The sequence below is a fragment of the Rhodopirellula sp. MGV genome (assembly GCF_002251265.1).
GTDB lineage: Bacteria > Planctomycetota > Planctomycetia > Pirellulales > Pirellulaceae > Stieleria > Stieleria baltica_A.
On record NZ_NPDI01000038.1, the window covers coordinates 1 to 57,671 of the forward strand.

The 57,671-nt window shown below is 55.2% G+C and carries 50 protein-coding genes; 27 read left to right on the top strand and 23 right to left on the bottom strand.

Annotation, left to right across the window (positions count from 1 at the left end):
• Window positions 1-257: 257 nt before the first annotated feature.
• The 8 genes from CGZ80_RS12670 (at window position 258) to CGZ80_RS12705 (ending at window position 8,689) form a co-directional block, all read left to right on the top strand.
• On the top strand, window positions 258-620 hold the full coding sequence (locus tag CGZ80_RS12670; RefSeq protein WP_094414917.1) for a cupin domain-containing protein: 363 nt from the start codon (window positions 258-260) through the stop codon (window positions 618-620).
• A 139-nt stretch (window positions 621-759) separates the two neighbouring features.
• On the top strand, window positions 760-3,000 hold the full coding sequence (locus CGZ80_RS12675; RefSeq protein ID WP_094414919.1) for a PQQ-binding-like beta-propeller repeat protein: 2,241 nt from the start codon (window positions 760-762) through the stop codon (window positions 2,998-3,000).
• Window positions 3,001-3,158: 158 nt separating this feature from the next.
• Complete coding sequence (locus CGZ80_RS12680) at window positions 3,159-5,369, top strand: PQQ-binding-like beta-propeller repeat protein (RefSeq protein ID WP_094414921.1); 2,211 nt, start codon at window positions 3,159-3,161, stop codon at window positions 5,367-5,369.
• Window positions 5,366-5,740, top strand: a complete 375-nt coding sequence (locus CGZ80_RS12685; RefSeq protein WP_094414923.1) for a response regulator — start codon at window positions 5,366-5,368, stop codon at window positions 5,738-5,740. Before CGZ80_RS12680 ends, CGZ80_RS12685 begins: the two co-directional genes overlap by 4 nt.
• Window positions 5,737-6,150 carry an aspartate 1-decarboxylase gene (gene panD / locus CGZ80_RS12690; RefSeq protein WP_094414925.1) on the top strand — a complete coding sequence of 138 codons (414 nt, stop codon included), beginning with the start codon at window positions 5,737-5,739 and terminating at the stop codon, window positions 6,148-6,150. The genes CGZ80_RS12685 and panD overlap by 4 nt, the downstream gene beginning before the upstream one ends.
• Window positions 6,151-6,155: 5 nt before the next feature.
• Window positions 6,156-6,677: a DMT family transporter gene (locus CGZ80_RS12695; RefSeq protein WP_233148394.1), complete on the top strand. Its 522-nt coding sequence runs from the start codon at window positions 6,156-6,158 to the stop codon at window positions 6,675-6,677.
• Between the two features lie 15 nt (window positions 6,678-6,692).
• Window positions 6,693-7,274, top strand: coding sequence for an RNA polymerase sigma factor (locus CGZ80_RS12700; protein ID WP_094414927.1), 582 nt, complete (start codon window positions 6,693-6,695; stop codon window positions 7,272-7,274).
• Window positions 7,275-7,282: 8 nt separating this feature from the next.
• A complete protein-coding gene (locus tag CGZ80_RS12705) occupies window positions 7,283-8,689 on the top strand; it encodes a hypothetical protein (RefSeq protein WP_094414929.1) in 1,407 nt (468 codons plus the stop codon).
• Here the strand turns inward: CGZ80_RS12705 and CGZ80_RS12710 are convergent.
• From CGZ80_RS12710 to CGZ80_RS12735, 7 genes are all read right to left on the bottom strand, one after another.
• Complete coding sequence (locus CGZ80_RS12710) at window positions 8,668-10,080, bottom strand: DUF1559 domain-containing protein (RefSeq protein ID WP_094414931.1); 1,413 nt, start codon at window positions 10,078-10,080, stop codon at window positions 8,668-8,670. The genes CGZ80_RS12705 and CGZ80_RS12710 overlap by 22 nt on opposite strands.
• A 34-nt stretch (window positions 10,081-10,114) precedes the next feature.
• Window positions 10,115-12,292, bottom strand: coding sequence for a DUF1559 domain-containing protein (locus tag CGZ80_RS12715; protein ID WP_094414933.1), 2,178 nt, complete (start codon window positions 12,290-12,292; stop codon window positions 10,115-10,117).
• Window positions 12,293-12,497: 205 nt separating this feature from the next.
• Window positions 12,498-13,943, bottom strand: a complete 1,446-nt coding sequence (locus tag CGZ80_RS12720) for a nicotinate-nucleotide adenylyltransferase (protein ID WP_094414935.1) — start codon at window positions 13,941-13,943, stop codon at window positions 12,498-12,500.
• Window positions 13,943-14,092 carry a hypothetical protein gene (locus CGZ80_RS27960; protein WP_158222680.1) on the bottom strand — a complete coding sequence of 50 codons (150 nt, stop codon included), beginning with the start codon at window positions 14,090-14,092 and terminating at the stop codon, window positions 13,943-13,945. The genes CGZ80_RS12720 and CGZ80_RS27960 overlap by 1 nt, the downstream gene beginning before the upstream one ends.
• A 108-nt stretch (window positions 14,093-14,200) precedes the next feature.
• Window positions 14,201-16,081: a DUF1559 domain-containing protein gene (locus CGZ80_RS29110; protein ID WP_103296264.1), complete on the bottom strand. Its 1,881-nt coding sequence runs from the start codon at window positions 16,079-16,081 to the stop codon at window positions 14,201-14,203.
• A 78-nt stretch (window positions 16,082-16,159) separates the two neighbouring features.
• Window positions 16,160-17,563 (bottom strand): dihydrolipoyl dehydrogenase family protein, encoded by a 1,404-nt coding sequence (locus tag CGZ80_RS12730; RefSeq protein WP_094414937.1) that lies wholly within the window; start codon window positions 17,561-17,563, stop codon window positions 16,160-16,162.
• A 159-nt stretch (window positions 17,564-17,722) separates the two neighbouring features.
• A complete protein-coding gene (locus CGZ80_RS12735) occupies window positions 17,723-18,577 on the bottom strand; it encodes an alpha/beta hydrolase (protein ID WP_094414939.1) in 855 nt (284 codons plus the stop codon).
• A 275-nt stretch (window positions 18,578-18,852) separates the two neighbouring features.
• Between CGZ80_RS12735 and CGZ80_RS12745 the strand changes: the two genes are divergently transcribed.
• Window positions 18,853-19,512 carry an MIP/aquaporin family protein gene (locus tag CGZ80_RS12745; protein ID WP_094414943.1) on the top strand — a complete coding sequence of 220 codons (660 nt, stop codon included), beginning with the start codon at window positions 18,853-18,855 and terminating at the stop codon, window positions 19,510-19,512.
• 71 nt (window positions 19,513-19,583) lie between these two features.
• Here the strand turns inward: CGZ80_RS12745 and CGZ80_RS12750 are convergent, their stop codons facing one another.
• From CGZ80_RS12750 to CGZ80_RS12765, 4 genes are all read right to left on the bottom strand, one after another.
• The gene (locus tag CGZ80_RS12750) at window positions 19,584-19,853 is read right to left on the bottom strand and encodes a twin-arginine translocase TatA/TatE family subunit (RefSeq protein WP_094414944.1); all 270 of its coding nucleotides are present in this window, start codon (window positions 19,851-19,853) and stop codon (window positions 19,584-19,586) included.
• Between the two features lie 2 nt (window positions 19,854-19,855).
• Window positions 19,856-20,083, bottom strand: a complete 228-nt coding sequence (locus CGZ80_RS12755) for a twin-arginine translocase TatA/TatE family subunit (RefSeq protein WP_094415256.1) — start codon at window positions 20,081-20,083, stop codon at window positions 19,856-19,858.
• Between the two features lie 300 nt (window positions 20,084-20,383).
• Window positions 20,384-24,043 carry a serine/threonine protein kinase gene (locus tag CGZ80_RS12760; RefSeq protein WP_094414946.1) on the bottom strand — a complete coding sequence of 1,220 codons (3,660 nt, stop codon included), beginning with the start codon at window positions 24,041-24,043 and terminating at the stop codon, window positions 20,384-20,386.
• A gap of 84 nt (window positions 24,044-24,127) precedes the next feature.
• A complete protein-coding gene (locus CGZ80_RS12765) occupies window positions 24,128-24,742 on the bottom strand; it encodes an RNA polymerase sigma factor (protein WP_094414947.1) in 615 nt (204 codons plus the stop codon).
• Between the two features lie 267 nt (window positions 24,743-25,009).
• Between CGZ80_RS12765 and CGZ80_RS12770 the strand changes: the two genes are divergently transcribed.
• Entirely contained in the window at window positions 25,010-26,029 is a 1,020-nt protein-coding gene (locus CGZ80_RS12770) for a hypothetical protein (RefSeq protein ID WP_198953679.1), read from the top strand.
• 9 nt (window positions 26,030-26,038) lie between these two features.
• On the opposite strand, the gene CGZ80_RS12775 is transcribed toward CGZ80_RS12770, so the two are convergent.
• Window positions 26,039-26,809 (bottom strand): hypothetical protein, encoded by a 771-nt coding sequence (locus CGZ80_RS12775; protein WP_094414949.1) that lies wholly within the window; start codon window positions 26,807-26,809, stop codon window positions 26,039-26,041.
• 79 nt (window positions 26,810-26,888) lie between these two features.
• Window positions 26,889-28,187 carry a DUF1559 domain-containing protein gene (locus CGZ80_RS12780; protein WP_094414951.1) on the bottom strand — a complete coding sequence of 433 codons (1,299 nt, stop codon included), beginning with the start codon at window positions 28,185-28,187 and terminating at the stop codon, window positions 26,889-26,891.
• Window positions 28,188-28,424: 237 nt separating this feature from the next.
• Between CGZ80_RS12780 and CGZ80_RS12785 the strand changes: the two genes are divergently transcribed.
• The 11 genes from CGZ80_RS12785 (at window position 28,425) to CGZ80_RS12835 (ending at window position 38,694) form a co-directional block, all read left to right on the top strand.
• Window positions 28,425-29,582 (top strand): GspE/PulE family protein, encoded by a 1,158-nt coding sequence (locus tag CGZ80_RS12785; protein ID WP_094414953.1) that lies wholly within the window; start codon window positions 28,425-28,427, stop codon window positions 29,580-29,582.
• Window positions 29,572-30,633 carry a type II secretion system F family protein gene (locus CGZ80_RS12790; RefSeq protein ID WP_094414955.1) on the top strand — a complete coding sequence of 354 codons (1,062 nt, stop codon included), beginning with the start codon at window positions 29,572-29,574 and terminating at the stop codon, window positions 30,631-30,633. Before CGZ80_RS12785 ends, CGZ80_RS12790 begins: the two co-directional genes overlap by 11 nt.
• Complete coding sequence (locus tag CGZ80_RS12795) at window positions 30,630-31,445, top strand: hypothetical protein (RefSeq protein WP_094414957.1); 816 nt, start codon at window positions 30,630-30,632, stop codon at window positions 31,443-31,445. The genes CGZ80_RS12790 and CGZ80_RS12795 overlap by 4 nt, the downstream gene beginning before the upstream one ends.
• Entirely contained in the window at window positions 31,445-32,737 is a 1,293-nt protein-coding gene (locus CGZ80_RS12800) for a type II secretion system F family protein (protein ID WP_094414959.1), read from the top strand. The genes CGZ80_RS12795 and CGZ80_RS12800 overlap by 1 nt, the downstream gene beginning before the upstream one ends.
• Entirely contained in the window at window positions 32,734-33,150 is a 417-nt protein-coding gene (locus tag CGZ80_RS12805; protein WP_094414961.1) for a hypothetical protein, read from the top strand. Before CGZ80_RS12800 ends, CGZ80_RS12805 begins: the two co-directional genes overlap by 4 nt.
• Window positions 33,147-33,641 carry a type II secretion system protein J gene (locus tag CGZ80_RS12810; RefSeq protein WP_094414963.1) on the top strand — a complete coding sequence of 165 codons (495 nt, stop codon included), beginning with the start codon at window positions 33,147-33,149 and terminating at the stop codon, window positions 33,639-33,641. Before CGZ80_RS12805 ends, CGZ80_RS12810 begins: the two co-directional genes overlap by 4 nt.
• Window positions 33,638-33,991: a hypothetical protein gene (locus CGZ80_RS12815; RefSeq protein WP_094414965.1), complete on the top strand. Its 354-nt coding sequence runs from the start codon at window positions 33,638-33,640 to the stop codon at window positions 33,989-33,991. Before CGZ80_RS12810 ends, CGZ80_RS12815 begins: the two co-directional genes overlap by 4 nt.
• Before the next feature lie 74 nt (window positions 33,992-34,065).
• Window positions 34,066-34,908 (top strand): DUF1559 domain-containing protein, encoded by an 843-nt coding sequence (locus CGZ80_RS12820; RefSeq protein WP_094414967.1) that lies wholly within the window; start codon window positions 34,066-34,068, stop codon window positions 34,906-34,908.
• The gene (locus CGZ80_RS12825; RefSeq protein WP_094414969.1) at window positions 34,905-35,765 is read left to right on the top strand and encodes a hypothetical protein; all 861 of its coding nucleotides are present in this window, start codon (window positions 34,905-34,907) and stop codon (window positions 35,763-35,765) included. The genes CGZ80_RS12820 and CGZ80_RS12825 overlap by 4 nt, the downstream gene beginning before the upstream one ends.
• Before the next feature lie 25 nt (window positions 35,766-35,790).
• Window positions 35,791-36,810, top strand: coding sequence for a hypothetical protein (locus CGZ80_RS12830; protein WP_143543902.1), 1,020 nt, complete (start codon window positions 35,791-35,793; stop codon window positions 36,808-36,810).
• 534 nt (window positions 36,811-37,344) lie between these two features.
• On the top strand, window positions 37,345-38,694 hold the full coding sequence (locus tag CGZ80_RS12835; protein WP_094414973.1) for a basic secretory protein-like protein: 1,350 nt from the start codon (window positions 37,345-37,347) through the stop codon (window positions 38,692-38,694).
• 25 nt (window positions 38,695-38,719) lie between these two features.
• On the opposite strand, the gene CGZ80_RS12840 is transcribed toward CGZ80_RS12835, so the two are convergent.
• Window positions 38,720-39,511: an endonuclease/exonuclease/phosphatase family protein gene (locus CGZ80_RS12840; protein ID WP_094415258.1), complete on the bottom strand. Its 792-nt coding sequence runs from the start codon at window positions 39,509-39,511 to the stop codon at window positions 38,720-38,722.
• Between the two features lie 280 nt (window positions 39,512-39,791).
• Between CGZ80_RS12840 and CGZ80_RS12845 the strand changes: the two genes are divergently transcribed.
• Window positions 39,792-40,025, top strand: a complete 234-nt coding sequence (locus tag CGZ80_RS12845; protein WP_094414975.1) for a hypothetical protein — start codon at window positions 39,792-39,794, stop codon at window positions 40,023-40,025.
• A 67-nt stretch (window positions 40,026-40,092) separates the two neighbouring features.
• On the opposite strand, the gene CGZ80_RS12850 is transcribed toward CGZ80_RS12845, so the two are convergent.
• The 3 genes from CGZ80_RS12850 to CGZ80_RS12860 are packed head-to-tail and all read right to left on the bottom strand — an operon-like array spanning window position 40,093 to window position 43,312.
• Window positions 40,093-41,331: a Glu/Leu/Phe/Val family dehydrogenase gene (locus CGZ80_RS12850; protein ID WP_094414977.1), complete on the bottom strand. Its 1,239-nt coding sequence runs from the start codon at window positions 41,329-41,331 to the stop codon at window positions 40,093-40,095.
• A 24-nt stretch (window positions 41,332-41,355) separates the two neighbouring features.
• Window positions 41,356-42,309 (bottom strand): zinc dependent phospholipase C family protein, encoded by a 954-nt coding sequence (locus tag CGZ80_RS12855; protein ID WP_094414979.1) that lies wholly within the window; start codon window positions 42,307-42,309, stop codon window positions 41,356-41,358.
• Window positions 42,310-42,349: 40 nt separating this feature from the next.
• Window positions 42,350-43,312 (bottom strand): mechanosensitive ion channel family protein, encoded by a 963-nt coding sequence (locus CGZ80_RS12860; protein ID WP_233148395.1) that lies wholly within the window; start codon window positions 43,310-43,312, stop codon window positions 42,350-42,352.
• Window positions 43,313-43,628: 316 nt separating this feature from the next.
• Here CGZ80_RS12860 and CGZ80_RS12865 point away from each other — a divergent pair, with 316 nt between their 5' ends.
• Window positions 43,629-44,162, top strand: a complete 534-nt coding sequence (locus CGZ80_RS12865) for a DinB family protein (protein WP_233148396.1) — start codon at window positions 43,629-43,631, stop codon at window positions 44,160-44,162.
• Between the two features lie 80 nt (window positions 44,163-44,242).
• Here the strand turns inward: CGZ80_RS12865 and CGZ80_RS12870 are convergent, their stop codons facing one another.
• Entirely contained in the window at window positions 44,243-44,842 is a 600-nt protein-coding gene (locus tag CGZ80_RS12870; protein WP_094414983.1) for a TetR/AcrR family transcriptional regulator, read from the bottom strand.
• Window positions 44,843-45,082: 240 nt separating this feature from the next.
• On the opposite strand from CGZ80_RS12870, the gene CGZ80_RS12875 reads away from it, so the two are divergent.
• Together CGZ80_RS12875 and CGZ80_RS12880 are read left to right on the top strand one after the other, a co-directional pair.
• Complete coding sequence (locus tag CGZ80_RS12875) at window positions 45,083-46,924, top strand: efflux RND transporter periplasmic adaptor subunit (RefSeq protein ID WP_094414985.1); 1,842 nt, start codon at window positions 45,083-45,085, stop codon at window positions 46,922-46,924.
• Window positions 46,921-50,244 (top strand): efflux RND transporter permease subunit, encoded by a 3,324-nt coding sequence (locus CGZ80_RS12880; RefSeq protein WP_094414987.1) that lies wholly within the window; start codon window positions 46,921-46,923, stop codon window positions 50,242-50,244. Before CGZ80_RS12875 ends, CGZ80_RS12880 begins: the two co-directional genes overlap by 4 nt.
• A gap of 38 nt (window positions 50,245-50,282) precedes the next feature.
• On the opposite strand, the gene CGZ80_RS12885 is transcribed toward CGZ80_RS12880, so the two are convergent.
• Genes CGZ80_RS12885 through CGZ80_RS12890 form a run of 3 tightly spaced genes read right to left on the bottom strand, consistent with a single transcriptional unit; the run spans window position 50,283 to window position 52,515 of the window.
• Window positions 50,283-51,203, bottom strand: coding sequence for an alpha/beta hydrolase (locus CGZ80_RS12885; protein WP_094414989.1), 921 nt, complete (start codon window positions 51,201-51,203; stop codon window positions 50,283-50,285).
• 35 nt (window positions 51,204-51,238) lie between these two features.
• Window positions 51,239-51,409 (bottom strand): hypothetical protein, encoded by a 171-nt coding sequence (locus CGZ80_RS28265; protein WP_198953680.1) that lies wholly within the window; start codon window positions 51,407-51,409, stop codon window positions 51,239-51,241.
• Between the two features lie 11 nt (window positions 51,410-51,420).
• Window positions 51,421-52,515, bottom strand: a complete 1,095-nt coding sequence (locus CGZ80_RS12890; protein ID WP_198953681.1) for a pyridoxal phosphate-dependent aminotransferase — start codon at window positions 52,513-52,515, stop codon at window positions 51,421-51,423.
• A 120-nt stretch (window positions 52,516-52,635) separates the two neighbouring features.
• On the opposite strand from CGZ80_RS12890, the gene CGZ80_RS12895 reads away from it, so the two are divergent.
• Both CGZ80_RS12895 and CGZ80_RS12900 read left to right on the top strand, forming a co-directional pair.
• Entirely contained in the window at window positions 52,636-53,016 is a 381-nt protein-coding gene (locus CGZ80_RS12895) for a translation initiation factor (RefSeq protein WP_094414991.1), read from the top strand.
• A 130-nt stretch (window positions 53,017-53,146) separates the two neighbouring features.
• The gene (locus CGZ80_RS12900) at window positions 53,147-54,046 is read left to right on the top strand and encodes a DUF6655 family protein (RefSeq protein WP_158222681.1); all 900 of its coding nucleotides are present in this window, start codon (window positions 53,147-53,149) and stop codon (window positions 54,044-54,046) included.
• A 6-nt stretch (window positions 54,047-54,052) separates the two neighbouring features.
• Here CGZ80_RS12900 and CGZ80_RS12905 read toward each other — a convergent pair whose 3' ends face one another.
• Window positions 54,053-55,402, bottom strand: coding sequence for a hypothetical protein (locus CGZ80_RS12905; protein WP_143543903.1), 1,350 nt, complete (start codon window positions 55,400-55,402; stop codon window positions 54,053-54,055).
• 113 nt (window positions 55,403-55,515) lie between these two features.
• Complete coding sequence (locus tag CGZ80_RS12910) at window positions 55,516-57,657, bottom strand: prolyl oligopeptidase family serine peptidase (RefSeq protein ID WP_094414997.1); 2,142 nt, start codon at window positions 57,655-57,657, stop codon at window positions 55,516-55,518.
• Window positions 57,658-57,671: the final 14 nt, after the last annotated feature.

Here is a 57,671-nt window from a genome sequence, read left to right on the forward strand (position 1 = left end):
CAGTGTTAGGCAGCATTTTCGATTGCTTGGAAAGCTTTGCCGGATAGGCAAAAACTCGTAACCCTGGAAGAGCTTCGTGATGCAGGGGTTGCTCGCGTAGAACAATTGCCACGAACGGTATAAACTATTGCCGACGGCGAAGTTCGGTTCCAAAGAGGCAGGTAATCACCCCCACCTCTTCGTTCCCAGCCAACTGGCAAAAGCCGTGTGGGTTGACCGTCGTTGGCCCCAACAGACAGGACCCCAGCGGACAGGCCATGATCTCAGACGACAGGCTCGAACCCCAAGTACTGGATCTGACCGAATTGCCAGGAGTCGAGTGCCCGTGTGGGATCGCCCGCCGGGCGTTCAGCGACCGCGAGGACGTCCCAGCCACTGTTCATTGGACTCAAATCAAGTGCGACGCAATGACGCACTACCATCGCGAACACATGGAGGTTTACGTGGTGCTGAGCTGCGCAAAGGATGCCGCCATTGAACTGAATGGACAGATGCACCCCGTACGCCCAAAAACGTCGGTCTTGATTCCGCCTGGAACACGCCATCGAGCGGTTGGCGAAATGGATGTACTGATCATTTGCTTCCCCAAGTTCGATCCGAGCGACGAGCACTTTGACTGAAACAACCACGCGGGGATCGACTTAGCGAATGACAATCCACTCGACTCCCAGCTAAAATGCTTAAGCGGACCAAATCACGTGTTCGTGATGATCCGTCCCGCCCTTTCCCTCTCCCCAGTCTTTCTGTCCGATAGAATCAATGAATTTGACACTGCGAGATCGCTGGCTTTGGTCGTTAGCGAGTTTACTGCTGATGCCATCGCTGCTGTTTGGCCAAACCGCCGACTGGCCCTATTGGCGTGGCCCAAACATGGACGGCACCGCAAAAGTCACCGGGTTGCCCGAAGATTGGGATCCTGATGGCGGTGAAGGCAGCAATGTGATCTGGAAACGCGATGACTTGGGCGGTCCCTGTACCCCGATCGCGATGAATGGCTTCCTCTACAGCATCCAGCGATACCTCCCAGGCACGGAGCGCGAAGGCGAACGCGTCGTTTGCTTGGACGCCGAAACCGGCGAAACCGTTTGGGAAAACAACTACAACGTCTGGCTCAGTGACGTTCCCGCCGAGCGTGTTGGCTGGTCCAGCGTCGTCGGCGACCAGGAAACCGGCAACGTGTACGTGCTCGGTGCCTGCGATATTTTCATGTGCATCGATGGCAACTCCGGCGAAACGCTGTGGAAGGTGCCGCTGCACGAGCAATTCGGCATGCTCAGCACCTACGGCGGCCGGACGAACTTTCCGATCGTTTACGAAGACTTGGTGATCATCAGCGGGATCATCATCAACTGGGGGGATTACGCCAAACCAAACCACCGTCTTTTGGCGATGGACAAACGCACCGGCGAATTCGTCTGGTTCAGCGGCACACGTGATCTGCCCTACGACACGACATACTCGGCACCCAGCTTGGTCACCGTTAACGGCCAGCGTCAGCTGATTTTGGGCTGCGGCGACGGATCGGTCTGGGGATTCCAGCCTCGCACGGGCAAACCACTTTGGAATCACCAATTGTCGCTCCGCGGCCTGTTCGCGACCCCATTGGTGGTTGGCGATATGGTTTTCTGCAGCCACAGCGAAGAAAACGCGGATGACGCCAGCGTGATGGGTGCCGTTGCCGGTTTGAAAATCTCTGGCAAAGGCGAGAACACCCAGGTTTCCCAGATGTGGAAACACCTGGAAGTCGTCTCCGGATACAGCGAACCGGTTTACGTCGATGGACGCATCTATTGGGTCGATGACCGCTGCAAAATGTGGGTCTTCGACGCCGAAACTGGCGAGCCGATTGTCGAACGTAAAGCGTTTGCCGGCAGCCGCCAACGCTCGGCACTGCTCTACGCCGACGGAAAGATCTACGTGACGACCGAAAATGGTCGCTGGGCAATCGTCGAACCTACCGAAGACGGTTTCGAAGTGCTCAGCAAAGGCCGCATCCGTGACACCGGCTTCGGTGCTTCACCGATCGTCGCCGATGGAAAGCTTTACATCCAAAGCACCAGTGCGATGTACTGCGTCGGCACCGGCGAAGGAAAACAGGAACAACAAACACTTGCTGGGAACTTGGAACCGGAAACTCCGGTCGAAGAGGACACCGAAATCGCTCAAGTCCAGGTCGTTCCTTGTGAAGCCGTTGTTCAGCCCGGCGAATCGATCGAATACACCGTCAACGTGTTCAACGCAAACGGTCAAAAACTGGAAACACCTGCCGGAGTGACTTTCACAGTTGCTGGCAAAGCGGCCACGGTCGACGGCAACAAGCTGACCGCCAGCCAAGACGCTTCCCACACCGGCATCGACGTCGTCGCGGAAGTCAACGGCATCAAAGGCAACGCGCGGGTCCGCATCGTGCCACCGCTCCCTTGGAAATTCACGTTCGATGGCCTGACCGATCCGCCGCTATCGTGGGTGGGTGCTCGCTATCGTCACGTGATTCGCGACATCGACGGCTCGCCAGCTTTAACCAAGGTCACGACGATTCCCAAAGGTGCGCGTAGCCGTGCCTGGATGGGCCCCAGCGATCTGTCCGAGTACACGATTTCGGCGGACGTCCGTGGCAAACGCATGAGCGCCCAATTGCCAGACATTGGTCTGACCGCTCACGGATATGTTTTGGACCTGATGGGCCAAAGCCAGCAATTGCAGATCCGTACATGGTCGGCACAACTGCGGATGGCGGAAACAATCGACTTCCCCTGGGAAGAAGACAAATGGTATCGAATGAAATTCCGCGTCGACCTGGAAAGCGAAGGCCCCGCAACGGTTGCCGTTTTGCGTGGCAAGGTATGGCCGCGGGATCAGGATGAACCCAAGGAGTGGACGATCACCGCTCGCGACGAATCGCCAAACTTGGCCTCCAGCCCTGGTCTGTACGGCAACGCGAAAGTCGCCGAACTGTACCTCGACAACATCGAAGTCGTCGCCAACGAAAGCGACGAGTAATCCGACCTACCCAAGATGATGAGACGCGGTGCTTTAGCCGGCACCGCATTTGTGGCGTTGCGGGTTTGTCCTCCACACGATCAAACCGATCGTGACAGCAAACGGCCAACGCTCCCACCTCCCCTCAAAAATTCGGTCCATCGACCCCCAATATCGCAATGCGAAAAAACGAACTTTCAGCGTTCTCGATGATCGTCGCGGCCTTCGTGCTCGGCAGCATCACGGCTGCGGCGACCAGCGGTTGCAAACCGCCAACCGCCGTCCCACGCGCCGCTTCTGATAACGCCACGTCCGACAACGCGACCGCGCAAAGCGATGTTGCCGCGTCCGAAAACGTTACCGGCGACAACATCACCACGGTCTCGGCCACCGCATCGGAAACCCCAATCGCCGCAGCGACCGAGCCTGCCGCTAGCGAGCCAGAAGCGACCATCGCTGCGAAGCCTGCTGATGAAAGCGCAAAGCCCGCTGAAGACACCGCGACCACTTTGGTTAGCGAAGCCAGCTCGCCCGAAGACGTCCTCTCCTCCGGTGGCGACTGGCCACAATGGGGCGGCTCACGATTCAAAAACAACACTCCCGGCGTGACCGGTTTGCCACAGGAATGGAACATCGGCAAGTTCGACCGCCGCAGTGGCGAATGGGACAAATCGAAAGCCGAAAACATCGCATGGTACGCCAACTTGGGCAGCCAAACGTACGGCAACCCTGTCGTTGCTGACGGTCAAGTTTACGTCGGGACCAACAACGGTGCCGGCCACCTGAAACGCTACCCGCCGCAAGTCGACCTCGGTTGCTTGTTAGCCTTTTCGGAAAAAGACGGCTCGTTCCTGTGGCAACACAGCAGCGAAAAGCTGATCACCGGCCGCGTCCACGACTGGCCGCTGCAAGGTATTTGCTGTGCACCGTTGGTCGAAGGCAAACGTCTTTGGTTCGTCACCAACCGCGGCGAAGTCCGTTGCTTGGACACCGAAGGCTACTATGACGGCGAAGACGACGGCCCTGTGACCGCCGAGACCGCTCGTATCACGGACATCGCGTTGGCATCCGACGCCGGCAAAGCTGCGATGGCCGGACTGGGCGAAGGCACGCTTTCCGACAGCGTTCTAGAAGCACTTGAAAACGCCGGTGAAACTTCCGAAGGCGATGTCACTGTCGAAACCGTTACCGCCGGATCGGCTTGGACCGCCACCGGTAACTTCAATGGCGTTGACCGCACCCTTTCGATCAAGAAAGCTGGCCCCAACGTCAGCATCTTCAAGAAGCTCGGCATCCACGATAAACGTGACGCGGACACCATCTGGATCTTCAACATGATGGACCAGCTGAACACCAGCCAGCACAACATGTGCTCATGCAGCGTCACTTCGTATGGCGATTACCTGTTCGTCAACACCAGCAACGGTCTGGACGAGTCGCACATCAACCTGCCTTCACCGGACGCACCAACGTTTATCTGCCTGAACAAGAACACGGGCGAACTGCTGTGGCAAGATTCTTCGCCAGGCACCAACATCTTGCACGGTCAATGGTCCAGCCCAGCCGTTGCGGTTTTGGGCGGCGTGCCGCAAGTTCTGTTCGCCGGTGGCGACGGATGGCTGTACAGCTTCAAAGCTGACGGCGGCCAAGACGGCAAAGGCGAGTTGCTATGGAAGTTCGATGCCAACCCAAAAGAATCCAAATGGGTTCTCGGTGGCGAAGGAACTCGGAACAACATCATCGCGACGCCTGTGATCTACAACGACTTGGTCTATGTTGCTGTCGGCCAAGACCCCGAACACGGTGAAGGTGAAGGTCACTTCTGGTGCATCGACCCGACCAAACGCGGAAACGTTTCGCCACAGTTGGCGATGAAGGTCGAAGGCGAAGGCCGTGTCGAGATTCCTCACAAGCGAATCCAAGCGGTCGAAGCCGAGAAGGGTGAAATCGCTGTCGACAACCCGAACTCTGCTGCCTTGTGGCACTACTCGATGTCCGACATCAACGAAGACGGTGAAATTGATTTCGAGGAAGAGATGCACCGCACGATCGGCACCGCCGCGATCAAAGACGATTTGATCTACGTGACGGACTTCTCCGGCCTGCTGCACTGCTTGGACGCTCGCGGCGAAAACGGACAAGCGAAGGTGTACTTCACATACGACATGCTGGCCCAAAGCTGGGGCAGCCCCCTGATCGCTGACGGACATGTGTACGTAGGTGACGAAGATGGCGATGTCGCTGTGTTCCAATTTGGATCGCAGTACAACGAGCCGATGGACGAGATCAACATGGGTAGTAGTGTTTACAGCACGCCGATTGCTGCCAACGGACGGATCTACATCAGCACGAAGGACAAGCTGTTCGCCATCGAAGCGGAAGAGAAATGACGAAGACGGTTGTCGACTGCGGGAACTGCGGTCCAGACTTTCATTCGATTCGTCAGTTTATGACGTCTAACTTTGACGCGGTCGTCATCCAAACCCATGGTGCGGATGACACGCTCAAAGTAATGCGTAGCCGTCATGTTGACTTGGTGACCGTAAACCGGAAACTCGATCGGGACTATACCGACGGGATCGACGTGGTGAAAATCATCAAGGCTGACGACGAAGTCGGCCATACACCCGTCATGTTGGTCACCAACTATGAAGAACACCAACAGGCAGCCGTCGCTGCCGGCGGTGTTCACGGTTTCGGAAAACTCTCCTTGCGTGACCCCGAAACTGTTGAACTGCTCCAGCCCTATTTGGGATCATGAATAGTCCGTTCCGAAAAATGCTGTCCGCCAAAATCCATCGTGCGACCATCACCGGCGCCGATCTGGAGTACGAAGGCAGCATCACGATCCCGCCTGATTTGTTGGAAGCTTCTGGGATTGTTCCCTATGAAGCGGTCTGCGTCTGGAATGTCACCCGCGGAAGCCGTTTGGAAACCTACGCCATCACGGGCGAAGCGAATTCACGCGACATCTGTGCCAACGGTGCCGCCGCGCACCTGATTCAACCGGGTGACAAGGTAATCATCGCCAGTTACGCGTTTGTTCCTGAAGACCAGGTCAACGAACACCGTCCTCGATTGGTGTTCGTCAACGACCAAAACGAAATCGCCCACTTGGGACCAGAGGTTCCAGGGCCGCAGCGTCGTCTGACGCAGCCCTGCAGCTCGTAAGTGTTTTGAATCACCCCTCAAGCATCCTGTTGATTGCGGTCGCGGTCGGTTTATTCGCCGGTGGCTTGCTCGGTGCTCAGCCGAGCGTCAACGGAATGCTGGGGAAAAGCGTTGCCCACCCGCTACAAGCTTCGTTGATTTCGTTCGCTTGTGGCACAACGATCTTGTTCGTGATCACGCTGTTGTTCGGCGGCGGATTCCCACCGCGATTTTTGATTTCACCCCGTGAGCTTCCTTGGTGGATCTGGACGGGTGGGGCAATTGGCGTCGTGCTGGTCTCGACTTCTTTGATTCTTGTGCCTCGTGTCGGGTCGTTGCCATGGTTTGCCGCCGTGATGACCGGGCAGACGGTCGCGGCATTGTTTCTCGATCACTTCGGACTGCTGGGTAATCCACGTTCACCGGTGTCGATCTTGCGGCTCGTCGGCACATTCTTTTTGGTTTTGGGCGTTTTGGTCATCGTCGGTGCCAAGCGAATGGAACAAAATCAAATCGCAACCGGTGTCGAAACCAAAACTGAACCATGATGGTACGTTGGTGTGATGGCTGACCACGAACCCGAGCCGAACGATCCCACGGACACCTCTGAAAGTGCGCCGGCATCCCTTGATGACGTTTGGAAGACCTTCGGTAATCAGCTTCGCCGCCGCGCACGGACACGTCTACGTCAGTACGGTTTGACCGGACAGACCGAATCGATGGACATCTGCAACGAAGTCATGGTCGATCTGGCCCGTCGAAGCGACGCGGACCAACTGACCGCCGAAGACATCTTGAGCTACATCTTGCGAGCGATCGACAACGAAGTCGTCGATACCTTTCGAACGCTCGCCCGCCATTGTCGCGACTTCCGTCGCAACGAAACAACGCCTGTCGAAGAGATCAAATTACGCACCGAGCAGACTTCGCCAAGCCAAGTTGCGCTGCGTCGAGAGGTTGCCGACCGAGTTCGAACCATCTTGGGTGAACAGGACGCGATCGCAGTCGACATGATGCTTGAGAACCGCGACTGGAATGAGATCGGCGAGCGACTGGGGATCAAATCCGATACCGCACGCATGCGTGTCCGTCGTGCGTTGCAAAAAGTTCGCGACGAAATCGGCATTCGAGAATTGGACGGTTAATCGATCTGATGGCGGCGCAAGATCATGATTCGTCCGTCGACCCTTTCGAAGACAGCCATGTCTCGATCGACGAGTTGGGCACGTGGCTGAAACGACTTCGTGCCGAAAGCCCCTCCGCACCTTTGAAGGAACTACTTGAGGACTGCGAACTCGGACGCGACATCTTGATTGACCTCGCGGCGTTGGACTTGATGCTCAGTTGGCGCCGCGGACACCGTACGCCAACCGAAGCGTACCTCGAACAGTTCCCGGTGTTGGCACAGTCCGAATCCAGCGTCTTGGATTTGATTGATGCCGAGATGTGCATCCGCCGCGAATTGAAAGAAGTCGTTGACGTTGCGGCGTTCACAGAGCGGTTTCCAAACTTTGCTGCACCCATACGGCAACTCGCTTACTTGGACGGTTCTGGCGTTAAAGGTCAGATCGAACAATCGGTCCCCCGACCGGTAGGCCCATCGTCCGAACCGGCAATGGGTTCCGCTTCGGTAATCAATGAATCCGATCGCCGACCACCGGAGAAAATCGAATCGAGTGGCTTTGAACTCGAACGAGACCTCACGATTGCCGGCGTCGGTCCGGTGACGGGTTTGTCGCCCCTTTCAGAGCTCGATCAACCACGTGAAGATTCGATCGACGTCCCGATCCCAATCCGACCGCCGGAATGGATGATCGGTGGAAAATGTATCGCGTCAACAATCGGGTCTTTCGGTCGAAGTTGGCTGGTCAAAGGTCGTGACGCGCAGCGGGGAGACTTCATTGCGATGAAAGTCATCCCGATCCCAACGACGCTGACGTCGCTGCAAAAAACTCGCATCATGGACCTGTGCGAACAAGTCAGCAACGTCACGCACCCTTGTTGGGTTGCACCACGCATCGCGGCGATGAACCGGACCCACCTTGCTGTTGTACGTCCCTGGGTCTTCGGCACTTTGTTGTCAGATCTGGTTAACGAGCGTCAAAACGCACCGGACGAGCGATTATCGATTTCCATCCGTCTGGCATTCACCCTTGCCGCTGCTCACCGTAGTGGTGCGACGCATGGCGCCGTTCAAATATCGAACGTCATCATCGGACATGATCGCGAAGTGCGATTGCTCGATGCCGCATCGGGCCGCGATGGCTGGCAACGTTTACTTGCCGATTGGGATCGCGAACTCTCAAAATCGTTTCCGTCTCGTGTCGCCTTCGACACGCATAAGCTGATGCAGATGATGGTTGACGAGCTAGTCCGCTCGGAGCGAACTCGATGGATCGATCCACTTTGTGCTGATTTGGAAACCTCCGATATCCAGGCCTGTGCGATTTTAGGTGAGCGTCTTCAAGCGATGCTCGACCATCCGCCACAGGAAAAGAAGCCATGGTGGAAACGTTCCAAAGGCCAACGTGATTCGCATCAGTCTTCGGGTGGACTTTGATCGGTTGCCTTCGCTTTCACTCGCAAGTCCGCCTCGACCGCGCGCAGTATGTCCAGCGGTATCAGTGAGTTCAGCGGGACCTCATGAATCACACCTGAGGGATGTCGTAAACGAACCGTCGTGTTGTCCCGGATCTCCAGCAGATCGGCAAGCAACTGATCGTTCGTCTGGTTATCTGTCCAAATCGAGGCGTTAACTGCTGGGTCAACATCTGAATCAAAAACCGATGCAGGCCTAACCACTGGTGTGTCTGGCAAGCCGTTGGGTACCGACTCGGACGCGGCTCGACTTCCGATCGCGCCCCATAACCCGTACGGGCTTTCGGAATTTGGCAAGCAGTACTTCTCACCCGACGCGACACCAGGACGTTCCAGATCGCCGGTATCGATTTCGTTGGCGATAAACAACGTCGCACCGTCAGCCAGTCCAACGTGAACTCCGCCTGGATGCAGACTGGCTGCTGATACGATCGGATCGATGGCACCAAACTGCGACGTACACGATGGCGAATTTGGCGGTAGAACCGTTTGGAATCCCGTCAACAAAGGCCACCCATCACTCCAACGCGCCCCGCGTCCGAATTTCCAAAACTGTTTTTCATCGCTCTCGGCCGCCTCTAAACAAAGTGACGGCTGATGGCTTAGTCCCGAAACGTCGCGAATGACTTCGCTTTGGCCTTCGATGCGCCGCAGACTGGCTACCGTTTCCGAATACATCACGGTGTTGGAGAGTCCGTCCGTGCAATCGGTTAACCGGATTGCTTTGCCGGTCATGAACATGCCACGGCTTGCCGCAGCACGTCGCTCGCCCAAATCGCGAAGCAACGCGTCTGACACGTCGAGTACTTCGCCTTGCATTGTCGTTGCGTCACCGAAGCTGGCCACATAGCTGGTCACGGTCAAACTTCGCTGCGCAACCTTCAATGAATGAATGACTGCCGGTTCGCCGTAGACCAAACCTGCCGAAGCCGGACAGAGATAAACTTCCGGAGCCATCGACCAGGGCAAATACGAGTTAGGACTATAGGTCGGCGTCGGCCCCATCGCCGGAAACGTCCGTCCGTCGCCTGCTTCGAACGGGTTGGTAATCATTTCCCATAGGTTGGTCTTTCCCAAAAAAGGCAAGAGACCAACCAACGGTCCTAACCGACCTTGGTTGCTTTTCGACGGATCGGTGCCCGACCACGTGCCACCGGTACCGGGCGGCAACTGTTTAAAGTTGTTGGAATAGTTGTGAAGCGCCAACGCAATCTCGCGCAGGTTTCCGACGCAGTGTCCGGAACGTGCCGCCATACGTCGGCTGAGCAAATGCTTCGGCAACAAAGCGAACAACACCAATCCACAAACCACCAGAATCAAAACGTTGGTCAGTCGATTGGAATCGTGGTTCATAGTTCGATCACGTTCACGATCGCGGAATGGTCTCTCAATCTGACTCGGTGAAGTACCATGCGCCGTCGAGGTACTTCATGGACAAGTCCGCGGGATGTCCTTGAGACAATGTCTTCAAGTGAAGGGAAACCCCATCATCATCCAGCGCTGTTTTGATCTTGCCCTGGTCGATTGATCGAATCGCATCGTCGAGGACTTGAATGAAATCACCGCGTCGTTGGGAGACCCGTTCGGCGAGATCGCGCAGTCGTTCAGCCGATGTCAACTTGGGATGATAAAACCGTTTTAGATAGTGATCAAAGTGTTTGTTCTCAAGCAACTTGAGAGCTTCAACCAATTGCGGACGAAGCCGTGATTGCGCCAACTGTTGGTCGGCCAAACGAGCTTGCTCTAACGCTCGCTTCATCGATTCGGTACGAGACGCAACGATTTGATAAGCGTCTTGGGATGTAAAGTCAGCAAGTGAGCGTTCAATTGTTTCGCCTGTCGCGAGTTTCATTACCACGTTTCCACGGTCATCGCATGAAACCAAGGATGCGATCAACGGTTCGGCAGAATCTGCCAAAGACCACTTCCGCAGTGGGTTCTCAATCGCGATCGCATCGGGTTTGGTGGCCTCGATCGGTTTCACTTCAGAAGACACCGCAGCGTTTGGCTCGGCGGCTTCCTCCACGACAGACATCAATGGATCGGGTACTGCGTCTGGTTCCGTCGGGACGGCGCGAGTGACGTTTGACTCGATCGGTGTCGGCTTCATTGACGACGGAGTCTCGCTCGTCTGAGACAACTCCGGTTCCACTGGTACGTTCGGTTTCACCGCCATGGGTGCTTCGAGTGCGATCGAATTGGGAACCGGTTTGACGGCAATGACGTCAGCGGCTTGCATCGGCGCCTGCTTTAGCGGCGCGGTCGATGGCGTTTCGATTGCCGAGTCGTCGCGCTGCGGTGCTGTGTTTCCTAGGTCAGCGTTCTCAGCGGCGGCCATTTTCGGTTCTGGCGTGCGCATCTCGCTGGGCATAGGGCTTGGCGTTTGCGTTTGCTTTTTGTCATCCGGTTCGGGGTTCACATCGATTCGGAGACCGGTGCTACGTGGGACCTCGCTAAGTTCAATGATTTCGCGTCGCGAGATCTCTTCGCGCATGTTGCGAGTTCCCAGAGCTCCCCAAACGCCATAGGGGCTTGGGCGTCCTGGTGGGGCAAGCCGTTGCCCATCGACTGAAACGCCAGCGGGACCAACACTGGGACTGGCTGATTCGCCAGCGTCAACACTCGCGGACATAAACGCCACGTGTCCGTCAACGAATGCGACATAGACACCGTCGGGGTGATAACTTGATGCGGACATGACCGCGCTCAGTTCGCCGGAGAGCGACGTTGCCGATGGTGAACCTGGTGGCAAAATCGTCTGAAAGCCACTTGAGCGGAGAAGCCCATCGCACCACACCGACTCCCGACCGCCGGACCAACATTGGTTCGCCGAGTATTGCTTGAGCGCCAGCGAAGGGTTCGCTGCCAATCCGGCAACATCCTTGGCGACTTGCGTACCGCTGATTTTCGCTTCAGAAAACAACAACGTGTTGCTGGTCCCATCGACCACGTCACGCATCCGAATCACCCGCTCCCGCGCAAAGACGCCGCGGTGCGTTGCCAGCGTGGCGGTGATTTGTTTGAAGTCCGATTTCGCGTAGCCGCATAAATCGCCCGCCAAGTGGACTGCATCACCATAGTTCATCACATAGTTGGCGGCCTGGAGCTGTTGGCTGCCGCTACGATCTGCCGGACAAACCAGCATCGCCGGCCGCATCGACCAGGGGGTGTAGATTTGCGGATCAAATCTCGGCACCGGTCCCATCGGCGGGAACGTCTCCGAATTCGATCGTGAACTGGTTGCCTGGAAAGGCTCCGTGATCAGATCCCAAGTCTTTTGCTGGTCATAAAATGGCAGCAACGTGACGAATGCACTCAGTCGCAAATCGTTTCCGGCTGCCGGACGAGCCGCACCCTGATCGGTGCCACCCGCTCCAGAGGGGAACTGGCGATAGACCTGGTGATAGGCATGGGCGGCGATGGTCAGTTCCCGCAGCTTGTCACTACATTGTTCCCGCCGCGCCGCCGAACGACGCCGCTGCAGCTGCATCGACAGTACTGACGACAACGTCAGCGCGACGACGACTAGCACAATGCAGTCGAACCCATTGAATCGGTACTTCACCAACAGCCCCCAAGAGCAAAACGGAACAGAACGAATCCTTTGTTTGATCCAAGTCGCCGCAGTCTAGCAAAGGTGGGGGAACGACGAAAATGTCGACCTGGGCGACTTCGAAGCGTTATTTTCGAAGTGGATCTCTGTTTCACGCTGTTGGCGTTTCACGCGGGGCAAAGACCGCCTAGCGTGTCATGTTGGCGATTCGTAGTGATCAGTACTCGGCGGTTTCGAATTCTGGGTTGTGATCGAAGTACCGTTTGCGTTTGATCACCGCGGCGACTTTCTCGGGGACCATCGTTTCCCAGCTCATGTCGCCCGTTTTGATCTTTTTCAAGACTTCACGGGAACGGATTTTCAAGCACTCTGGGTCGAAGTTTTCGACGTCTTGGATACAACCACGGTCATACAGGTAACCGAACAGTTGTTTCAAAGTCGGTTCGACTTGCATGTTCTGGCAAGTCATCAGCTCGCCAGTCTTTGAATCCATCATCGGATAGCAATACACCTTCAAGTCGTTCTTGAACAAACGGCCAAAGGATTCCAGAATCCCGCCATCGAGACTCTTGTAATACTGCTCGTCAAAGAGTTCCTGAACGCTGCCGGCACCCATCGTGATTGCGATGCTCTCGTTGGTCAGCGAGGACAGGTACGCGGCCAAACGGAAGTAGCGGAAGTAATCCGAAATCAAAACGGGCATCCCACATTCGGACATCACATCGGCACGTGCCAAGAAGTCGTTCAGATTGATTTCGCCTTCGGCTTTCAAATTGTTCATGGTCAACTCCATGACCTGAGCAACCTCTTTGCCAACGACGCTGGGCAGTTTTGAAAACTTGTCATGGGCACAGCGCAGCATGTCCAAGTTGACATTGCATACCGGGCGGAAGCTTCCGCGTTCGACCAAGATCGCTTTGCGGTAGAAAAATTCGGACGGTTGAAGCACCGTTCCGTCGGCGGCAAACATCGCCGCACCACTAAGCCCCAACTCGACCAATCGCAAACTCATCAAGCGATTGTCGATGTGCCGGAAAGCGATTCCGGAAAACTCGATCATGTCGATTTCGATCCGTGACGTCGACAACCCATCCAAAAGCGACGCAAGCAACAAGTCTGGCTCGTGGTGCAATGCGAAAGCACCATGAATCAGGTTTACACCGACGATACCCAGTGCTTCTTGTTGAAGTGCGGCTTCGTCATCAAGCATCCGTACGTGCAAAATGATCTGGCTGTCGTCATCTTGCGGGTGGGCTTGGAATTTGATCCCGATCCATCCGTGACAAGCATTGGTACCGTGGAAGTTGCGTGCCGAAACGGTGTCCGCAAATGTAAAGAACGTGGTCGTGTCGCCGCGCTGATCTTTTAAACGATCGATATTCAGTTTGTGTTCATAGTCCAACATCGCCTCCAATCGCTCGCGACAGACATATCGCGAAGCCCGCCCGTAGATCGCGTCGCTGACTTTCATGTCATACGCGGACATACTTTTGGCAATCGTCCCAGCCGCACCGCCGACACGAAAGAACCAACGAACGACTTCCTGACCCGCACCGATTTCAGCAAAGGTTCCGTAGCGGCGGGGGTCCAAGTTGACCTCCAATGCCTTTTGGTGAGTGTCTAAAATTTCCCGATGATTCGAATTGAGTGTGTTGCGGATCATTAAACAGACGCCTCTTCCGGTGCTGATTCCGTTGCTTGGTTGTGACTTAGAACGACAAGTCGACGGAACCCTGCGACACGTTTCCGGTCAATCAACTCGGCACCCAAGCGACTGACGTCAAAAGCTGGCGAATAAGGTAAAACGGTCATCGAAAGTGGCAGAAACCTCGTTCGAATCAGCTTCAGAAACCCTCACAATCACATCGACCGGATCGACCGTTCCGGCTGCAGACAAAATGTGACGATGTGCCGCGGCGGCTAGTAATCCCATGCTTCGAGTGATTCGGCACCCTGGCGAGTACCCAACGCTCCCCACACTCCGTAGGAGCTTTTGCTTCCAGGCTCTCTGTCACCTTCACCTCCGTAAATCACAGTGCCCTGGGTGAGGTTCCCACAATCAATCGTGTCGGTGATGAAACACACCGCACCGTCACCGAGTAACACGTGCGTTCCACCGTGATGGAAGCTCGAGGGGGGAAGCAGTCCAATGCCACCATCCTCATCAATACCGATTCCACTACTCGCTAGGCTCGTCTCGCGGTTGGGCGGCAAGATGGTATTGAAGCCGGTGTACAGTGCCGCGCCATCCGCCCACCGAAATCCACGTCGCTTGTCTGCCGGAAGGGTCACGGCGCTAGAGCGTTCTTTTGTCTTCGCCCATTGATTGGGGCGCTCACGATCAACACGATCTTCACACCAAGTCGGCTGTTCGATCAAAACGGACGAGTCGCCGGAACGCCAGGGTGAACTGCGTGCATCGTCATCACCTAAGTCTGAAATGATCTCTGCCCCAAAAGCGGTGTTGCTCAACCCATCGAGAATCTCTCGGAAGCGGAGCGATTGTCGAGGCACAAACGCACCGCGTCCCGTCGCCGCCAATCGGTCTTCATCGACGGCGTGCCATCGCGAATCCTCTGGATCCCAGCGGAACGCCCCATGATCCATGTGCTCCAATGCGTCACCTAGACAAACCGCGTAGTTGCATCGCGCGAACGCTAAACCGCCATTGCCAGGATCGGACGGGCAACGAAGTGAGGAGATTTCAGTCTTCCAAGGATCAAAGTCATCCGCCCACGGCGGTGGCCCCATCGGCGCTAAGTCGTCTCCTTCAACCACTTCATTCCACAAATCCTGCTGCTCAAAAAACGGCAGCAACCCCACCACGTAACTCAGCCGAAACCCGTTGTGATCTCGATCCGACATCGATTGGCGATCGAACGCGTGTGTTCCACCCATTTGCATTGGAAGTTGTTTGTACGCACTGTGGTAATTGTGAATCGCCAAACCAAGCTGTTTGAAATTGTTCGAACAGCTCATCCGCCTCGCCGCTTCCCGAGCGGTCCGAACATTTGGCAATAGCAATCCCACCAACACCCCAATCACCAAAATGACAACCAACAGTTCGATCAGCGTGATCGCTTTTGCGAGCCGACGATTGGCTCCGATCAGACTGGCATTCTGCGCTGGTTCCACTTGTGTATTGGCCTGATCGATGCGTGATCGGACACTCCGTCGTCGTAAAACCAGTTCATAAACGAACAACGGAACCAACCAACTGAGCCATGCGTTTGCTTGGTAAGTCAATTCCGACTCAAAGTCCGTCACGATTGCCACTCCCGCAATCATCCGTAACAACAGCGGCGACCAAAGCAGCAGGTAGCAACGCACCGCCCATTGTCGATGGAGACGCATCCGTTTTTGTTTCGCATGGAAAGCAGCCATCGCCACCGTGATCCCTGTCAAAACGGTTTGGACGATGAATCCGAATTCTGCGAGTCGCCCGCCATACGCTTGCTGACTCATCATCAGCCCGGACGGCACAACGCCCAGTAGCACGACCCAAGTCAACAGTTTGCCCATCCGGCGATGCAGCGAACGCCGGGTCGGGTGGAACATCAAGTAGGTTCCCAAAATCAATGAAGTCGGTCCGACGGCAAGGTGCAAATAAAACGCGGCTCGATACCAACCCTCAAACGAATACCGCCGACCGGCTAGAAAGGGCGAAAGGTCAAAGTCCGGCGGGAAGTACCAGCGGTACTGCCACAGCATCGCGATAAAGAATTTGCACGACACGATCACAACGGACCATTTCAGCAGCCGCACAATGTTTCTGTTTGGTGCGTTTCTGTTTGGTGCCATGCCGCGTGATCCCGTTCGCGTTCAAAAAGACGGTCGCAGAGCACCGATTCTACGCGATGAATAACAGAATCGTTCAAATCAAACCATGCGTTTGATGTCGGCTGTCATCGTCGGATAAGCCAACGGGCTGGCTTTGATTGCTTTGGCGTCGATCCCATGCTTGATGGCGAACGCAAACAAATTGACTTGCTCCTCCGCTCCAACACCCAGCAAGTGAGCTCCCAAGATTCTCGCAGATGACTTCTCCAAGACGACTTTGTAGGCCGCACAGGGCATCCCCGTTTTACGTACGCTGCCCCACGTCGATGTGTCACGCGTTTTCACATCGACATCGTAACCAGCCTCTTTGGCTTCGGATTCCAACATCCCAACGCGAGCGATCGGCGGGCAAGTGAACGCGACCGAAGCGACGCCACGATAGTCCGGACGCTTTGTCGGCTGATCCACAAAGAGGTTCTTGCCGACAACATAAGCGTCTTCGTTGGCGATCGGTGTGAGCATCAAGCCACCGTTGTCCGCACAGTCACCGGCGGCGAACACACCTGGATGACTGGTCGATCGCAAGTACTCGTCGACTCGGATTCCGGATTCGGTGTAATCGATGTTGGCAGCTTCCAAATTCAAGTCGTCTAGGTTTGGAACGCGGCCCGCGCCGTGAACCACACTGTCAACATGGAACCGCTGCTGATCATCGCTGGTGACGACCAGTGAACCGTCGGCTGACTGCTCAATCGATTCGATCTGGCGGCCCATGACCAAACGCATGCCTTTCCGCGAGGACCAGTCTTTCAGTTGCTCGACTAAATCCGGATCGAATCCCTTCATTAGCTGTTCGCCTTTTTCAAGCACGGTGACTTCTGAACCAAGGCTGCACGCGACGTGGCCGAACTCCATCGAAATGTACCCGCCGCCGAGAAACAAGATTCGCTTTGGCAATCGTTCTTGGGCAAGAAACTGGCCGCTGGTCATCACAAATTCGCTTCCCGGAAACGACAGCGTTCGCGGACGTGCACCAGTCGCGATCAAAAAACGTGGTGAATCAAGTGTTGCGTTGTCTCGGCCCGAGTGAATCCGCAATTGTCGCGGCGAGATAAAACGGGACTGTCCCTGAAAAGTTTGGATGCCTTTGTCGTTGAGATTCTCTTCGGTGTTGTTTGCCACCGGTTCGGTGAACTCTTGCTGAAATGCATGCAGCTTTTGCCAATCGAGTTCTGCCGACGCGTTTGCGAACAGTTTGTCTGCCGTCAAATGCACACGGTCAGAAAGCATCGCCGCATTGGTGAGCACCTTTTTTGGGTTGCAACCACGTAACGCGCACGTACCGCCAAAATCGCGGCTCTCTACCAAAGCGACTTGGTGTCCTGATTCCGCCGCGTCGACGGCAACTGATTTTGCTGCCGGACCGCTGCCGAGCACAACGAGGTCAACGCGGTAAGACTTGCCTGACTCGGCAGAGGCTGTTTGGATGGCTGGTTTCAACATGCCGCTTGGTCCTTACTCTCATGTCGCTTCGTCCTCCCGATGCGTATCCATCGGAAGCCCGAGACGAGATGGCAAGTCCCATGCCAGCGTAAAAGCCAAACCGTATGAGCGAATAAGTTAGTCGGTGGGCGACCGATTCGGATTCAGGCCGACAGTTTTTCAGTCACCCGCTTCATGCTCTTTGATGAATTTCAACAGGAGAGGATGAGCCGGTTCGGCCATTTGTCCGTGATCGTATCCCTTCAGTTCGACCAGTTTGGTCTCGGGGTGCTCGACGACTTGCATCATCCGCCAAAGGTAAGCGGTTTCTTCGTAGCGTCCGAGCATTTCGAGTTCGCGATCACCGGTGATCAACAACAATGGCGGGCAGTCCTTGCGGACATGAAATAGCGGAGCCATCGAATCGACGATCGGTTGCTTGCCATCGATGCCACGTTCGGCGCGAACAGTGAAGTGCGTGATCGTGTGCCCGCTGTAGGGGATCAATCCGGCAATGTCATCGGCATCGACCCCATGCTCGGCAAGGTAGCTTTTGTCGAGTCCGATCATGCTGGTCAGATAACCGCCAGCGGAATGACCACTAACGTAAATCCGTTTGGGGTCACCGCCGAAACGTTCGATGTTGTGAAAGACCCAAGCGACCGCTGCGGCAGCGTCTTGAACGTAGGCCGGTGATTTGACCTTGGGGCTCAAGCGATAGTTCACTCCGACGACCGCGATGCCTTGTTCCTGGAGTGCTTTTGGGATCGATTTTTGGCCACCGGTCAGCCCGCCACCATGGAACCAGACCACGGTCGAAAACCCAGGACGATTGGCCGGGGCGTAGACATCCAATCGGCAACGCTCTCGGGCGTAGTCGGACAGCGATCCGTCTTCCGTTCGGTACGGGAGATCAGAATGTGTTTTGTAATCGATCCCTGAATCGTCCGATTGTCCAAACGCTGAAGGACAGGTCACGGCGGGCAAAACGATCCATGGCAACACGGCCAACAGCAAGGTCCGAAGCGTGGTCATCGAAATCAAATCGTCTCAAAGGAAATGTCATGGGCTGATTCGCGCAACAGTGTACCAAGATGCGAATCCGACGATGCCAATCCAATCGACATTAAAGGCGTTGGTGGACTCCGTTCACCACTCGTTTGGTTGCGTGACGCAATCCGGTTCGTCGGGGGGCTTTTAGGATTTCAAGAAATGGCTTGCGAATGTGTCGCGACGGCCTGCATGTGAGAATGTTCGGGGGTAAAACAGTGGCCCCTCCTGAACTTGTATCGCCTTCCGAGCCCCCACGTATGAAAAAGTACATTGCCGAATTCGTTGGAACATTTGTCCTGATCTTCGTCGGGACGGGATCGGTAATCGTCAACTCGGTAACGGATGGCGAGGTGTCTTTGGTAGGGATCGCGATGGCCTGGGGCTTAGTCGTTTCGGCGATGATTTATGCGATCGGTGACTTGTCGGGAGCACACATCAACCCGGCAGTGACGATCGCATTCTGGGTCGCCAAACGGTTTGAAGGACGCAAAGTCGTTCCCTATCTCTTGGCCCAGTGCGCGGGAGCGTTCGCCGCCAGTGCGCTGCTGCGGTTCATGTACCCCGATCAACCCAGCCTGGGCGCGACCTTGCCTGCGGGGACGGAGATGCAGTCTTTCGTGATGGAGGTCATGTTGACGCTGATTTTGATGTTCGTGGTCCTCAATGTGACCGTTGGAGCGAAAGAGAAGGGCATCACCGCAGGACTCGCGATCGGTGGTGTGATCGCGTTCGAAGTGCTTTGCGGCGGGCCGATCAGTGGTGCATCGATGAACCCCGCACGATCACTGGCACCCGCTGTGGTCGGCGGCCAACTCCAGTCGTTATGGCTGTACATGATCGCGCCAGTTATCGGTGCGGTTGCCGCCGTTCCGATCAGCCATTTCTTGCATTCGGAACGAGAGACGCCCGAAGCTTAGCGTTGAAACGCTTCCCAGAATCGACGCCACAGAAGGCGTCGTGAATCAAAGAAACCTGCCAGACGGATGCGTCAGCTAGGTGGGGTGAACTTTGGTGCCGAAGGTTCCGATGGCTCGTCGTCCTCTTCGTCAATCGATGACGAAGTGTTCGAGTCCATTTTGAAGGCCTTCGTCGCTTCGTATTCTGCGGCACGGAACTCGCGCTGAACTTCGTTTAACTTGTCACGAAATTCGCGATAGATACCGCCCGCTCGACGCGCGACATCGGGCAAATTGCTGCCGAACAAGACAACAGCAATGACACCGATCACCATCATTTCAAAGGGGCTAAGCCCGAACATGATTACTTATCCGAGTCTTTGTCGGATGCGTTCTCATCGTCCGCCGTTTCGCTCATGCCGCGTTTGAACTCGTTCGCACTGCGTCCGAGGTTTCGCATCAGCGACGGCAGTTTGGCACCACCGAACAACAGCAGCACCACGAACAAAAAGATCAACATTTCGGTCGCACCTGGCATCGCGAACGCCAGAGGTGAAAGCCCGAGTAGACCGCTAGACAGAGTTACAGACATCATTTCGCTCCAAAAGAGGCTTGAGAATTGGAAACCCTCACGCACAGATGCGGCGAAAGCGGGTCGGTCGGTTGGGCAAAAGCCTCAACCACCTCCAGGACCGTCATGTCGGGGGCGGGACGAGCCCAACGATTCGCTGGCTCGTAGCTCAGTATTGTAAGCCACCCGCGACAGACGTCAAACACCAATGAAGGGCCCTGAAGAGGGGAAACCGCAGGAATTCGACTTGAAACGATTGTTCCGGCCTCTTCCCGATCCCCCCACGTCCAGGGAGTTACGCGTAGGAAAGACGTGGAAAACCTACTGATCGCCAGAGCTACCACTGGATTCTGTCGCTTGCCCCGCCGCATTGCGAGTCTCAATCCTCTTCTTCGCCTTCGCGATCACCTCACGAAGCTCAGTATAGAGGGCAAAGTTTTGGGGACTGTTCTCCATCGTCTGAAGTTGAGACAGCAGGCTCGAAGACGTACTTTGTGCTGCACACAACTCGATCAGCTCCTTGACGATCGCCATGTCTAATTGGTTGGTTCGAAGGATCCAGGAATTCTGTAACTGGTTCTCCGCCGCTTTCGCAGCAGCCTCGGTGTCAATCTCAATTGCCAACTGAGTCGCTCGCTTGGCAAACTTCTGAAAGGGTGACGCGGCAGGAGACATGGCTTGAATGATCAACGCCTTTTTTGCGGCCGCGGTGAGCCTATCTGGTGCGGCCTTTGCAATTTCCAATCCCATCAAAATGATCGGTCGCGGGACAATGCGTTTGTAGAGATCGACCTCACCGAACTGCGTGTGAGTGAGATCCGATTCGATGTAGTCAATCATTTCTTTGGACCATGTCGAATCGACAACGATCGGTTCATCAAGAAGAAGGGTCAACGTTGCTGCGGTCGGAATCAGCAAAAATTGGGATGCGTTAATCGTTGAATTCGCGGGGTCCTCCAGTTGATCCACGATACGATTTCGGATCCTTCGCAAGCTTGTTTTCCGTTCATCATCAATGTCATCTGTGTTTGCGCTGTTGTCCTGGAAGTGGTTACTTAGCGTCCAGGAAACGGCAATGCAGCTGTTCTCATTTCCATTTTTCAGTTCATCAAGCGCAATCTCATAGCCTGGGTCGGGAAAGAATTTCACGAATCGCGATGGGAATTCATTCATGAACTTGCCGGAAGGATCAAATCCACCAGCGGTCAGTCCGCCATACATACGGCTGAGTTTTGCGATCGCTTTTCCAGCCTCCAATCGCTTGGACGCATCCTGATTTCGTGACAACCGTTCGACGGCTTCCATGGCCGTGATCAACGAATCGACGTCCAGTTCCGTCTTCAAAACATCCATCCAAGAATGGATTGTCTTGCCGCGATAAGTTGGCTGAGATCCCGGACCAGCCATCATGCTACTATCCATGCCCATCCCAGCGGCCATGCCCATTCCGACATCCATACCAAAGTCATCCATGCCCATTTCCATTCCCATCAGACCTGTTCGCCCCGGCTGAGGGCTGCCGACCAATTCAGCTTCGAGCTTGGATCGTTCATTGACCGGAATCGCTTCAACGGCCTTTTTCAGATCCGACTCAACGTCGCTACCAATGGACTGTTGGCGGGTGAGATAGATCGCACATTCACGAGCCAGCCGAGCAGCTGTGGGCTGTTGCGCAGGCTCCATCCCGTCCCATGCGTTTGACGATGAGAGACCGATCAACCCACGCATTAGTCGAAGCGTCAGAAACTTGTCTTGGCGGATTGCAATTCCGCTTCCCATTCCGCTCATTCCCCCATAGCCGCCCATCATATCGCCACCCCCTCGTAAATCGCCCTGTTGTTCGAGGTAGCGGTGCAATGACAAGACAATCGCGCCACGACTGTTGGAATTGCCTTGCAACAGTTCTTTCGCCGCGTGCCCATTCCAACGGTCGAAACTCGGTTCGGCAAACACTTGATCGAAGTACCACATGAAATACGCACTGTCTTCGTCAGGGCTGCGTTCGGTGGTGACGACCGGTGGCGTTTGGCGGCGTATCCCGCCGAGATCACGCGAGCACTGCACGATCGCTTCGATCACTTGATCAAGCGACGTCTCCGATTCCGAAACTTGCTCGACACCTTTGATCGCCGTTGTCATTGCTTGACCGAGAGATTCCCAATCTTCGGTCGGACGAATTTTTGCGACCCACTGACCCAACGTTTTCCCATCAACCAACGCCTCCGCCGGCGCCGCCCTGCCACCACCGAGAGAACTGCTGCCATAACCGCCGCTGTCATAGGCACTGCCGTAACCGCTGCCAAAGTCGCCGTCAGACCCCATGGCACTGGATGTGATTTCTTCGGTGACGGCTGGGGTGTTCGGCGACAAATCGACGGCGACCTGATTGTCGTCGAGCAATCCATCGCTTTCGATCGCGACGTTCTGCACGGTGTTCCGTCCGATCGTGACCACGTCATCGCTCAGCTTCACCGCTTTTCCGCCGCCTTCGACCTCAAGCCGGTAGCTGCCTTTGTGAAGTGAAACCTTGTTGTCACCGGATTCGATTTTTAGCGTGTCGACAACCGTTTCGCCTTGCTTGATTTCGACGGTCAAGCCGTCCAAATCGGAATGCAACACCAGCATGCCGCGGTCCGTCTGGATCTTTAGTACAAATCCGGCGACCAACAAAAACCCAGCCATCGCTGCGCCGATCCACCAGTGTCTGCGTGGCGGCTCGTCACCGCGCTTCGCCAGCGACAGACTTGGGATCAGGCCGCTGTGTTGACGTTCGCCAGCGTCGTCTTTGCGCGATGCTTCACGAATCAAGCGACGGAGTTGGTGTCCTTGACTGGGAGCTCGCAGCCGTTCGGCGATTTGGGCAGCGTCGGCTGGCCGGTTCTTCGGATCGCGGGACAGAATCTCGGCAACCAGTTTGACCACGTCGCGGTCGACATCTTCCCGCACCGTATCCAATGCCGGCGCATCTTGATTGGTGATTTCCAGGACCTGTGCGGCAAGCCCTTTGCCGCTGCGATGCGGCGGCCGACCGGCGATCAATCGAAACAACGTCGCACCAAGTGAATACAAATCTGACCGGGGATTCACATCACGACTGTCGGTCAACTGCTCGGGCGCCATATAGGGCATCGTTCCCATCACATGACCAACCGTTGTCAGACGTTCGTCGCTGACCAAGGGATCATCGCCATCAAGCACCAATCCCAAGTCCAACACTTTGACGCAGCCATCGCGGGTGAGCATCAAATTAGACGGCTTGATGTCGCGATGGACCAAGCCACAATCGTGGATGTGTGAGATCGCGATGGCGGCTTGACGGACGATTTCACAGGCATCGGCAACCGACAACTGCCCCATACGCGTCGCGACCTGACCGACGTCCAACCCGTCAAGGTATTCCATCACCAAGTAATGCCAACCCGAATCATGACCGGCATCGGTAGCGCGCACGATGCCCGGGTGTTCGAGTGACGCGACGGCCGTCATTTCACGATTAAAGCGGTCCAACCAATCCTGCTGTGCGACGCGATCCGGTGGTAGCAGTTTGATCGCGCATTGCCGGCGAAGACGTTGATGTTCGGCTTTGAAAACCGCTCCCATGCCACCGCTGCCAACCAATTCCAATAATCGGTACGTCCCCAAGTTCTCGATCGGCGGCTGACTTGTCATTCGCCCCTGATGCTGGCGAGCGATTCGGCCCAACGCGACTTGGCAGGCCGTCTCGTTGCGAAGTGATTCCAGCTCGGCCTCGGCAGACGCTACTGAATCAGCGGCTTGAGAATTGTTGGACAGCGAATTGTTACACAGCGACACCGATCCCAATTCGAAGTTGTCGAGCCCCAAGTCCTCAAGGGCATCTCTGCATTGTTGGCAATCATCCAAGTGGAGAATCGCGGAATCGAATTCTTCCTTGGATGCGTTCCCGATCATCACCCGCCGCAAACGATCGGGATCCAAACACATACCGTTCAATTTGACCATCTCAAGTCCTGGGGTTGGGGTCGACGATCAACGCTGATTTCGGGCGTCGATTACCAAGACAACGGACCGATTGGACACCGATTGCTATTCCAAATCGCGAAGCTCGTCTTTGAGTCGCTGCAGGACCCGGGCACGCGATTTATAGATCGCCCATTTCGAAACGCCCAACTGTTCGGCCACGTCGTTGACCTCGCGGCCGATCACGGTGGTTTCCCAAAACATCATCCAAGTCCGCGCATCGAATTTGGTACGAAGCAATTCCAATGTTCGCGAACGAGCCGCTTTTGCATCCGACATGGCATCGGTAGGTGGTTCCGATGATTCGTCCGCAAACGACTCGCAGGCTGGCAATTCACGCAGCGCTAAATTTGCTGCGGTTCCGCCGGCGGCGACTTCGTGCTGCAACTGGCGACGATGATCACGAATTTTGTTGCGGGCGATTGTCCAAAGCCAACCGCGAAATGTCGCCCCGTCGCGTTGGTGATCAAATCGTTGCAGTGCACTGGCGACCGCACTAAACGTCTCTTGCATCACGTCAGCAGCGTCCGCGGCCTGACACCCACAACGACGCGCCCAACCATAGACGATCGGGCCATAAACCTGGGCGAGGTGCTGCCAACTTTCGGCATCGCCATCTTTCACGCGGACCAACATTGAACGGCTGGTCGATGGCTCTTCGAGAAAAGAGGATTGCGACATGCCCGCAATTATAACGATGAAGCCTCAGAGACGACAAATTCTCCGCAGCAGTTGAGACTTACCGCGATGACAGGACTCGCTCTCGGCACCGACACAGCCGTCCAGGTAGCGTGCCAATACGACGACTGGCCGGGCCGAAAGTTCGAGTAAGACTGAGATCTATCGTAACCGAATTGAGTCCGTTACGCGGAAAGACACCGCAAATTTTCAAAATCGATTGCATCGACGTACAATTTCCGACTCGTGCTTCAGCCCCGAGGAACAGAGATGGTGAACTTGATCAGCCACTGCCGACTACGCCGAGGATCGCACCACCCGAGGCCAGCCCGCAACACGTTCGTGCTGTCCGTGCTTTGCAAGACAATCGTGGTGGGCGCCCTGTCGGTTTGGCTACAGAGCGACGGATCGTTTGTGAACGCGAGCGAACAAACGGAATCCGACGCGGCGACTTACCAAGTCTCCACGCCGCCAAAGGATTTGAACCTGCCGCCCTTTTACGAAAAGTACGTCAACGCGAACGGCTATCCGATCGTTGCCTCGGCCGCAGTCAATGATTACGCGTTGAAAGAGGCGGGCTATTTGATCGACATGATGTTGGCCAAGCGTCCCGACGTTCGGCAAGCGATGATCGAAAGCGGTTCCAGAATGATCGTGATGTCCCATTCGGAGCTGACGACCGACATTCCAGAACACGCGCATCTGTCCCCGAAAGACTACTGGGATGCAAGAGCTCGCGGGCTGGGCGGATCACGTCGCGACCCGGTTTGTACATGTGGCGAAGAAAACTTACTCGCATTCAAAGGCGACCCCTACGCGACCGAGAACATCTTGATTCACGAATTCGCTCACAACATTCATTATCGCGGGATGGTCAATCTGGATCCGACCTTTGACGACCGATTGCGGGCGACATACGACCGTGCGATGGCAAGCGGCTTGTGGAAAGGCAAGTACGCGTCGGTTAATCATGCCGAGTACTTTGCCGAAGGCGTGCAGTCGTGGTTCGACAACAACCGCCCGCCAGATCACGACCACAATCACGTCGACACACGAAAGGAACTTCGTGAATACGATCCGGGCTTAGCAGCAGTCTGTGAAGAAGTGTTCGGCGAAACCGAACTGGTTTATACAAAGCCGACCGAACGTTTGACGGGTCATTTATCAGGCTACGATCCGTCTTCGTCACCCCGCTTTCGTTGGCCGGAACGGCTGACGCAGTCCAAGCGAAAAATCATGGACGACATCAAAAAACAGGGTGACAATCGCCAGCAAGGTTACAAAAACTAGCCTGCCTGGTTAGACGCGTTGGAATTCGAGTCCGCCGTTGTTAGCACCATCTAAAGTGAACTTGAATCCGTTGCCTTGCACAACAAAGGTACCGGCCATCTTTTGAAGGTCCGTTGATCGCACCAAAGTCAGCTGCCCGCCTTCCAAGCGATATTGTCCGCTAAACGATTTCGGCGTGCCGTTGTTGTCTACGGTCCACGAAAACGTTCCGTCAGCGGCAAGTTGCAAGTCGACAGCCAAGTTGCTTGGCAAAGTCGCCCGGAACGTCCCGACATGACCGGCAACCGGGGCGGCTGGTTGTGGAGCCGACGTGGCGGGTGCGGGAGTCGAAGCCGACACACCGGCAAGTGCCGCGAGTGCTGCCAAGGCAGACGCTTCGGCGTCTTGCGTGGCAACTGGCTGACTGGGCGACTGGGCCGCCGTTTGGCTGGCGGGCATTTGGCTGGCTTGCGGTGCGGCCGGTCGTGGTGGATTGCTCGCCGCGGGCACCGGGTTAACAGCCTGCGCGGGGCGCTGCGACTGTGCCGACTGAGGCAACGGTTGTGGCTGCGAAGGTTGCTGCGAAACAGCCGGGTTGTAGCGAATGGGTGGCGTTGGGACGCTGTAGTTGGTGGAGTAATTGGCGGGACGGCTGTAGCCATATCCGCCCGAATAGTGCCCGGTGTAGCGGCTGATGACGCGGGGGCGGGATCCGCCACACGCCATCGCCGGGACGGCACTGCCGAGGCTGGTTGCGGTGATGGCTGCTGCGACGGCGATATTTTTGACGACACGTTTCATGATTCGACCTGGCGTGTTTGAGTAACTGACTCGGTAACAACCAGCCAAGCGGAACCGGGATTGCGATGTTACAGGCAAATCACCAATTCAGGTTTTCCGAGACCAATTCGCCTTGGTCACGGGTTCCCAGGGTGCCCCACAGGCCAAAAACGCTGGGGTTTCCCGGGGCCAAATCACCTTGGCCGCCCAACGTCACCGTCCCTTGGCCGCCATTGGTGTAGGTGCCGTTATCGATCGAATCGGTGAGAAAGGAAATGGCTCCATCGGCTAATGCAACGTGACAACCGCCTTGGTGTCGACTGCTTGCGGTGAGCGTACCGATCGTCGACGCGGCCCCACCAAAACAGAGCTCGCGGTTGGGTGGCAAGATCGTGTTGAACCCGGTCATCAATGGCATCGCATCAGCCCAACGTTGGCCTCGGCCAATTCCAGCCCCTGCGGGGATAACTCCCCAAAATTGCGGACGCATCGAATCGGTCTGTTGCCGGCAAAAATCGACATCATCCAGAACGCCGCCTTTGAAACCGTTGTTGACCGATGGGGTGGTCGCGATGTTCTTGTCGCCTAAGTCCGTACAAATCTCACCCATCAAGATCGTGTTCGACAGACCATCGGTCACATCGTCGAACGATGTGATCATTCGCGGGACGAATACGCCGCGCCCCGTCGCCTCCATCTGTGCCTTTCCGCTGGGACTCCATTGACCGTTTTGGTAACGCCACAATCCTTCGTCGAGACCCTCGATCGCATCACCAAGGCAAGCGGCGTAGTTCGTCTGACCCGCGCCGGTACCAGACCCTGGATCGGAAGGGCACCGCAGCCAAGGAATCTCAATCGACCAAGGGTCATAGATCTCGACCGACGGTGCCGGCCCCATGCTCGGATAGGTGTGGGTCCTTTCTTGCTCAATCATTCCCATGCCGTAGTCCATCCCCATCTCGTAGTCCAAGAAACCGTCTTCGGACTCGCCGAACTCGTCCGCGAAATCATCCGCGTTGTCGTCTGAGGTCGTCTGCGACCGGTCCATCGGTGGCTTGAACCCGAGCAATGGTTTCGAAAGCTGTTCCCATACGGCAGACTCGCCAATAAAAGGCGTGACTGACACGAACATGCTCAACCGAAACTGATTCGTCGTATTCGCACTGTTCCGATTGTCAAATGTTCCTGTCGCATGAGGTGGCAAGATGTCAAACGCGGCATGGTATTGCGAAACGCCGAGTGCGATCTGCCGAAAGTTATTGGAACAACTCATCCGCCGTGCCGCTTCGCGGGCCGCTTGGATTGCGGGCAACAGCAACCCGACCAGGATTCCGATCACGGCGATAACAACCAACAACTCCAACAGTGTAAAACCGCTATGATGTGGACCGCGTTTCATGGCTGCCTTGGAAAGAAAACAATTGGTTCGTTGTTGACGACTTTTTTAAACAATTCCACCGTGCCAGTGAATCAACGCTGCGCAGTCTGAGATGCGCCGCCAAGTTCTCTTTATCTAGCGAAATCTAAACTTTTCAATTCACTGTCGATCAAACGTGCACAGCATAGCAGGTTGCCCGTTGCCTCTGTTCGACATCGTCCCTGTTCGACATCAACATTACCTCCTTCGATTCAGCCCATGCATCTGTCACTGACGCCCGGCAAACGCACAACGAACGACACATCGTTTGCGATCGAAATGGTAAAGGATTGTTTGTCGTCGGCTTTGGACTGCGGTGCCAGTGATATCCATCTGCAGCCTCGGCGCGACCAATGGGAAGTTTCTTATCGGATTGATGGTGTGTTGCATCTGGTGCGATCGTTTCCACGATGTGACGAGACCGATCCTGTGGCGCGTTTAATGGCAATCGCGGGCTTGCCGACTTATCGCAATGGTGCCCCACAAGAAGGCTCGCTTCGCTGGCAACACCACGATGGCTCCGAGCGTGAATTGCGTTTGGGTGTCTTCCCAACCGTTTACGGTGACCGTGCGGCAATCCGAATCATGGAAGACCGCTCTTCACTAAGACAACTGGATCAATTGGGTTTTGATGCGTCGACCTTTGCCGAACTCCAGTCGGTCTGTCAATCGCGCGAAGGCTGGCTGTTAGTCGCCGGCCCTGCCGGTAGCGGAAAAACGACCACGCTGTATGCATGTCTTGCGCACATCGCGACAGCAGGTGTTAACCGCAGCGTTTTAACCATCGAAGACCCGATCGAATCGGTGATCGATTCGATCAGTCAAAGTCAAATCCAACAGGAACGCGGCATGACACTGGCATCGTCGATGCGAGCCGCAGTTCGGCAAGACGCTGAAGTCTTGCTGGTCAGTGAAATTCGCGACGAAGAAACCGCCGAAGCCGTTCTGTCGGCATCAATGACCGGGCATCTTTGTTTTTCATCGATCCACGCCGGATCGGTCGGCGCGACGTTGCGGCGGCTGGTGCAAATGAAATTGCCGATCTATGCGATCCAAAGTGGATTGCGTGGAGTCCTCTGCCAACGGCTGCTCCGTAAAACCTGTGTTGATTGCGGCGGCAAAGCATGCGAAGCCTGTCACGAAACCGGATATCAAGGTCGCGTCCCAATCGCGCAGCAAGTGTTGCTTTCCGGCAACTCGGTTGGGGAGAAGGTCTTTGCCGCATTGGAAAGCAGACGTTCCGCAAACGAGATCGACCGTCTTTTGTCCGAATCCGGCATCCCAACATTGCACGAACAAGCGACGCGTTTAGTCGCAGCCGGAATGACGGACGAAGCCGAAGTCTTTCGTGGTTTGGGACAGCCAAATGAACGCTGATCCCGGCACACTTGATGATGAATCGTTCGCGATGCTGTTGGACGAAGTCTGTGCGATGGCATCCAGTGGACGTTCTCTGCCACTGGGCCTACGCGATTTGGAAGACAAATCGCTCGCCCGTTTAGGACGCGCCGCTCGCAAGGTACGAACCGATCTCGAGAAGGGAAGTTCCCTATCGAATTCGATCTCCGCCTTTTCGAAGACCTATCAAATACCGGTGCGGATCGCGATCGAGACGATGTCGCGAACGGGATCGATCGAACCGGTTCGCGAAACCGTCCGCACCATTCGTGCGGCCAACGAAGATCGCCGGCAACTTCGACTTGGTGCGATTAATCCGACGATCAACGCGATTGCGGCGGTGGCAATCGCTTTTGTCGTGACGCCGTTCACGATCCTTTCGCTCGCCGAATCGGAACTGATTAAGAGTCCGTTTGCACCCACCGAACGTCAACTGTTCAACACTTTTTCCACTAACTTTTTGACGACCGCCGCCGTCACGGCTGTGATCCTTGTCGCCCTCATCGTGTTGCTGTTTGGCTTATTCAGATGGCTCAATCGAAGCCGGGTCTCCTCTCGTCAGTTGGCCTCCTTTGCGCGTTGGCTGGCGATTCAAGTGAGCCCCGGAATCATGTCCCACCGTCATACTCAAGATACTCTTTCGACCGGTTCCGTCGACTTGGCAAAAGCGATCGACGCGGCTTCCTCGGTGAACGGCGAAGCCTTTGCAAGGCAGTGGTCAAGCGTCTCTGCCGCGATTCGATCGGGTGCGAATGGAGAACCGGCCTTGGCGTTTCCCGACAGTGCGCCCGATCCGATTCGGCAATGTGTTGCTGATTTGGCAAGCGGACAACGAAGCGGTCCAGCGGTCGCGTTCGATTTGAAACGTCTCGGAGATCTCTACCAACAACAGGCTCGGCGTTACCGGAATTGGTGGGTCAACGGCATTCTGCGAGTCACATCGATTGGCGTCATGCTTTGGATCACCTTTTTCTTATTAAAGCATTCGATCGGTCCGTTGTTGGAACTGCTCGATGAGGTCATGCAATGAATCCTACAATTGGCCATGACGTCGGTGGAGTCGCCTTCGAAGCCCAACTCGAAACTTGGCAAACCGTTCGCGCTGACATCAAACATCAAATCGCCAAGATCACCACATTGGCGGTTGTGTACCTGTTAGCTTCGCTTGCGATCGGTGGCTTACTATTGAGCAAGATGCTGGAGTTGTCTGACGGTTTCTTGTTTGTCGTGGGATGGAGACAATACACTCCGGTCGAAATGGGTTGGCTACATTCGGTGTTGTTGGGATACCTCGCCGCCGGCTTGGGCGTTGCGTTGTTGTTCGTGCTTGTCCAAGCAATTGTCTGGAATTGGTTGCCCTCCGGATTATTCGACCTCGTGGCGATGATACCGTGGGTCGGATCCACCGTTCGGGCAATCGCGTTGGGCGAATTTTTCCAATCGATTTACAAGTCTGTTTCGTTGGATCAGACGTACGCGCGTGCATTTGAATCAGCCGCAGAGCAAATCCGAAATTCAAGCCTTCGTCGCTGGGCAAGGATTGCCGCTGGGCGAATCGAATCAGGCCAGTCTCTTGAATCGCTGATCTCGACGATCCCGATCCACGATCAACCCGTTTGCGTCCTGGGGGTACTCATCAGCCAACACCCCAATCAAGTCCAGACATTGCAGCTTTGGCATCACGCGACTGAGGAATGTCATCGGTTGGCCGAGTCTCGACTGTACCGAACAAGACTATTCATTCACGTCACCTGCTTGTTGACGTCCGTGTTTATCGCGGGATTGGCGTTATTCTTCACGGTCGGCTACGCCATTGTCATGATTAGGGGGTTGTCGTACTGATGGGGGAACAGAATTTCGCCGCGCTCGGTTTGGCACTTCTCTTCGCTTTGGTTGCTGCCACGCTACGGACGCTCAAACGCAATCTGATTCAACGATCGGTTGAATCAACACGTTTGCGTGGATATCGATTCGTCGGTTTCCTCGAATTCTGGCTCTGGTTGGGCGCGATTGCTGGAACGCTTCTGTTTGCGATACACCCAATTGCGATTTTGATTGTGTTGATGTTGGTCAGTTCCGTGATCGCTTGTTTCTTGCTGCGATATCACGAAGAACGCCGCTCGTTGAATCGCTGGTTGCGTTTTTCGATCCAGATCAACGTTCCGGCGGATGAACTGTTCGACCAATTTGCCAACGGTTGTCGAAGTGGGTTGGCGTTCCGATGTAAACGATGCGCAAAACTGTTGACGCAGGGACACAGTATCACACGGGCCGTCTACCGCAGCAAACTGCCACTCGACTCGGATGCCGTCGCGGCATTTAATCTTCATCACAGCGAACGCATGCTTTCTGGATTGAACGCCACAAGTGTTTCCAATGACTCCCTCGACGAACGCTTGGCGAGCGACATAGAACGCGAATCGCACCAATCAGGAATTCGCGTTCAACAACAATTCATCTACTTGTTCGCGACGTTGGTGATTGCCGTCTTTGTCGGAATCTTTGTTCGCCAATTAATTCTTCCCATATTGGAGCAGACAGCGGAAGAATTCTCGATGGAGTTGCCTGTTTCCAAATTCACACTCGACATTCAACAGTTGCTTGGAAACATCGCGTGCGTGGCTGTGGTCATGCTTTTAATCACATTAACTGTTTCCCGATGGTTGCCGCGATTCTTGTTGCTAGGAGTTCCCTGGTTCGGCAAACGGATCATTGATCAGCGCCGGGCTGTGCTCCTGAAATCGATGGGGCTGGGGATGGATGCGGGTCTCAGTGAAACGGAATTACTCGAATCCTCTTTGAGAACAGCACGCAGTCTTTCAATCCGGTCTTCCAGCCGACTTGCAAAACATCAGATCGCCTGTGGAGTCCCACTTGCCAATGCGCTGCGACAAGCAAAATTGGTTTCAAAATCTGAGGAACGGTGGCTGCAGAGCGCTGCAAAGAACGGCACATTGCCGGCGACCATGGTGCAAATGAATAACGACATTTTGCGTCGCCAATCATTTCGCTGGGACTTGCGAATGGCTTGGTTCGTTCCTCTCGCAACCTTCTTGATTGGTGGCTACGTGCTTGTACATGCGTGGGCGATGTTTACGTTCTTGTGCAATCTGATTGAGAGGCTATCGAGATGATCCGACCATCGAAGAGCCGCGGCATCATGATGATGGAAATGTTGATCGCGATGCTATTTTTCGCGGCGGCAATTGGTCTTGCTCTCAAAATCCACCAGCATTGGCTGGATGAAGATCGCAAGCAAGCGGTGATTTTGCAGCGGCGGCTCGACCTGGAAAACCTAGCCGAACGGTTGATTAACGTTGCCTTTGCCGACTTGGAAACAGAGTCGATTCGTTTGACAACCGAGCCTGCCGTGGAAGCCAACGGGATCGCTGTCAGCGCCGAACCGTTCGACATGGACGTCCCACCATCCGGCTCCGTCAAAGCCATTCATCTGACGTTTCGAAGTCCCCTTCGTCTAGAGCCCGGCGGTCAAGAGTTTGCGGCGCCGCTGACCCACCATGTTTGGCGGATGGAGGATCGACAATGAATCGGCATCGAATTGTCATTCCTCGTCCGCTACCGCGATCTGGGTTCACAATCATTGAATTGATGGTTGTACTCTCGCTGTTGACGGTCTTGTTTTCTGGTCTGATTGCTTTGGTGGTTTCGATTCAAAACAACGCCCAACGATCCGATCGCCAGTTTCTCTCGCGGCAGGAAGTGCGACGCTTTACAGACGATTTTCGACGCGACTTTCATCGGTCTCGCAGTCACACGGCAGAGGACCAACAGGTGGAATTGACGTTCGACGATGAATCGCAAACGGTCGTCTATTCGGCTGCTGAAACGTCCTTGATACGAACCGTATCGGATGCCGATGGCGGCATTGCGAAGCGAGAGGACTACAAGATCGGCGAACGGTTCCGTGTCGAATTTCCAAACTCCGAAACATCCGATGCTTCCCGCTGGAGGTTGGTTGGCAAAGACGAACGTGACCCAACCTTCGAAATTGTCGCGACGAGGAAATCCGAGCCATGAACCGAAAACGCCCAAATGGCTTGATTGCCGTCATGTTTGTCTTGATGTTGGCGTTCGTCGTTGGCACCTTCGCGATTTCGCTGGGAAGACGCGCGGTGGATGTTCGACGCCACCAATCGAGACAGAAATCGATTCGCGAGCTCGAAGCGGCAATCGAGGCCGTTCATCCGCTAGGCCTGACAGACCAACAGCAGGTCCGATTACCGTTCGATGCCGAAAGCGATACATCAATCATCGTCAAAGCAAGCGTTCACAGCACCGAGGAACCGAATCGCTCGGTGACTTATGAAGCGACGTTTTCGCATGGTGACCGAAGCGGATTTGCGATCCAACGGTCCCGTGATCGTTGAGATCTGCCGATCGAATTCACGGGATTCATCACGGTATTTCCTTCCAACCAACAACTTCAATCTGGCTACCTTCCATGTCTTCGAAACGTCGAGCATTCACACTTGTCGAACTGTTGGTGGTGATCGCGATCATTGGCGTTTTAGTCGGCCTTTTGATTCCTTCGTTGCAGTCGATGCGAGAATCGGCGCGTCGCACCAACTGCCAAACCAACTTGGTAGCGATCGGATTGGCGATGCAAACCTATCATGATCGCTGGATGCAATTTCCAGTGGGCACGGTTGCCGAGGCGGGACCGATACGAAACGTTGCCGCCGGCAATCATCACAACTGGCTGGGACGTTTGATGGAACCGCTCGACCAGGCGGTCATCGAATCGCATCTTAATCGCTCCGTCAGTATCTATAGCGAACAGAATGAGGAAGTCCTATCACTTGGCTATCCCGGATCAAAGTGCCCTTCGGACTCCACGCCCGCAGCCAATGCCAGCAGCTATGTTGGATTGCACCACCCGACGGAAAAGCCAATCGACGATTCCGATTGGGGCGTCTTCGTTCTCAATACGCCGATCAGTCGCGACGACGTTAGCGACGGGCTTTCCAACACGCTTTTTCTGTCGGAAAAAATTTCGACGATGAGCGACTTGGGTTGGCTGAGTGGTACGCGGGCGACGCTTCGCAACACCGGTGATGGGATTCAATCGGACACTGACCAAGTTGAAATCGACGAGTTAGCTGTTGGATCGATCGGCAGCCGTCATCCAGCGGGCGCGAACGCGATGTTTGGCACTGGCGAATTCAAATTTTTGTCCTCGTCGATTGACATTGCGGTCTTACAACAGATGACCGATCGACGCGACGGACAATTGCCGCTGCACTTTCTCTCAATCGAACAGTTACGCCAGCGCAGCATTCAATGAGCGTCAACGATTCCGCACCCTCGATTTCTGAACCTCAGTATGCGAACCGCAGTGCGATCGACGGGGCGTTTCTCGGTTGGTGCTTTGTCTGGGCGATTGTGTTGTCCGCAACTGCCATTGGTATCGCTGGTACATCGAAGCTAGACCAGCCTTCTAAAGAAACCATGATTTCGCTCGGGTTAGCCGTCGGCGGATTGGCCGGGATCTGGTCGGTGACTGGGACTTGGCTGAGCTTGATTCATTTGCCTGACACAACCGCTAACGCAACGGATGCTATCGGTCTCTCGCCCGATCGAATCGAACAGTCCCACGGTCCTCGAATCCAGATCGGTATTCTGTGGCTTGCCAATTTGACGACGGTCGGATTTTTCCTGCGGCAATCTCCGCAGTTGCTGGTGCCGTTGTTCTTTATTGTTGCAATGACAATCACCATTTCCGTCGCCGTGATGCAGTGGACAAGTCGTCGAATCATTCGCGAAACGAGGCCACCGTCGCCGAAGCGTAGCATTCGCCAAATCATGCAGGTCACCACCACGATTGCGATCTTCGCTGGCGCGGCGAAACTGCTGGCCGGTCAATTTGAAATTAGCAAGGGGATGTATGCACTGGTCATTTCGATCGGAGCGTTGTGGCTGGTCATGCTATTGAGCATGTTGGGACGATATTGGTGGAGTTCTTTGATAAGCATTCCCCTCGCGATTTTGCAATTGATCTCGCTCTCGTTTTTCTTCTCGGCAAACAACCGCAATGTCGAAGGTGATATCATGCTCTTTGGCGGCACGGTTGTAGGATTTTATCTGGTGGCTTTTTTGTTCTTGGCCTTGTTACGTACAAGCGGCCATCGCTGGCTTTGTTGAAACCGACAAGCACCACGAGGGTTCAATGACATCGTCTTACGATTCTGTCAATCATTGTGTGACGCGGGTCATTGATGAGGCCAACCGACTGAAAGACGGTACGCCTTCAGCGGGTTTACGAGATGCATTGAACGCACTTGCCGAACGCCAGGCCGAGTCGCAACTCGAATCAGATCACGAGGTCGAACGCCAACTCGCCGATCGTCTTGACGAACTCAACAGTGCGCCGGGTGCGGGATTTTTGGCGGTGTACTTGGGTGCTCGAGTCGAATCAGGTGCTGATCCGAACATCTCTGGGCCAAGCATCTTGCAAGCGATGCTGCGATTCGCCGATGCGTTCGAACTGCCCCCCGACGATGATGACGATGCGCCAATCGATTCGTCAGCAGTGATCGGGTTGGAGTTGTTGGGGCAGGGATTGGTCGCACACGTATCTCGATCCGAACCGCTCCTTCAGCAGATGTCCAATGACACAGCAACGATCGAGTCGCTTGAACGTGTCGAACACATTTCCGCCGGACCAACATGGGTCTTAGAACTGCTTCGCAAACGGAGCGGAGAATTGTTGGTCATCCATGTCGCGGATCGACGCGGATTTGATGTCGAGTACAACAACCTTTCGAACTGCTTTCATCTATTCACGCTTTTGCAAGCAGCCCTTCAGGGGATGCGTCTTGGAAATGGCGGAACGGTTGATTCAGATTTGGTCGCTGTTGCTTCCGGTGATGCATTTCATGACGCTGCCGATTCGGCGTGGTGGCACTACGGCGTAGGCGGATATCCCGAAGCGGATTTTGGGGGCAGTGTCTGGGGCGAAGCGACACCGGATACGATTCCGACGATCGACGGACGCCAAGTCATCTTGCTTTGGCCGCCTCTGTTTCAAGCACGGAGTTGGGACGCAGGGTTCTTCTCGCCTTTCTTGCAGGCATCACCGCCAAAGGTCTCGGTGATCAACGAGTTGGATCCAACCGACGTGCAGAACTGGTGCGAACGATTGAACTTGCCCACGATCAAATCCAAACGTCGCTGGCGTTTTTGGTAGTACGTTGTCGACCATGGCAGATAACCGACGGGGGATGCCAAGCCATCTGCTGTCGGCAAAGCGAAAGATTGAGACTGAACCTTGTAAGGCTACGATCTTTGCCACAGCAACGAGGCGACTGTTTTGAATCAGGCGCATTCCCGCTTTCGATCATCCGGCAAGCGTTGACAGGCGGGCTTCATCGGTGATTATGTCAACACCGAAATCGGACATGATCGTGTAGTGGCGGATCGCACGAACAAGCCTTGGTAAAACGGTTGGAGGCGGACGCGTCTATGGACGCACCGCTTTATTCCCTTAGGAAACGTTAGCGAAGGGGAACAATCCTTTACCAAGTGATCTGTAACTTCTAACTCCATCGCGACGTCGAAACACGAACAAGATTCCTGAATCTTGGCAGACGGTGGCTGTTCGCAGCCCACCGGTTTGGTCGTCCTGCATGTAGGGTCGCAGATAGCTTCGAAGTACCGATGCGATCGTGATTCCGGTCTTGTATTACAACCCACCACGTTTGACGCCCCTGGACTTCGACGCATGCGACGAATGACTTCGACGAGATTCTGGAAACTATCCCTCGCCTTCCTGGCGAGTGCACTGCCGACGACTTCGCTCTTGTCAGCGAACTCGCAGGCCGCCGAAACCGTTCTCGGACATCACGCCAACGGTGCTGCCAAAGCAGATTTCTCCTTTGACAACATTGCGGCCCCTTCTAGTACCGATGCCGGTAATCTGGCAAAGGTCCGTCTGCTCGGCGGACAAATGGATTCGAACAGCCCTGGACCAGAGTGCCTGTTCGACGGCGAAGTCCCCACCGATGCCGACCAGCCAAACCGCAACTTCTTCTTCAGCGGAGGCCGGGGCGGGCGAATCTTGGTCGACTTGGGCAAAGACATCGATATCAAGGAAATTCGGTCGTACTCGTGGCATCCCGATTTGCGCGGCCCACAGGTCTACGAACTGTTCGGCGCGTCCGATTCCGCGGACGCAAAGATGGGACTTCGCCGTCGTGAATCACCCACCGATAACTCGTGGACTGCGATCGGCAATGTTGACACCCGTGGCGAGTCGAAAGTCCCAGGCGGTCAGTACGCTGCCGCGATCCGTCCCTCTGAAGGAGACGAATCACTTGGTTCGTACCGCTATCTATTGTTCGATGTCGCGTCGACGACCGATCAATCTCAGTTCGCCGAAACGTTCTTCTCCGAAATCGATATCGAAGACGGTCAATCGTACGAACTTCAAAAGACTGAATCGCGGATCGATACGCTGGACATCGATGGCAAGTACACCATCCGTTTCGACACCACCGAGACGCCTGACTTGCAACCGTGGGTGCAGAATGAGTTGATGCCGATTTGCAAATTGTGGTACCCAAAAATCGTTGGGCTGCTTCCCAGCGAAGGCTATAGCGCACCGACCGACGTCACCGTCACATTCAAAGCCTACATGGATGGCGTCGCTTATGCAGCCGGAACTCGCATTACCGCGGCGGGACCTTGGTACCGTCGACAACTCGAAGGCGAAGCCTTGGGTTCGATCGTTCACGAAATGGTTCACGTCGTCCAGCAATACAACCGCGGACGCGGACGCAATCGCAATCCCAGCTGGATGGTCGAAGGTGTTGCCGACTATGTGCGTTGGTTCTTGTACGAACCACCACAAAATCGCCCACGCGTAAACCCTGCACGTGCGAACTACAACGACAGCTATCGTACGACGGCTTCCTTCATGGACTTCGCGGCTAAAAAATACGACGCGGAACTGATCCAGAAGCTCAACGCCAGCATGCGTGAAGGCGAGTACACCGATGACCTCTGGAACAAGCTGACCGGAAAGTCGGCCGAAGAGATCTGGAACGAGTACGTCGCGACGCTGACAAAGTAAGTTCTCCAGACGAAACGCCCGATCGCTATTCGGGCATCAACTCAAGCTCGCAAAGGATCGCGCGATGGTCCGATGCGAGCGACTCCTCCAAGACGCGTGTCTTGATCACGCGCCATCGGGGCGAAGGGTAGCCAAAGATAAAATCGATTTGGCGTTTCGGGTTGCCGACAGGGATTGTTGGCAGGGGAGCGTCCACTGTCGGTTTCCATACCTTCAGTAGTCGACTGATCGATTCGCTGCCAATCACATCGTTGAAATCGCCCATCAAGATCGTGGGTACTGGTTGATCATCGACCAAGTGATTGATGAACTCCGCTGACAACCGTCGTTCGTAATCATTCTGACGATGGTCAAAGTGCGTCGCGAAAACTCGAACGTTCAGGTCAATTGAATCCGCGGGGATTCCAACAACTGCGATCAATACACCGCGTTGTTCACCTCGTTCAACGTTCGGTAGCAGCTTGTTGTGATGTTGACGGATTGGAAATCGTGACAAGATGGCGTTTCCATAGTGACCGCCTTGCAAATCGATGTTGCTACCAAACACCGAATGCATTTCTGTCATCAATGCGAGTTCATTCGCTTGATCAACCACTTCGGTGCGTCGCGTGTTTTGGTCGACTTCTTGAAGTGCGACCAAGTCCGGCCTGGCGTTTTTGATGACGCTAGCGATCCGGTTCAAATCCAATTGTCCATCGACACCCTCGCCATGATGGATGTTGTAGCTCAAGACGCGAATGCGAATGGGTTCGCTTGCACAAAGTGCCGTACAACATGAGCAACACACCCATGCGATTAACAGAACAGATCGGGACATTAGCGTGGTGTAGTTCGGAGGACTGGTTGACTTGTCGCCGTACCCTTGAATGATAGGCAAAGACGTCCCGGCGAATCACTAACAAGAACCCCGCCAGGTTAGTAGCCGGATGCACCCCGCCCGTCGCGTTAAACGATAAAAACGGAAAAGCGATATTTTCCTGCGGGTTCAATCGCGTGGTTTCGCGATTAGTTTGGTGCGCAGTCTATGAACTGTGTCCTGCACTAACGAACGTATCAATCAAGACGCACAGGCTTGTCTTCTCTTTTGATCGTACCGAATGTCGAATTCAGCTGAACTGTCACATCGCAAAAGAACGCCAAAACTGCGGCCTTCTGCACGTGCTGCTCGACGCCACCGTTGGCATGCCCGCCGGCGGAAGCGTGAGTTCGTGTTCTTCTGCCTATTAAACCTCTTGGCGATCCTGGCAATCTTTGGATTTGTCATGTCCTACCGCTATGTCGCCCGAACTTATCAGCCGGTCGACCCAGGGATCATCTTCGGCGAAATCTAGTTTTGATAGCGCACGGTGTCATCAAAGGTAAACACCGTCATTTATCAAATTGATCGCGACTGACCGTTTATCGACCAGCAAGTTCGCTTGCGCGTCGCACGCGCGAAATCCCGATCATAAAGGCGGCATCCCGCAAAGAGATCTCGCGTTCGTGCGCCGTTTGCCAAACGTTTTCGAATGCATCTGAAAGGGTGCGATCAAGCTCTTGCCGAACGCGATCGAGACTCCACCGATAGTGCTGTCGGTTCTGCACCCATTCGAAATAGCTGACTGTAACCCCGCCGGCATTGGCCAAAATGTCTGGCAGAATCGTGATGCCTCGATCGGCGAGAATCAAATCCGCGTCTGGATCAACCGGCCCATTGGCGGCTTCGATGATTGCCTTCGCCGAAATCTGCCGAGCGTTTTCCTCGGTGATCACACCGCCGAGAGCAGCGGGAATCAAGATATCGACATCCTCGAGTGTCAGCAGCGCATCAACGGGCAGAACTTCGCAGCGATCGTAGCCTTCCAGCAAGCCTTGCGGATGTTCAAGTTTGTGGTGGAATACCGAGCCGATATCCAAACCGTCTTTACAGAAATAGGTACCGGAAATATCGCTGACGGCAACGATCGGGAACTGGGCTTCGCAAAGGAACTTCGCGGCATGTGATCCGACATTGCCGAAGCCTTGAATGGCCACGCGAGAGCGTTCGGGTTTCATTCCCAAACGCTTGGCGGTCTTTACGGTCAGCGATCCGACGCCACGTCCCGTTGCTTCTTCCCGACCTTTGGCGCCGTATTCTTCGACGGGTTTGCCGGTGATCACTGCCGGGTTAAACCCGTGGTATTTTTCCCATTGGTTTCGGAACCAAGCCATCACGCGGTGATCGGTCCCCATGTCGGGCGCTGGGATGTCGGTATCGGGTCCAACGATATCGTGAATTTGATCGACGAACGCTCGCGTCAGTCGTTCTTTCTCACGTAAGGAAAGCGTTCTTGGGTCAACGCCGATGCCGCCCTTTGCGCCACCATAGGGCAAGTTGACGACGGCCGTTTTCCAGGTCATCAAACTGGCCAAAGCTCTCGTTTCGTCCAAGTCGACTTCATGGTGATATCGCAGTCCGCCTTTCATCGGCCCGCGGCTCTTGTCGTGCTGAACGCGGAAGCCAACGAAATTCGCTAACGTCCCGTCATCACGCTCGATCGAAACCTGCACCTGAACCTCGCGCTGAGGCATCATCATTGCTTCACGGAGACCGCCGGCAAGATCCAGGTGATCGGCAGCGCGGTGGAAGAAACGTCGGGTTGCGTCGAAGGCTTTCATTGGACTCTTCAAGGTAGTGATTGATTAGGCGGCGCGGCGTGCGGATCGTTTCAGACTTCGCTCTTGATGATAGACTTCGATGACGCGACGTTTGATGTCGATCTCCGGCGGCAAGTATTCGACCAAGGTTCCTTCACGGGAATATTCGCTTGCCAACCGGCGAATCTGCCGTTTGTCAAAGAACGATTTTAGCGTCGTTTTGGCAACACCGATCGGTGCGGTCGAAGTCGCTCGGCAAGTCGCCAGCGTCAAACCACAATCCGGAAGCGGATAGCCGGTGAACGCTTCCGTCTCATTGGCGACACGATCAATTATCGCGGCGATCGCCGTCAGCGTGAGCGCGAACAATTCGGCCAAGGAATCGAGTAACGCCATGTCTAATGCCGCTTTCGGCTGATGAACCGCCTCATCAAGACGGTATCGACGTGTCAATTCCGTCACCTTTTTGGACGCATGCCGTGCCGAATGCATCATCAATGAACCGAGCCATGCGGAATCATCCGCTAGCCCCAACCGCACCGAGATGCCATGCCGATCACGGTGTCTTAGAATCTGATTGTATGAACGGTCAACGGTCCATTCGAAGGGTCGATGGATCACCGCCTCGGCGGGTTCGCTGACGGTGTGTAGTGGCTGAATCACATCACTGACATAGTGTGTCAACACGCCTGCCGCGTGGGCGGCCTTGTCAAACCGTTCCCGGTGCAAATGGTGATGCAGTTTGTGATACCACTGGTGTGCCACACGTGTCGCACCACCCCAATTGCCATCGCGAACGTGCAACACATGATTGTGAAAATCACGGAAGCGTACGTCGGGGTCGATCGAGCCTTGGAGGTATCGTGGGTAGTGACGCAGCAACCACAACGCCAAACGTTTTCCCGCTGGCGTTTTCACACCGGATAACGCATCGATGGCAAATCGATGGTGCGTGGTTCGGCAATGGGCGTGCCGGAGGATTCGACAGAGCTGTTGCATGGCCCCGTGTTACCAACATCCAATGTTGAAAGATCGTTGCCTAACCCGCATAGGGCAAATTGTCTTGCATCGACGACGGGCGACGTGCCGGTCGGATCTTTGGACGCATCGGCACCGACGTGTCGGGATTGTCGACGCGACGTAGATGTACATCCATCTGAGGATAGGGAATCCCAATTCCGGCGCGATCCAATCGCCGTTTGATTTCGCCAGTCAATGATTCTTGTAACTTCCAAAACTCGCTACTTGCGACCCACATGCGGACTTTCCATTCGACCGAGCTCGAACCCAAGTTCGCGAGCACGACTTTATTGCCACGTCCTTCGCCTTGAATCGTGTCGGTGGCGAAGAGGTCCAACGCTTCTTGTAGTGTCTGGCGTGTCGCGTCGATATCTGCTTTGTAGTCGACCCCGATCAAAATCTCGATTCGGCGATGCGGGTGGAAGCTAATGTTCTCGATCGTACTACCGCTGATCGAGCTGTTGGGGATGATCAATCGACGGTTATCCGGCGTATCCAACGTCGTCGTGAACAGGTCAATTTCGTTGACCTTTCCGGTCACCCCGGCAATGTTGACCACATCGCCGACTTTGAATGGGCGAAAGACGATCATCAGAACACCCGAAGCAAAATTACTGAGTGTGCCTTGGAATGCCAAGCCGATCGCAAAGCCAGTCGCTGCCAAAATCGCGGTCAGGCCGCCGAGTTGAAACCCAAGGTTACTGGCCACGAACGTGATCAAACCAATCATCACGCTGTAGAAAATCGCATTCCCGACGAACCGACCTAAGGTCTCGTCAACGCGTTTGCAAATCGGTCCGCTGACGATCCGCGCCAAATAGCGAGCGACAAAGTAACCGCAAAAGATCGCGATCAATCCCACCACGGCATAGACGACATTCATCACCATGCCAGAGGTCACCCAGCCGGATGAATTGAACCAAAGGTTATCAATCCATTCGTCCAAGGGAGTCCCATCGGGGTTCGTTTGTGCCAACAGCATTGCCATTCCTTCGCGTCGTCGAGACAGACTTTGTTGTCATGGCGATATAGGAAAAATGGACGTGCCGCGTAAAGACGGGTTTGTCGTTCCCCTCCCGTCGATCACCGATTGAATGCCAATTCGAGGCGGTCTGGATGAGATTTTGGTGATTTCCATCAGAATTGTTGGCATCGTGCAGCGGGCCGACCGGCTGATGAACATCTATCATGTGGCCGCCGAACTTCTATCCGATGTCCACTCGGTCCCACGAATACATCTCACTACACTATCCGCTTCACAGCCAGCTTCTCGCCACCACCAGTAAGGAATCAATGAAATGAGTCAGACGGAACACTTGATTGGCAACATGATCGCGGCATCTGGAAAACTGGCCCTCGGTTATGCCGAACGATTGCTCACCGATGTCACGCCGGACAAGTTCGCCCGCTTCGCGACCGCCGGCGGGACCACCGTCAATTCGAATCACCCGTGTTTTATTCTGGGCCACCTGAGTCTCTATCCTTGCCGTGTGGTCGCTCAGCTGGGAACCGATTCCTCGTCGATCGAACCGAGTGAAAAGTTCCTCGAGTGCTTTAGCAAAACCGCCACCTGCACCGACGACGCTGACGGCACGCTGTACCCCTCAATGGAAGAGGTCGTCGAAGCATTTCGTCGCTCCCATCACTTGGCCATCCAGACTCTCGAGACGGCACCCAATGATCTGTTTGATGCGCCGAACCCAACCGAAGGGATGCAGGAAAAGTTCCCGACAATCGCGTCGGCGCACGGATTCTATATGAGCGGCCACCTGATGATTCACATGGGCCAGTTCAGCGCTTGGCGTCGCATCAACGGCATGGGCAGCGTCTGATCGCGGCCTGAAGTTCCCGTTTCTCCGGCTCCGCGAAACCGATGCTTTCTCGGAGCCACAAGCAACAAGCGTCAGCCGTCTTAGTCTGGCTGATAGCCTTTTAGAAACATCGTCACGGTCTGATTGACGAAGGTCGACTGCTTGACATCCAGCCCTTTTTTCTGGACGCAAAACAACGCCGGCCAGAATCCGAAGGACATCAGCATGCCGACAAATTGTTCGGCCGCCAGTTCCGGGCGAGGAACATTCAGCCGCTGATCTCGATGAGCCGCTCGCATCCAATCCGCTAGCATCGTATTGATGCGGCTGGAGTGCTCAGAAATGATCGCGCTGCACTGGGGAACGACGATCAATCGTGACAGCACCACCCGGGCCAAATCGCGATAACCCTCATCCGAAAAAACGTTCAGGATTTGGTTGCCGATCGACTTGAGTTGCTTGGGCAACGGCTGATCCGGTTCGTATCGAAAGTCGCTCAACACGTCGGAGCGGTCCATCAGCTCGTGGACGATCGCCTCAAACATTTGGTCTTTGCTTCCAAAGTGATTGTAGACGGTCCGTTTGGAGGCACCTGCCGCATCGGCAATCCGATCCATGCTGGTGTTGTCATACCCATAGGCACGGAATTCGGTGACGGCAGCCGCCAAAATGTCCGCCCGTTTTCGATCGGAATGCTTCATGAATTTGTTCTTTGTCGGTGAACGATTCACCTCTCATTGACAAGCGGGACGCCACGCCCCCTTTTTGCGGCGTAAAACCGGGTGGGCAAGCGTATTCGCCGCCACTAAAAAACACAACGTCACAAATTACACTGATGGGTTTACTTTCGCTTCTCCGAAAAATACACTCACCAGTGTAATTTCTGAGTATTGCCGCGGTACATAGCGGCAACCCGTCAATTCAACTTCGGACCCACAGACATGTTTCAACGCTTTGCAGCGGCAGGTTGGTCTGTATCACCCATTGTTGCCGCGCGTCGAGTCGCCGTCGGGCTCGCCCTGTCGATCGGTGTCGCGAGCACAGGTTGCTCCCGCGCCAAGCCCGATTTACCGCCCAAAGCGGCACGACCGGTCACGGTGATGGAACTCCGTCGCATCGTGCCGGAGAGTTCTTTTAACGTGTCCGGATCGGTGACGTCTTGGAAAACCGAACAGATCGGATTCGAAGTCAGCGGGCGAGTGATGTGGGTTTTGGAACCCGGCAAGAACATCGACGGACGGACGGTCGACGCCGACGGGACGGTGATTCGCGAGGGGACACCCTTGGCAGCGATCGATCCGGCGCAATACGAAGTCGCTGTCGATTCGGCGCAAGCCTCTTTGGAAGCCGCCGAACTGGATTCGCAAGTCATCTCAACACGGATCAGAGACTCTATCCCCGCTGACATCCGCTCCGCCCAAGCTGACTTGATCCTCGCCAAGTCGGACTTTGAAAGGATCGACCAGCTAAAACGCTCCAATGCGGCGTCTCAATCGGAATACGAAGACGCTCAGAACCGGTTGTCCACCGAACAAGCTCGACTCGACAGTTTAGAAGCTTCGAAAAGCCAAGCCGAGGTCGAACGCAAGGCTGCCGACGCTCGTGTCAAAGCGGCGAAGCAGACACTGCGTAACGCACAACGCGATTTGGAACACACGGTACTTTACGCTTCTTACCCCGGACAAATCTCTGAAGTCCAAGTGGTCCCTGGCAGCGTCGTGACAGCCGGTTCACCAGTGTTGACGCTGCAGATGATCAACCCGATCAAAGTCGCGATCGAAGTTTCCGCCGAACAATCGCGTGACCTCGAACGCCGCCGACAATTGACCGTGTCCTTCATGATGCCGGACGGCAGTCGTGCCGAACGCAATGCCATGGTCTACAACGTCTCGCCAAGCGCCGACCCTTCGACAAGAACGTTTTCGGTATCGCTGTTGATCATGAACGAGCAGTACCGTCCCCCAGTATCACGCATTCCAGGTGGTGAATCGTATGCGTTGACCGAAGACATCTGGCCATTGAAATTAAACAAGATCATCGGGGCCCCTGAAAACATCTTGGTCGTCGAAGAGAACTCGATCGAACACGATGACCAAGGCGACTACGTCTGGGTAGCAACCAACGGAAAATTCGGCGAACGGTTGAAAGAAGTCACACTTGTCGAAAAGCACTACGTCAGTGTGCTCGATGCACGAATCCCGTTCCTTGGCAATTGGGTTTTTCGGCCTGTATTGTTTTTGTCCAACACAAAAGACGGTGGCGTGAAGGTCGATCACGATTCGTTGATCACCGGAAAACTGGAATTCCCTGATGACGACCGCACAAATTGGGATGGGCGTAGTGTGGTCGTCGATGGAGGCCCACACTGGATGCTGCGTCCCGGCGACTTGGTCACCGCCAGCCTTGACGATGGCGAACCCGAGGAGGGCTTCTACGTTCCCGTCGAAGCCATCTATGAAGCGTCCGACCGAACCTATGTCTTTGTCGTTGACGGCGATCAAGTCAAAAAGACCGAAGTCATTGCAGAGATGCCAGCGAACTTAAACTCCGGTTCGGTGTTCCAAATCCGACCGATCGGCGACCAAGCGTTTGCCGAAGGAACCAAGATCGTTCTCAAAGGCGTTCACTTTCTGATGGATGGTGAGCACATCAATGTGATCACCAGCGAATTGCCAAGCGACGAGATTCCCGTCAAGTCGATGGAAGAACCGCAGGACGAAACTGCCGACTCGTCGTCACCTGGAAATGAACCGGACAATACTAGCGTGGAGGCTGCGCAATGAACCTGCCACAACTTGCGGTTCGCTATCGCCCGATCGTTTTATCGACCACGCTGTTGTTGATGGCCTGGGGTGCGATCACGTACTTCACGATCCCACGCCGCGAAGACCCCGAATTCACGATTCGTGTTTGTGTGATTTCAACGCAGTGGCCGGGCGCGCCAGCCGAAAAAGTCGAAGAGCTGATCACTGACAAAATCGAACAGCAAGTGATCAGTATCGAAGAGGTCGATCACATCCGTTCGACTACGGTGACCGGACAGTCAACGATCTTTGTCGAACTGGATGACCGCGTCCCACCGGCAAAGATTCAAGCGGTCTGGGATAAGGTCCGCAATCGTGTCGACACCATTTCGATGCCCGAGGAATCGATCAAGCCTTTCGTCAATGACGAATTCGGCGATACGGCGGTCTTGGTCCTGGCGATCCATCAAGTCCCCGTGCATGGGCGCACCGACGTTCGTCCCGAAGACCGATACAGTTTGCGTCAGCTAGAGCGTTTTGCCGAAGACATCCAAGACGACCTGCGTTTGCTGCCAGGGATCGCCAAAGTGGACATGTTTGGTGTTCGTGAAGAAGCAATCTTCATCGAAACTGATCTCGGCAATTGGTCTCAGCTGAACCTTACGACCGAACAACTCGAACGGCTGGCCAACGATCGCAACATCATCCAACCCGGCGGCGAGATCGACACGTCCGCGGGGCACTTTTCGGTCAAGCCAGCCGGTGAATTCAACGCCATCAATGAAATCAACCAGATCGCCAGCGTCGTAAAGACGGACGAAGGTGGCAATAGCGTTTACTTGACCGATCTTGGGTTGTCGGTACGCCGCGCTTACGAGGATCCCGCTCGGTATTACTGTCGCTTCGGTGATCCACACGGCAGCTCACCAGCAGTAACGCTTGGAATCACGATGAAATCGGGGTCCAACATTATCGAAATCTGTGACTCGGTCAAAAACCGAATCGTTGAACTGTCCGACATTGAAAAACGTCTGCCGCCTGACCTGGCAATCACACCGGTCAGCGACCAGTCGGAGAACGTTTCGGCCAAGATCGGCGAAGTCGTTTTAAATGTCGTCGAAGCCGTCCTGATCGTTGTTGTCGTCGTGTTCTTGGTGGTCGGATTCCGAACATCGTTTGTGATGGCAGCCAACATCCCGATCGTCGTGCTCATGTCGATCGGATTCATTTCGCTTTTCGGTGTTCAACTGGAACAGATCTCCCTGGCCGCGTTGATCATTTCGCTGGGGCTGTTGGTCGACAATGCGGTGCAGGTGTGCGACCAAGCTCGAACCAACCAGATTGCCGGAATGGAGCCATTCCAGGCTGCGATCGAGGGCGCGAACACACTGGCCATTCCGATGCTGGTGGGAACACTCACCACGATGGCCGCGTTTGTGCCAATGTTGATTTCACTCGAAGGCGGCGGCAAAGAATACGTCTACAGCTTGCCAGTCACGGTCTCGACTACGCTTGCGCTCAGCTGGGTGTTGGCGATGTCGCTGTGTGTGATTCTTGCCGGCCTATTCATTCGGGCTCCCAAACAAGACACGCCCGCGTCACCCCTGGTCCGTTTGGCACTCGCGATCAGTAGCCGCTTGCCATTCACTCGCCAACATTCCTCTTCGGCTTCGCCGGAGAATCGCACGAGCACCGCTAGCGGAAACTTCTTGTTCAAGTTTTATGAGCAAACTGGCATGCTGGCGCTTCGATTCAAATGGTCTACGTTATTGGCAACATTTCTGTTGCTCGGTTTCATCATGTCGCTGCCGGTCAGTTCGGAATTTTTTCCGGACGCCAATCGTGACCAGTTCGCGATCAAAGTTCACTTGCCTGAGAATGCGACCATTGAGCAATCCAATGAAATCACGCAGCAGGTCGAAGCTGTCGTCAGAAAACTGAGTCCCGTCCGTCCGGGTGAGACGACTTACGACGGAAAGACACAGCGGCTGCGTGCGATGCGGACGCTGGTTGGCGGTGGCGGTTCACGATGGCACTTGGCTTGGGCCCCCGAACCGCCGTCACGCAACTTTGCCGAAATCCTGGTCCGCACCACCGACGGACGATTTACGTCTGACTTCGCCCATCGACTGCGCCAAGTCTGTGAACGCGGTGACGCGGAAATGGGGATTGACCCGATCGCGGGTGCGAGAGTCGTCCCGGTGAAGCTGGCACTCGGCCCGCCAGCGGATCCGTTGGTCTTTCGTGTGATCGGCAGCGGTTTTGCCGATCCGGCGTTGTTGCAACAAGCTGCAGACCGCTTAAAGAAGATCGTGAACGAACAGCCAGAGACGTGGAATGTCCACGACTCCTGGGGCGTCGACGGTTATCAAGTGTTGGTGAATGTCGAAAAGGACCGCGCGACCTTGGCGGGCGTGACGAACGCTCAAGTCGCCAAGACGCTGAACTCGTACTACTCGGGCCTGCGGCTGACCACCTTCCGCGAAGGCGATCATCAAGTTCCGATCTATTTCAAACTTCGTCCCGACGAAACACATTCGATTCGTGAGTTACAGGAATCGTTTGTCGAAGGCGACAACGGAAAAATTCCGCTATCGTCACTCGCCGATTTCAAATTCTCCTGGGAACCGGCTCGGATCGAACGCCGTGACATGAATCGCGTGATCAAAGTTTCGGCGCAGATGGAACCCGGTGTGACAGGCAACGACGTCGTCAACCGTGTGTTGCACCTCGACGAATTCAAACGTTTGGAAGCGTCTCTACCGGTCGGATTTCATATCGAAACCGGTGGGTCGTACGAAGAGAGCCAAGAGGCTGGCGGACAGATGATGAAGTCCTTTGGGATTTCGTTTTTGCTGATCGTGATGTGCTTGATCGTTCAATACAACGGCTGGTCAAAGCCGATGTTGATTCTGGCGACCTTGCCGATGGCCCTTGCCGGAGCTTGGCTGGGGCTGTTTGTGTCCAGCAACTCTTTGGGCTTTATGCCACAGCTAGGCATCTTGGCGTTGTTCGGTATTGTGCTCAATACCGCGATCATCTTCATCGAGTTCGCTGACATCTTGCTTTCCGAACGCGCCGCGAATTCGGATGGAACCGGCCCAATCGCCGGTATCAGTCGCGAGGAATTCCGAAGCACGCTGTTAGAAGCTGGCAAGCAACGAATGCTGCCAATCTTTTTGACAACCGCCACGACGGTCGGCGGGTTGATCCCGCTGGCACTCAGCGGTGGTCCGCTATGGGCGGGCTTGGCGTGGTGTATGATTGCCGGGTTGCTGCTGACGACGTTCCTGACGCTGTACCTGATCCCGGTTCTGTATGCGATCTTTGTCGAATCGTTTCGGATCAAACCGCTTTAGCGACACTCATACTCGGTATGGTAAATCGCACGACCGGTTTACGAAGTCACTTCTGTCAGCTTTCGTTCGATCTGTTTGGCAAGCTGGCGGATGACTTCGACTCCCGGATCAAAGACACCGGCAAAGTGCACGAAGCCGTGCAGCATGCCTTCGATACGCCAGTGATCGATGTCGACACCACATTCGGCAAGACGCTTGGCATAGGCCGCGCCTTCGTCACGCAAAATGTCGTACTCGGCTGTGATGACGATCCCCGGCGGAAGGTCGTACAACGATTCGGTGTTCAACAACGATGCCTTCGCCGGATCTGTCTCGCCAAGGAACTGATCCCAGAACCACTGCATCGTCGCTTTGGTCAATCCGTGTCCTTCGGCAAACGACCGGTAGGATCCGGTATCGAAGTTGGCTTCGACTGCCGGATAGATCAACACTTGCTGGGCGATTGGTGGCCCGCCACGATCACGAGACCGGATCGCGACGACACTGGCCAAGTACCCACCAGCACTGTCGCCAACGACAGCTAGGCGCGACGCATCGACCGAAAGAGATTCGGCATTCTGATAGACGTATTCGGTTGCCGCATAACAATCATCGATCGGTCCCGGATATTGAATTTCCGGTGCCAACCGATAATCAACCGCGACGACGGCACATCCGGATTCTTTTGCCAAACGGCGGCACACACCGTCATGTGTTGCCAAGTCGCCCAACACCCAACCACCGCCGTGAAAGAACATGATCACTGGCCGCGGATCGGACGCGTCACAATACAAACGCAACCGAATGCCGTTGTCCGTTTGCAACTCTTCGATCCGTTGCAAGTTGGGACGCGGCCCACACAAGGGAGCCAGCGAACGGTACAGCTCACGGGATTCTTCGACGTCGAGTTCATGCCAGCCCGGTCGACCTTGCTGAGCGATGTTTTCGATGAAGGCCTTCGCTTGAGGATGCAGTGTCATGTTCGGTTTGCCTGGGGCGAATCAGCAGCAAACCGTTATGGTACCGTAACCTGATACAGCGAGTTGATTTCTTCACCAAGGATTTTTAATCCACGCTGCAGGACGTCAGGATCGGTCGTGTAGCTGATCCGCAAACATTCGTCGCGGTGCGACCACTCGGTGTCTTCGAGGCCAAAGAAGAAATGGTGTCCCGAAATGACCAACACGTTGCGCCGCTTCAACCGTTCGTAAAGCTCGGCGGACGAAATCGGTAGCCTGGCAACCAGAGCCACAAAAAGAACGCGCCTTCACAGCGATGGATGCGGAACGGGATCGACGGGTCAATCGAATCGACCAACCATTGCCGAGCTTGTTGTGAACGCTCGCGATAGTAAGGCCGAATCACGTCTCGGCTGATCGTGGCGATTTGGTCGTTTTCGAACAAGGGCAGGGTAATCGCTTGTCCCAAATTGTTGTTCGCCAACGAACTGATCGCGTTCATGCACGACAGGTACTGCACCACTTCGGGTTCGGCGATCACGATGCCGGTCCGCGTACCGGGCAGCCCCAACTTGGACAAACTGAACGTCAGGATCATCGACGGGTCATAGTGTGGAACCGCATCGCCAAAGATCGCTCCGGGAAACGGCAACCCATAGGCATTGTCGATAATCAGTGGGATCTGATTCTCTTTAGCGATTCCACACAGCTTCGCAAGCTCTTCGTCGCTGACGACATTGGATGATGGGTTCGTCGGTCGCGACAAACACATCGCGGCGATCGAATCGTCGACCTGCAACGCGTCGAAATCGATCTCGTACTTGAACTCGTGCGGACCGGTTTCGTGGATCAGTGGCTTGGTCGCTCGGAAGAACTCCGTCGACACCGACTGGTCGGCATAGCCAATGTATTCGGGTGATAGCGGAAGCAATACTTTGCGTGCTTCACGATCATCAAAACGACCCGCGATCGCATTGAGAAGCAAAAAGAACGCGGTCTGCCCGCCGGCTGTCACACAGACGTTGTCCTTGGTGATCGGCCAACCGAATTGCCGATAAAAGAACTTTGCGACAGCATCGCGGAATGCGGCGTCACCCGCCGGCGGATCATAGTCGCCGAGCACTCGTGAAACCTTCGCCGGGTCGGACGCGATCTCCGTCAATCGTTGTTGCCAAATGGCGTCAACGGCCGGGATATGTGAAGGCTGTCCGCCGCCCAACATGCATGTTTCGGAGTTGCCCGCTGCCAATGCGTCGCCGAGGTCGCGCATCAGTTCGCCGATCCCGGAATCGAGGGCTAACCGTTTGCCGAATGTAGATAGTCGTTCTGTCATCGCTCATCTGCTGTGGTTGGCGTACATTGTAAGCAGACCCGTTTTTCATCAAAGGGTTCGGGACATCGACACGAGTTCGATTGTTGTTACCTCCAGCTAATCCTCCCCTACATCGATCCAATGGCTAGCCTTTTCGCCGGGACGCAGTTTTATATTCCGCCGACGTGTGAGCGATGCGGCAAAACCGAAGACGAGTGCGTGTGTACGGCCGAAGAGAAGGCTGCCGATGAAGCGGCGAAACAAAAGCAGGCCAACCGTTTGCCCCCTGAAAAGCAAACCGCTCGCGTGCAAATCGAAAAACGCAAAGGCGGCCGCAAGGCAACCGTCATCAGTGGGCTCACCGCACAGGCAAACGACTTGCAGGATTTGCTTGCGCAGCTTCAAACCGTCTGTGGCACCGGCGGAACAGTTAAATCCAATGACGACCTCGTCGAATTGCAAGGCGATCATGCCGAGGCGATCCGGAAAAAACTGGCCGAAATTGGCTACCGGGTGAAATAGATCTAAAGTCTTCGGAAAGACCGGACTTGCCAGCTACACCGAATGCCAGCTAGGTAAGTCTTTTTGAGGAACGTTTTTTGTTCCTTCCCACCTGGAACCGCTTTCCGATCACTTGTTGTTTCACGCGTTGATGTTTCACGCCGCCCGATCTGCCACCCCAATGATGACGCTGTGTTTAATCACGGCGCCACTGGTGGTCGCGTTGTGCGGTTGCGGAACGACGCGAGAACACCGTGCCACCGAACAGCTGGTGGTCAGCGATGCGGTCGACCGAAGCATCCAGGATTTAGACTTTCGACCGCTGACCGGCCGCAAGGTGTACTTGGACACCAGCTATCTGCGGACCGTCAAAGGCGAAGGGTACACCAACGCGGAATATGTGATCAGCTGCTTGCGGCAGCAGATCCTGGCAGCTGGCTGTTTGATTCAAGACTCTTCAGGTGAAGCAGACTTGATCATCGAAGCCCGTGTCGGTGCACTCGGTACCGACGATCACTTGGTCACCTACGGCATTCCAGAGAACAACGCCTTTAACACCGCCGCACAAGCGATCCCCAACACGCCAATCATTCCAACCCTGCCGGAGATTTCGATCGCCCGCCGCGAGTCACGCGAGGCGGCGGCAAAGATCGCCGCTTTCGCTTACGACCGTGAAACACGCCAACCGATTTGGCAATCCGGCGTTCGGCAGTCGATTGCCACCGCCAAAGACACCTGGGTCATGGGCATCGGCCCGTTCCAAGGCGGCAGCATTCGTGACAAAACCAAACTTGCCGGTGGGTATTTCAATTTTGGTCGCCGCAGCCGTCACGGCAGCACCGCTGAAGAATTCGAACGCCCCTCGGTCGATTTCACCGCCGAGACACGTTTCAATCAAGGTTGGCCGGAGTTCGGCGAATTCGGACCCGCACCGGACATGTTGGCGTCTGAGCCAGAAGCGAAAGCGTTACCCGAAACACCACCGGAAACATCTTCGCCAGCGGAGTCGGTGGCCGAAAAGCCCGCCGATGGCAAATCGGAAAAACGCTAAACCGACTTAACAGAGCGGTCGGAGCTGGTCACAAAACAGTTCCAACAATTGCTTCGTGTCTTCGCTGCCAAACAAATACGGATCGCAGCGCAGCGAGAACGTCAGCTGGCGGCCATAAATGCTTGACGACAATGTGCTGCGTGTATTGTGACGCAGCGGCGGGACGCCAGTGATCGCTTCCAACGTGAATTCATCACAGCTGACCTTGCCGCGTTTCTTTGGCAACTTGCCGGTGAATCGGCGTGATGGGTCACCCGCGTTGGAGAACACGCCGGTGGCCAAGCAACGACTCGCCCACAGGATCCACGGCAACAGGTTGCCTTCCATTGCGGTGGTGATTGAATTGACGAAGTCTTTTTGCAACTGGCCGCTCTTGAGCGCCAGCGTGTCGCGAACGACCAAGTCCATCAACTGTTTTTCGTCATCGATCTCGCTAGGGCTACGCGAGATGAACGTGCACGCGGTCATGTTGCACGCCGGGATTTCAAAATCGTCACCGTCGCGCATGTCCGCCGGAACCAGGATCCGAATCTTTCGCGAACCGCCGAACGATCCGTTCCAGCGGTGTGCCGCAACAAACATTTTGCTCAGGAACAAGTCGTTCAGCGTGCCGCCTTGTGAGGTCGCCGCCTTTCGCAAATTGGCCAGGTCACCAGCGGTGAAGGTCTGCTTCTCCATCGCGGGTAAAACAAACGACTTGGGCGGATTCGCAGGCGGTTTCAGTGGCGCGACACGCGTCCCAATGTGATCGTAGGCCTGCGCGGCCGCTTGGCGAAACTTTTTTAGCGCGCTGTCGTGCATCATGATGCTGCGCATTTTCGACCGGCGAACTTTCAGCGACGCGACATCAAAGTTCGAGAGATCAACTTCACCGGCGCAGCTCTCCAATCGCCGCATGTAGCAACCGAGCAGGTCGCCGACAAATCGATACGCACCGGTTCCGTCACACGCGGCGTGGTGGAACTGCATCGTGACGGTGGCCTTGTGGGACGATTGCCGAACCCAAATTCGCAATCCTGTTGTCTTGCGCAGGTCTAGATAGCCGTCGCCCATTTCGATCGGCTCTGACGCGTCGGCCCAATCGACCGCCGCGATGTCTTCCGGTGCTAGCACCCAACAAAGCCGATCATTCTTTTCCGGCGCCACGCGACAGAGCAACAGCGGATGACGCTGCAACGCTTCTTCCACTGCGGCTTCGAAAATGGACCGATCGAGTTGTCCGCTGAAATCGAGGTCCAGGAAGAAGGACATCGTGTACCGTGGGCTATCATCGATCAGAAAAAACCAATCGATGGGCGGAACATACAGCGGAAACGTGCGCCCGTAATTCGGAGCCGTCGGAGTAGCAAGATGCATGATCTTGAGCGCGGGTAGGCGGTAGCGGCATTCCATGACACGTCACGGTATCACTTCGATTGCGCGCAGGAACTAAGAGGTTAGTTCCTGCCTACCATTCTCGCTATGGGTCACTACTGAAGGTTGGCCTTCAAGAAGGTCCAAAGGTCAGTGTATTCCTCGATCCGTTTGCTGACCGGAGTCCCCGCGCCGTGACCGGCTCGCGTTTCGATCCGGATGAGGGTTGGATTGTTACAGCTTTGTGCTTTTTGAAGCGCCGCGGTGAACTTGAAACTGTGTCCAGGGACAACGCGGTCGTCTCGGTCGGCCGTTGACACCAACGTGGCGGGGTAACACACACCTTCCTTGATGTTATGCAGCGGCGAATACGAGAGTAAATTTTCAATCTGATCCGCTTCGTCGCTGCTGCCATATTCGCCGACCCAAGCCCAACCGATCGTGAACTTTTGGAATCGCAACATGTCCATCACACCGACCGCTGGCAAACACGCTCCGAACAGATCCGGACGCTGAGTCAGCGCCGCACCGACAAGCAAACCGCCGTTGCTGCCGCCACGGATCCCCAGGTGCTTGCTGGAGGTGTAACCCGACGAGATCAGGTACTCGGCAGCCGCGATAAAGTCATCGAAGACGTTCTGTTTATTCAAACGCATTCCGGCTTCGTGCCATTCGCGACCGTACTCGCCACCACCACGGAGGTTGGCGACGGCATAGATCCCGCCGGCATCGACCCAAGCCGCATTGGCGGGCGAAAACGACGGCGTCAGCGAAATGTTGAAACCACCATAGGCGTACAACAACGTTTGGTTGCTGCCGTCCAGCTTGGTGTCTTTGTGACGGGTGATAATGATCGGTACCTTGGTGCCGTCCTTGCTGGTGCAGAAGACCTGCTCGGTGACAAATGAATCCAGGTCCAAGTCCAATTCGCTTTGACGCCACAACTTCGCAGTGGCTTTTGCTGGCGATGGGTCCGTCAAATCGACGCGAAAGATCGCGCCCGGTGTGACGTAGTTGGTAAACGAGAAAAATGTTTCGGTGGCGTCCTGGTATCCGTTGAAACCGCCGACACTGCCAAGTCCAGGAAGTTCGAATTCGTCGATCAATGCGCCGCCGATTTCGTGACGCGTGATCAGGCTGCGGGCGTCCTTCAGCGAACTGACATAGAACACGTCGCCGAACAGGCTCGCTGACTCGATGACGTTTTCACTTTCGGCGATCACTTCGTTCCAGTTTTCGCGTTCGGGCGAATCGGCATCGATCACGATCACGCGGCGACGGGGTGCTTCGTGGTCGGTCAGAAAATAAAGCTTTGAATCGACCGTCGCGATCAAGTCATACTCGGCGTCAAAGCCGGTGATCAACGGTTCGACCTCGGCACCGTCTTGATCAAGCCGTTTGAGAAAGACTTGTGATTTTGGCTCGCTTCCTTTCCAGTTGTGGATTACCAAGTATCGCCCGTCTTCGGTGACGATTGGCGAAAATCCCCACTTGGGATGATCGGGACGTGACAGAATCAACGTGTCATCGTCTTGGCTGCTGCCCAGCTCGTGGAAATACAGCTTTTGATTTTCGTTGGTCCCGAGCAGTTCAGAACCTTCGACGGGTGCGTCATAGCGAGCGTAAAAGAAACCGCTGTTGTCGGGCATCCAGGCGACCCCGCTGAACTTCACCCAGCGGACTTCGTCGTCCAGGTCTTTGCCGGTCGCCACGTCGCGTACTTTCCAAGTCCGCCAATCGCTTCCGCCGTCGGCCAGACTGTAGGCGACGAGTGTTCCGTCTTTGGTGATCGCGGTAGATGCGAGCGCGACCGTACCATCGCCACTCAAGTTGTTTGGGTCGATCAAGACCTTGCGTGGGGAGTCCAGTGAATCGGCGGTGTAGAACACGCTTTGATTCTGCAGCCCGTCGTTATGCGAATAGAAGTAACGATCGCCGCGCCGTGTCGGAATGCCGTATCGTTCGTAGTTCCATAGTTTTTCCAGACGCTCGCGCATCGCTTCACGGCCAGGCAACGCCTGCAAGTAATCCTGCGTGACCTTGTTTTCGGCTTCGATCCAAGCCCGTGTCTCGTCGCTTTCGGTGTCTTCCAACCAACGATACGGATCCGCCACGCTGGTGCCGTGGTAGGTGTCCGTCACGTCAACCGTTTCGGTGTTGGGGTAGGTCAATTTGGAGGTGGCGTTTTGCGCTGGCACGGTGGATGTCGAACCGAAGAGGAGGAAACAGACGAGCAAAGGGGTCAGCCTGTACTTCATAGCGATGTCTTTAA

What these genes read in the sequence shown, in the direction of transcription:
- CGZ80_RS12775 (WP_094414949.1), bottom strand. Translation starts at nt 26,809, where the DNA reads ATGAAACGTGTCGTCAAAAATATCGCCGTCGCAGCAGCCATCACCGCA.
- CGZ80_RS12745 (WP_094414943.1), top strand. Translation starts at nt 18,853, where the DNA reads ATGAAAAAGTACATTGCCGAATTCGTTGGAACATTTGTCCTGATCTTC.
- CGZ80_RS12895 (WP_094414991.1), top strand. Translation starts at nt 52,636, where the DNA reads ATGGCTAGCCTTTTCGCCGGGACGCAGTTTTATATTCCGCCGACGTGT.
- CGZ80_RS12805 (WP_094414961.1), top strand. Translation starts at nt 32,734, where the DNA reads ATGATCCGACCATCGAAGAGCCGCGGCATCATGATGATGGAAATGTTG.
- CGZ80_RS12875 (WP_094414985.1), top strand. Translation starts at nt 45,083, where the DNA reads ATGTTTCAACGCTTTGCAGCGGCAGGTTGGTCTGTATCACCCATTGTT.
- CGZ80_RS12910 (WP_094414997.1), bottom strand. Translation starts at nt 57,657, where the DNA reads ATGAAGTACAGGCTGACCCCTTTGCTCGTCTGTTTCCTCCTCTTCGGT.
- CGZ80_RS12885 (WP_094414989.1), bottom strand. Translation starts at nt 51,203, where the DNA reads ATGACACTGCATCCTCAAGCGAAGGCCTTCATCGAAAACATCGCTCAG.
- CGZ80_RS12750 (WP_094414944.1), bottom strand. Translation starts at nt 19,853, where the DNA reads ATGTTCGGGCTTAGCCCCTTTGAAATGATGGTGATCGGTGTCATTGCT.
- CGZ80_RS12905 (WP_143543903.1), bottom strand. Translation starts at nt 55,402, where the DNA reads ATGCATCTTGCTACTCCGACGGCTCCGAATTACGGGCGCACGTTTCCG.
- CGZ80_RS12810 (WP_094414963.1), top strand. Translation starts at nt 33,147, where the DNA reads ATGAATCGGCATCGAATTGTCATTCCTCGTCCGCTACCGCGATCTGGG.
- CGZ80_RS12680 (WP_094414921.1), top strand. Translation starts at nt 3,159, where the DNA reads ATGCGAAAAAACGAACTTTCAGCGTTCTCGATGATCGTCGCGGCCTTC.
- CGZ80_RS12760 (WP_094414946.1), bottom strand. Translation starts at nt 24,043, where the DNA reads ATGGTCAAATTGAACGGTATGTGTTTGGATCCCGATCGTTTGCGGCGG.
- CGZ80_RS12830 (WP_143543902.1), top strand. Translation starts at nt 35,791, where the DNA reads ATGACATCGTCTTACGATTCTGTCAATCATTGTGTGACGCGGGTCATT.
- CGZ80_RS12685 (WP_094414923.1), top strand. Translation starts at nt 5,366, where the DNA reads ATGACGAAGACGGTTGTCGACTGCGGGAACTGCGGTCCAGACTTTCAT.
- CGZ80_RS29110 (WP_103296264.1), bottom strand. Translation starts at nt 16,081, where the DNA reads ATGGCACCAAACAGAAACGCACCAAACAGAAACATTGTGCGGCTGCTG.
- CGZ80_RS12675 (WP_094414919.1), top strand. Translation starts at nt 760, where the DNA reads ATGAATTTGACACTGCGAGATCGCTGGCTTTGGTCGTTAGCGAGTTTA.
- CGZ80_RS12710 (WP_094414931.1), bottom strand. Translation starts at nt 10,080, where the DNA reads ATGAACCACGATTCCAATCGACTGACCAACGTTTTGATTCTGGTGGTT.
- CGZ80_RS12860 (WP_233148395.1), bottom strand. Translation starts at nt 43,312, where the DNA reads ATGCTGTTGGCACAAACGAACCCCGATGGGACTCCCTTGGACGAATGG.
- CGZ80_RS12825 (WP_094414969.1), top strand. Translation starts at nt 34,905, where the DNA reads ATGAGCGTCAACGATTCCGCACCCTCGATTTCTGAACCTCAGTATGCG.
- CGZ80_RS12765 (WP_094414947.1), bottom strand. Translation starts at nt 24,742, where the DNA reads ATGTCGCAATCCTCTTTTCTCGAAGAGCCATCGACCAGCCGTTCAATG.
- CGZ80_RS12770 (WP_198953679.1), top strand. Translation starts at nt 25,010, where the DNA reads ATGGTGAACTTGATCAGCCACTGCCGACTACGCCGAGGATCGCACCAC.
- CGZ80_RS12720 (WP_094414935.1), bottom strand. Translation starts at nt 13,943, where the DNA reads ATGATCCGCAACACACTCAATTCGAATCATCGGGAAATTTTAGACACT.
- CGZ80_RS12755 (WP_094415256.1), bottom strand. Translation starts at nt 20,083, where the DNA reads ATGTCTGTAACTCTGTCTAGCGGTCTACTCGGGCTTTCACCTCTGGCG.
- CGZ80_RS12790 (WP_094414955.1), top strand. Translation starts at nt 29,572, where the DNA reads ATGAACGCTGATCCCGGCACACTTGATGATGAATCGTTCGCGATGCTG.
- CGZ80_RS12705 (WP_094414929.1), top strand. Translation starts at nt 7,283, where the DNA reads ATGGCGGCGCAAGATCATGATTCGTCCGTCGACCCTTTCGAAGACAGC.
- CGZ80_RS12735 (WP_094414939.1), bottom strand. Translation starts at nt 18,577, where the DNA reads ATGACCACGCTTCGGACCTTGCTGTTGGCCGTGTTGCCATGGATCGTT.
- CGZ80_RS12835 (WP_094414973.1), top strand. Translation starts at nt 37,345, where the DNA reads ATGCGACGAATGACTTCGACGAGATTCTGGAAACTATCCCTCGCCTTC.
- CGZ80_RS12780 (WP_094414951.1), bottom strand. Translation starts at nt 28,187, where the DNA reads ATGAAACGCGGTCCACATCATAGCGGTTTTACACTGTTGGAGTTGTTG.
- CGZ80_RS12865 (WP_233148396.1), top strand. Translation starts at nt 43,629, where the DNA reads ATGAGTCAGACGGAACACTTGATTGGCAACATGATCGCGGCATCTGGA.
- CGZ80_RS12730 (WP_094414937.1), bottom strand. Translation starts at nt 17,563, where the DNA reads ATGTTGAAACCAGCCATCCAAACAGCCTCTGCCGAGTCAGGCAAGTCT.
- CGZ80_RS12670 (WP_094414917.1), top strand. Translation starts at nt 258, where the DNA reads ATGATCTCAGACGACAGGCTCGAACCCCAAGTACTGGATCTGACCGAA.
- CGZ80_RS12815 (WP_094414965.1), top strand. Translation starts at nt 33,638, where the DNA reads ATGAACCGAAAACGCCCAAATGGCTTGATTGCCGTCATGTTTGTCTTG.
- CGZ80_RS12890 (WP_198953681.1), bottom strand. Translation starts at nt 52,515, where the DNA reads ATGACAGAACGACTATCTACATTCGGCAAACGGTTAGCCCTCGATTCC.
- CGZ80_RS12800 (WP_094414959.1), top strand. Translation starts at nt 31,445, where the DNA reads ATGGGGGAACAGAATTTCGCCGCGCTCGGTTTGGCACTTCTCTTCGCT.
- CGZ80_RS12700 (WP_094414927.1), top strand. Translation starts at nt 6,693, where the DNA reads ATGGCTGACCACGAACCCGAGCCGAACGATCCCACGGACACCTCTGAA.
- CGZ80_RS12820 (WP_094414967.1), top strand. Translation starts at nt 34,066, where the DNA reads ATGTCTTCGAAACGTCGAGCATTCACACTTGTCGAACTGTTGGTGGTG.
- CGZ80_RS12900 (WP_158222681.1), top strand. Translation starts at nt 53,147, where the DNA reads ATGTTTCACGCCGCCCGATCTGCCACCCCAATGATGACGCTGTGTTTA.
- CGZ80_RS12855 (WP_094414979.1), bottom strand. Translation starts at nt 42,309, where the DNA reads ATGCAACAGCTCTGTCGAATCCTCCGGCACGCCCATTGCCGAACCACG.
- CGZ80_RS12795 (WP_094414957.1), top strand. Translation starts at nt 30,630, where the DNA reads ATGAATCCTACAATTGGCCATGACGTCGGTGGAGTCGCCTTCGAAGCC.
- CGZ80_RS12870 (WP_094414983.1), bottom strand. Translation starts at nt 44,842, where the DNA reads ATGAAGCATTCCGATCGAAAACGGGCGGACATTTTGGCGGCTGCCGTC.
- panD (WP_094414925.1), top strand. Translation starts at nt 5,737, where the DNA reads ATGAATAGTCCGTTCCGAAAAATGCTGTCCGCCAAAATCCATCGTGCG.
- CGZ80_RS12840 (WP_094415258.1), bottom strand. Translation starts at nt 39,511, where the DNA reads ATGTCCCGATCTGTTCTGTTAATCGCATGGGTGTGTTGCTCATGTTGT.
- CGZ80_RS27960 (WP_158222680.1), bottom strand. Translation starts at nt 14,092, where the DNA reads ATGACCGTTTTACCTTATTCGCCAGCTTTTGACGTCAGTCGCTTGGGT.
- CGZ80_RS12850 (WP_094414977.1), bottom strand. Translation starts at nt 41,331, where the DNA reads ATGAAAGCCTTCGACGCAACCCGACGTTTCTTCCACCGCGCTGCCGAT.
- CGZ80_RS12785 (WP_094414953.1), top strand. Translation starts at nt 28,425, where the DNA reads ATGCATCTGTCACTGACGCCCGGCAAACGCACAACGAACGACACATCG.
- CGZ80_RS12845 (WP_094414975.1), top strand. Translation starts at nt 39,792, where the DNA reads ATGTCGAATTCAGCTGAACTGTCACATCGCAAAAGAACGCCAAAACTG.
- CGZ80_RS12880 (WP_094414987.1), top strand. Translation starts at nt 46,921, where the DNA reads ATGAACCTGCCACAACTTGCGGTTCGCTATCGCCCGATCGTTTTATCG.